This window comes from Chloroflexota bacterium (genome assembly GCA_018648225.1).
Classification (GTDB): Bacteria; Chloroflexota; Anaerolineae; order Anaerolineales; family UBA11858; genus NIOZ-UU35.
Genome location: JABGRQ010000061.1, coordinates 1 through 57,671, shown reverse-complemented (window position 1 = coordinate 57,671; position 57,671 = coordinate 1). Strand labels below are relative to the sequence as shown.

Genomic DNA, 57,671 nt, shown 5'->3' with positions numbered 1-57,671 from the left:
CAAAATCCACAACGCTGATCTCCACAATTTCAGCATTCGGGCCAATGCCGGTGGTTTCGGTATCCAGAAAAACAGGTTGCTGCGCCAGATATTCTTTTGCCCGGCGAATGGCTTCTGCGCGTGCGCTCATATTCATGCTTATGTCCTTTCTTCGGCGAGTTTTTCTTCAACGCTGGCGATTTTTTCTGCCATGCGCTGCAAACGGTCGTTGCGCGTGCCCAGACGCAGATTGGTAGAAACCCGCGGCGCACCCATGCTGTGCAGGGTTTCGTGGCAGCGTCTGAGGGCGGCAAAAACGACCTCCCATTCACCCTCCACATTGGTACCGTTGGCATGCAGTTGGGGTTGCAGCCCGGCCTCGAGCAGCACCCGCTCGCAGGCCGCCACATATTTCGAGAGCGAAACCCCAACCCCGATGGGCACAATCGCAATATCAATGATGACGTTCATAAAAGGTCCTTTTCATAATAGAAACATCCGCGATTTTACATCACACGCTGTAAATTTCGGATGCCTGAATTTACATAGATTATAATCAATAGCAGGCGAGTAAAAATAGCAATTGAAGTGAGGCGAGTATGGATGAACGCATCAACCGGGTGATTGGAATTTTGAATTACAAGGGCGGAACCGGAAAGACAACCACCGTTGTGAACCTAGCAGCGGGACTCGCTCAGCGCGGGGCGCGCGTGTTATGTGTTGACCTGGACCCCCAGGGAAATACAGCCGTCCATCTTGGCGTGAAGTATAACGCTTCCCTCTCTGAGTTACTACGCGGGCAGGTGGAACCATCGGCCTGCATCTACCCGGCACGCCACAACCTCGACATCATCCCCAGCGACCGCTCGCTCGTCAAAGCTGAGCGCGAACTCTGGGAACTGGGCAATTTGCGCGTGGCCCGCCGCGTGCTCTCCGATAAACTGCGTAACGCTGATGATAACTACTCCTACATTATCGTCGACTTTCCCCCCTCCATCACACTGATTAGCGAAAACGGGTTGCTCTACGTTAACGAGTTGATTATCCCCATGACGATGAGTCATTTCTCGGTGCTGGGCACGCAGCAAGTTATCGGCACGCTCAAAGCGGTCAGCCGTATTCCTAATCATAGTATTCAACTGACGGGTATTCTGCCAACGGTTTATACCGGACATTTGCGTAAAGACCGCCAGATTCTTGATAAATTGCAGCGCATGTTTGGCGAAAAAATTGCCCCGCCGATTCGCAATAATGTCAAACTGGCCGAAGCCCCAGCGCAGAAGCAAACCATCTTTGAGTATGCCCCACGCAGCAACGGCGCAGCCGATTATACGGCCTTTGTGCGTTTTGTCATTCGTGCCGATCCTTATTTTGCATCTGCCCCAACCCAAACTATCGATCAGGCGCTCCGCCGCCCAGATTGATATAAAAAAGGAATCGCCAGGGTTGCCCGGCGATTCCCAAAGAACCTAAAAAGTGTAAAACACGACGAATTTATACTTTCAATTGTTCTGCATACAGTTTGCGAAATTTCGCCACCTTGGGGGCAATCACCACCCGACAATAGCCCTGGTTAGGATTGCGCGCATAATAATCTTGATGGTACGCTTCCGCCGGAAAAAACTCATCAAAGGGGGTTAATTCGGTCACCAGTGGAGCAGGCCAAATTTTTTGCGCTTCAATTTCCGCCATCACCTGTTCTGTAATTTCGCGTTGCGCTTCACTGTGATAGAAAACCGCCGAGCGATATTGCGTGCCTACATCGGCGCCCTGGCGGTTGGGCGTGGTCGGATCATGCACGGTGAAAAATACGCGCAATAAATCATCAAAGCCAATCATCTGCGGATCAAAGGCAATCTGCACCACTTCGGCGTGACCCGTGCTTCCAGAGCAAACTTCTTCGTAGCTGGCATTAGCCGCTCCGCCCGAATAGCCAGATGTCACCGCGTCTACGCCGCGCAATTCAGCGAAAAGCGGTTCAAGACACCAAAAACAACCCCCACCTAAAGTAGCAAGTTCTTTCGACATACCAATAATCTCCAATTTTGTAGCAGTCAAGATTGCCTTGAACAATAAATCTTATGCTGGTCTTATAAGGAAGCCAGGAGAAAATTCGTGGCTTGCTGGTTTCCTCAGAGATTTAGCTTGTGCCCAAACTTCCATAGATCAGCACAATTCATCTCAAATTTTGTGCACGCAATAAAATTAGTCCTCTGCCCTGCACATTTTTCTTGCTGTATGCCAACATTATGTATGGGTCAATAGTAGCTTGAACAGCGAAACCATCGTGGTCATTCCGAGCGTAGCGAGCGAAGCCCTTCAAAGCGGCTTGATTCATCACTCGCATAGGCGTTTTTCAACATTCCGGTTCAGGAATTCTTCACTCCGCTGCGCTCCGTTCAGAATGACGCGTGTTCAGGCTTTTTTTGACGCTTACATTTATGCCAACATTTGTTCCATCATCGCGGCAATCGCCTGATACACGGGCGATTGACCGCCCAACTCGACCAGCGGACGACCTGAGAATTCAAATTCTGTTAATTCTTCGTTGGCAGGAATCGTGCCCAGAAGAGGGATACTCATTTTGTCGATGCGTGCCTGCAAGGGAGCAGGAACTTCACCCATCAGGCGATTCACAATTAAATAGGCGTTGGTGACATTCACATCTAACTCAGCGCGCATTTCTGCGATGCGTTCGGCGGTCACAATGCCGCGCTGCGTTGGATCACTGACAACCAATAAATGATCCACATCCCGCGTAGTACGGCGGCTGAGATGTTCCATTCCGGCTTCATTATCGATGACCACAAACTGGTAGCCGCCACCAATTGCATCGATAACCTCACGCATATTATGATTGACAGCGCAATAGCAGCCCGGCCCTTCGCCGCGCCCCATCGCAATCAGATCAAATTTATCGCCTTCAGCCAACGAAGAACGAATCTCATAATCCAGATGCTCGGCTTTAGTAATCCCGCCGGGCAGCGCGCCCATTGCCGCACCCGTTTGAGTTAGCGATTGGCGTACCTGAGAAAGCATATCTTCACGAATATCACCTACCGTCCAGTCTAAATCCAGCCCCAACACCATATTCAAATTACTGCTGGGATCAGCATCAATAGCCAAAACCGCGCCGGGTTGGTTTTCTGCCAGATACTTAATCACCATTCCGGCAATCGTGGTTTTTCCTACGCCGCCTTTTCCAGCTAATGCAATTGTGATGGTCATGCCTTACTCCTATTGCTGATCTCTTTTGCAAGAATTTGTGCCATTTTTTCGGCAGATACCTTTAAAGTGGGTACGTGGTCATAAACCGGGATTCCCAGCCGATCCGCTTCTTGAACACCCATATCGGCAGGCAAGAAGCCCAAAACTGGAATTCCGGGTGATTCTGCTCGAAGGAAATTTTCTTCATCCGGGTTGCGGACCTTGTTCCCGACAAGCCAGAGACGTTGCAGCCCAATATCATTGGCAAGTTTCTTAATCTGGCGCGCGGTGCCAATGCTGCGACGCGTCGGTTCAACGACCACAATCATCGCATCCACAAAATCCACCGTGGCACGCCCGAGATGTTCTACACCGGCATACATATCCATAAATAACACATCTTCGTCGCGGAAAAGCAAATGTGTGAAGAGTGTCTTGAGCATGGCGGCCTCCGGGCAAATACATCCCGAACCACCCAAATCGACTGAACCCATCTCCAGCAAGCGCACACCGCGGTGCAGCACGCTAAAGCGCTCCGGAATATCATCCACGCGCGGGTTAAGGGTGAAGAACCCGCCGGTTGTGCCCGGTTTTGCACCCGTGCGCTCTTCGATGAGTTTATCCATCTCAGCGATGGGCTTTAGTTTCGCCAGTTTTTCTTCGGGAAAACCCAATGCTCCCGCCAGACATGGGGATGGATCAGCATCTACAGCTAAAACTTCGCGGCCGACAGCGGCATAGGCTTGAGCTAATAGCGCGGTGAGCGTAGTTTTGCCCACCCCGCCTTTACCACTAATAGCTAATTTCATTGTTGCTCCTACTTCCTGAATAGAACGCGGATTACGCGAATTAGGCAGATTTTTGCGGATATTTTTTGTTTATCCGTTTAAACCCATCATATACGCGTAATCCGCGTTCAAATTGATGTACGATTAAAAATCTTCACCTTGCTTTTATCAGCATTTGCGTTAACTGGCTGCCCAAAATCGCGCAAGCATCGGTAGTGAGATGATGCCCGGCGGAGGCATCAAATAAAACGCGATACGAAGCGGGAAAATCTTCATCGCCCAGCCAGCAGGCCACCATTAGCGACAAGCGCGGCAATACCTGAAACGAATACGCCAGATTGCCAAAAAATTCACGCCGACCATTCAATTGCTCCGCAGCTTGCGAAAACGCATCGGTGTCGTTACCAAATGCCTGTGTCAATGCCTGACCAGTGTATCCCTGAAAAGCCTGCGTGTAAAATTTTCCATCTGGCAACTCGGTAAATGCAATCCAGGTACCCGATTGCGGCGTGCCATCGGAAAGATGGAAATAGTACAGCAGCATGGTCTGGTCGAAAGGGTTGAGTTCTGCGCCATTGTGGGCATCTGTGGCTGAAAACGCTGGAAAGGCGAACAAGACTTCTTTATCCCACAGAGTCAACTTGAACGCCCCGCGCGTATCTCCCGCGGGGGTGTAGATGGCGCCCGTTCGCAAGGCAACCCGCTCCGGGTTCATATTCTGCAATTCGGCACGCATTTCATCCGCCCGCTCTGCTAACGGGTTTGGCGCAGCATCTTCGAGAAGCGGTTCCCCCAATAACCAGACTTTTTTGTCGCTCATAGGTGTAGTTCCATCAAAGACCTTGAGGGTCTTCATCGTTTTTCAAATTATATCAGCCTGCGCAACGGCTCCGAATAGCTATTCCATATTAACGGCCAAGCAGGTCAGGGTTTCGAGAATGCCCGGAATGGGTTGAATTTGTGAGTAGAGAATTTTGCCGATGCTCTCAACGCTTTCGGCTTCAACCGTGGCAACAGCGTCATAAGGGCCAAAGGTCATGCTGGCTTCCACAACCCCGTCAACGCTGCGCAGGTGACGCACCACAGCATGCAAATCGCCTGTGCGGACAGAAATCAAAACATATGCCTTCATGATTTTCTCCTTTCAAGCTCGATTTTATTCGATTTCGCGCAAGAAAATTACCCAATAGATGCCTGCTACAAATAGAGAGCCGCCAATGATATTGCCAATCGTGACAGGTAATAGATTCTTTATAAAAAATGCGCCCCAGGTCAGATTTGGCAGGGCCAGGCCCGTGCTGTAATAAAATGCAGGATCAAGGTTCTTGATAAACAGCCCCATTGGTACAAAATACATATTAGCTACACTATGCTCGAACCCTGCGGCAACAAACGCAGAGATCGGAAATATAATGGCTGCGATCTTGTCAATTACGCTGCGCGCACTAAAAGTAAGCCACACCGCCAAACATACCAAAGCGTTACATAAAATGCCTAAAACCAGCGCGGGGATAAATTCTAGCTCAACCTTGCTGTTTGCGATGTTCAGTGCGGTAATCCCTACCCCACCATCGCTAAAAATATACTGCTTACTCAAAAAAACCAGTAAGGCTGTGCTGACAGCGCCAACAAAATTTCCTAAATAAACGATCAGCCAGTTGCGCAGCAGCGCTTTGGCGCTGATTTTGCCGCTGGCCCAGGCCATGACAATCAGATTGCTGCCTGCAAACAACTCTGCGCCACCAATCACCACCAAAACCAACCCCAGGCTAAAAACCAAACCCACCAATAATTTTGTCACACCATAGGGAAATTGTCCCTCTGTACCGGTTGCCACGGTTGTCTGAAAGACCGCGCCCATAGCAATAAAAGCCCCCGCCAATAACGCCAATGCAAATATTCGCATGGTGCTGATTTCGGTCTTGCGAACACCAATATACTCTGCCCGCCTGGCGATCTCGGTCGGCAATAACGCATCGATTCGCAACTCATTCATGGGATACTCCTGTTCTACGGCCAGATTTTAGCGCAATTTTCAGACAAATAGAATCGTATAAGAGCATGTCTCGCCCGCTAAGTGATGGACTACACCAAAGATGACGACAATATCCACGATTATGGTTTTCAGGACTCGCTCGGGGGTGGGTGCCACCAAAAAGAGAAAACTAAACCACAGATAAACACAGATTCACGCGGTACAAAAAGCAAATAATCAGCATTTACGCGTGCCCTTTAGGGTATCTGCGTTCATCTGTGGTTTCTTTACAAATGAACAGAAGAAATTTAACCGCGAAGCCTGATGGCCTATTGCTCCAGATACGAATCGGCGTAGATAACCTGATTGAGCAAAATTTGTACTGTCTTCCAGACAGCCATTTGCTCGGGATCACTCGTATCTACATCGTCAATGGTGGGATATTCCATATTGGCAACCCGATCATTAATGGTGAGGTATAGTTTCGCCAATGGGGTGCTCTCATCGCGAGTCTCCACAATGCGGATGACATCCATCAACTCTTTCTCCAGTGGGTTGGCGATCATCATCTGTAAACCGGCACCCATCACCATGGCACAGTACACGCTGTTGATTAACGGTCGGTTTTTGTGCGGCACCGCGTTGGAGACATTCGAGAGTCCAACCGAAATCTTTGGGGGAGGGTCCCAAGCAAACTGAATCGTGCGCACAGCTTCGATCAGCTCCGGGCAGTATTCCTGGCAGCCGGAGACCGTCAGCACCAATGGATCAATAATCAAATCGCCAATTGGGAAATCCAGTTCCAGGCAGCGCGGGATGAGATGCTCGAGGGCAATGGTTACGCGCTCATCAGCGCCCACGGGGATGCCGCTTTTTAGCATCGTCAGGGCGATCATTTGAGCATTGTATTTCTTCGCCAATGCGGGCACTTTTTCGAGACGTTCCGGCTCTGCGGAGGTGGAGTTTAGAATCGGCTGGGCTTTGGTAATTTTCTTAAGGGCGGCTTCCATGCCGTTGACATTGGTGGTATCAATGCACAGGGGCACATCCACCACAGTTTCCACGGTTTCAACCATCCAGGGGAAAACTTCTTCCCAATCTTTTTTGCGCGGCCCTAGGTTGAGGTCCACACACTGGGCGCCAGCCTCCACTTGCTTCAGCGCCGCTTCCTTGAAATATTCGCGATCGCGGTTCTTCAGCGCCTCTTTGACCGCTGGGGAAATGATGTGGATATTTTCGCCGATTATGTACATAAAAACCTTCCTTTTGGGTTGAAAGTTGCAAATTTAAGGTTACAGGTTGGTAGTCACCACGAGACACGAAGAACACAAAGGTCGGCTTTGTAGCCACAAAGAAAAGCTTTTTGCTCTTTGTGCCTTTGTGGTGTAAATATGTAAATATAGATTAAGAGCGTTCCATCGCCTTCGCAATCGTTGGGAACAGACTCATATCGGTATGCGGCAGGAATAGGGCCGACATAAAGGCATCGTAGAACGAGTTGTCGGCAGAAAGTTCGATATAGGTCATGCGGGCTGCTATATCGGTGATGCGGCGGCGCATTGTATGGTCAATCAGCGCCAGATAAGCGCCGCGCACTGAGGTATTGCCTAAAAAGTCAAAACGATCCCAGGGGACATCGGGGAGCAGCCCAATTTCGACGGCTTTTTCCACGTTAATATATTTGCCAAATGAACCACCGATGAGAACTTTTGCGGCCATATCCAAGGGGATGCCGACGCTATCGGCCAGCACACTAAACCCGGCGTAGATGGCGGCTTTGGCGCGCAAGAGATTGTCGATATCCACATTAGTGATGACGATGTCTTCATCAATGGCGCTTTCGCTGGCCCAGGCAATCACATATTCGCTGCCATGATCGCCTTTGCGCACGCGTGGCGAATCCAATTTGGTGTTGATACTGCCACCTTTGTCGACGACACCGGTGAGGAACATCTCGGCCAACAGGGCGATCAGGCCACTGCCACACAGACCGGTGGGTTTTACCCCGCCAATCACGCGGAAAGATGGATCATACGTATCGCCATTTACCCAAATTTCTTCGATAGCACCTTTGGTGGCGCGCATCCCGTGGAGTACGCCAGCCCCCTCAAAGGCAGGCCCCGCCGAGCAAGCGCAAGTGACCAGCCAATCTTTGGAGCCGAATACCGTTTCTCCATTGGTGCCAACATCCAAAAAGAGCAACACTTCTTCGGCATCGTCCATCCCCGAGGAAAGCACACCAGCGCTGATGTCGGCGCCGACGTAGCTGGCTACACCGGGCAGGCAATCGACGACGGCGCGCGGGTGCGTGTTGATCCCCACATCCGCGGCTTTCAACGCGGGGATGTGATTAACCCCTGTGACAAAGGGCGACAGGCGAATACTGACCGCCGGAATACCCAGCAACAGGTGAATCATGGTGCTATTCCCGGCAATGGTGGCTTTCATAATCTCTCGGGGTTCGGTCTTGACGCGTTTACAGGCGCGTTCAATTAGATCATTGATGGTGCCCACCACCAGATCACGCATCTTTTCACCGCCGCCTTCTTTTCCGGCGACAATGATGCGTGAAATTACATCTTCGCCGCGCGAAATTTGCTGGTTATATTCGGCGACCTGAGCACGCACTTTCCCCGTGAGCAAATCCACCAGCCAAACCGAAACGGTGGTGGTGCCAATATCCACTGCCGCGCCCCAAAGTGGGGTATCTTCGGGGGTGTGGCCGGGGCGCAAACTTAATAATTTGTTGGGGGTTTCGGTATCATCCCAGGTAACGGTGTTCACCACCGCGGTGACTTCCCAATCACCTTCACGCAGCACTGTACCCATATTGCGCAATGTATGTAAAGAAACATGCAAAGGCGCAATACCGTATTGCTTGCGGGCGGCGGTTTGCAGCCTGCTCCAGTCATCAGACTGGTCGTCCATGCTGGGGGGCGTGAGGGTGAGATTCAGACGGCGAATAGTTTGCGCCTTAAGGGGATCATAACCATCAGGCACAGCCACATCGCCTACGGTGCGATCGGTGGTCAGCCGCCGTTCAATTTTCTCTTGCGGCGGCACCTCAATGCTAACATCGCCCTCGACAACTGTCTGGCAGGCCAGGGCATACCCATTTTCGACATCTTCGGCAGAGAGCCGCAGCGAACTGCGTCGGCGAACTGCGCCTGTTTCCACACGCACCGCGCAGCGTCCACAGCGGCCTTGCCCACCGCAGGGTTGGTTGATTTCAACGCCTGCCTGCGCCGCGGCTTCAGAAATAAGCATCCCGGTGGGGGCGATGACTGGTTCTTTGGCAATGTCGAAGGTTATTTTGTGTTCAGCCATAGTTTAGTGCTTTACAAGTAAAAATTCTTTCTGAACTACTGTGTAAATCTACGACAAAGACACAAAGAAAGGCTAATCTATGTTTTTCTTTGTGCCTTCGTGTCTTCTAGTGAATAATATTTTTTAAACAGCCTGTTTCATATACGCAGGCAGGTCTACGGCCTCACGCGGGCCAACTTTGACTTCCCAATCGGGGAGTTCTTCTTCAAGTTCACCGGAAAGCACAGCCGTATGGCCGGGCAACACGATCTTTTTGGTGCTTACTTTGTCGGCCACGTTGAAGCGTTTGACGTCTTTCGCAATCACTTCGGCGTCGAATTTTCCGGCGGCCCAGGCCGTCAGCACGCTCATGCCTTCGGCTTCAGTTACCAGCAGCCAGGCCGGAACTCCGGCGCTCTCGACTTCGTTGGCAACGCTAAAGTAGGTGATGCTGAAATTGGTGGTCACCAGCACCGGCGTATCGGGGCCGGGGTTGTTAATTTCGTAGACGCCAGGCTGCACCTGGATGGGTTTTTGCGGATCGGTGTAGAGATTTTCGCGCAGCACCAGCAAGGGGTAAACGGCCTCCGGGGTGAAGTGATCCAACACAATGAAGCCAGCATATTTTCCGATGGCTTGTCCAGCCAAAACAACCTCTGTTGCGGCGTCGCCTGCATCACCGGGGAAGTTGATGATCGGGAATCCCAACGGGCGGAAGCTTGATTTAATCGCCATGCGCCGCGCCGTGGTATTGGCAACCAGCGTGCCGCGGAAACCGCGCTGCGTAGGCGAAAGTACAATATTTTTCACGCCTGCATCGACAATTTTCTTCGAAAGTTCAATCATCTCGTCCAGATTGTCGGCGGCGATGGAGAGGGCGGCATCGGCTTCTTTCGCCAGGGCAGCCATCGCTTCCCAATTTTCGCTGGTGGCGTGGCAGAGCATCACCTTTTCGCTCCCATCGAGAACCGCCAAACCCGCTTTGAGCGCGTCCGGCTCGCCGATGAGGATCAACGGGCGATGGCTGGCTTCACGCACAACCTTCACCGCGGCAGCAAAATCGCCGCCAGCCGCCTGAACGGCCAGGCCGCTCATTTCCAGATTGATGCCAACATAATCCACCTTATAAGCATCTGCCGGTTTTATTTTGGCCTGAATATCATCAGCCGATTGGCTATCGTACACTCGCAAGAACAACCCCGGATGGCTGTAGAAGGTTTTTTCGTGGCGGAAGAGCACAACTTCGTTGCCAGCTTTGACTTCGTAGCCATTCGATTTGAGCGCAAAGGGGCGCACGGGCGGCGCGGAGGCTTCCGAAAGCTGGGCCTCGGCTTCTTCACTGACATGCGGGCACAGCGAAAGCTCAACTTGTTTGGCGGCCAATTTCATTGCAAAGGCGAGGCAAGTGGGGAACTCGCAATCCTTGCAGTTGGTTTGCGGAAGTAATTTATAAATTTGGATTCCTGATAGAGCCATAATATTTCTCCAGACGGTTGAAAGTTGAAGGTTAGCAGGTTGAAAATTAAACGCGCAACCTTCAACCTATAACTTATAACCCTTATCCTTCAACATTCATTAGGTCTTTGATCGCCTGATGCGTTCGCCGCACACTTTCGGGGTGGCGCAGTACTACTACATCTGCGCCCGACTCGATAAGCATAACGGAGGTCAGCGTTTCCCAGGTGATGCCGCGTTCCAGCCAGTCGCCCCACTCGGCGGGTACATCATCACCCACTTTGGATTCTTTGGTCTTCCAGCATTCTTCGCCGGGGGTGACCAACATGGGCATTTGGGTCATGCTATCCCCTTGCAGGGCTGCCAGGCGCAGGCGCTCCATCACGGAGTAGCCGTACTCAAAGCCGTAGCCCAACGCGCCGGTGGTCGGATCCATGACAATGCGGTCTAGCGGCAGGCCCATATCGTTAATCAAGATATTGAGCTGCTTCGCCAGGTTGACATCCATGGCCGTGCGGGCGTTGACTACGTGACCATTCGCCATCGCCGAGGCCACGATCGTGCGATAGTTCTTGTCTTCGCACAGGCCCAGCAGCAAACGTTCGCCTTTGGTGGCGTCTGAGATTGGCACCATCAGGGTGTTATCGATTTCAGCCTGTCCTGGGCCAAAGACGGCCAGCGGCAAACCGGTGGCAGCCAACACTTTCTTGACGGCTGCAACGGCTTTCTCTGGGGTGTTCGGATTCCCCTCCGCATCGGTCAGGGAGAGGGTGAGCATGAGCATATCGGCGCCAGCGGCTTCGGCAGCTTTGGCCCAGTCGCCGGGGTCATTCATGGCATCGCCCCATTGCTTGTTGAGCAATTCCGACCAGTCATCAGGGCGGCGATCTTTAATTTCAATCGCTACGACCGGCTTGTAAGGCATCGCGCCTTCAAAATCCATGAAGGGCATGGCAGTTTCGCCACCAATCGTGACGGTTTTAGTACGCGTGCCGCCATCGGCTGCGGTGGCGCCAAGCACAACTTGACGCACTGAGCCTGACCATTTTTCTTTGGTGATGGCTGTGGATGTGCCTTCGGGCAGCCATTCTTTATCGGGGGGAAGTTCGATTTTCGGGGCTGCGGCAGGGGCTGCAGGCGCGGCCTGGGGGGTGGGTGCAGCTACCGCGGCCGGGGCGGGGATTGCCACCTGTGACATATCCACATCGCCAAGTTCGGCCAGCGCACCGACCAGAGAACCGATAAGGGTCTTAACAGAACGTTCGAGACGGTCAACGCGTGCTTCAATCGAACCAGCGGGTGCGGGTGCGGCCGGGGCTGCGGGTGGAGCCTCCACTTTGGGGGCAGGAGCAGCTTCGGGCGGCGCGGGAACGTCCACCTTCGAGGTAGTTTTTTCCGCTTTCGCTGCTGCCGCTTCAACCACAGCTTCGGCCTGTGCGATGACATCTTCTTCAACACGGGCGGATTCGGCCACCATGGGGCCCATATCCAACACGGGGTGATCTTTGTCTTTGACCCATTCAACCAATTCTTCAACGGTAGTGACACTCTCGCTGTCGGCGATGCGATCAATCAGATCGGGGATGCCTTCGCGCTCGGCAACTACCTGGAATTCGGCGGACATACTGTCTTTGAGGTTCTTGCTCATCCAGACCACGCGCTTGAAACCACCATCGGCAGAGATGAATTTGGGGCTGATGAGATAGAACTTACCGACGCCCATCACGCCGGGGGTTTGTACACCGCCGCCAGCCATGCCCGCCAGGGTGCTGAATTTCATACCCATGGGGGTCATGCCCACATCTTCACGGCTGACGATGAACACGCCTTCGACTTCGGGAATGTACATGACAATACACTCGAAACAGCCGCAGGCCGTCATCGGGTTTTCCATGATCGAGTACATAGAGACATCTTGAATCACGCCATGCGAACCGACTTTGGCGTAATCGAGGGTGCCTTCCCAGTAACCCAGGTTGGGGTCAATTAGCTTGCCCAAACCAATGGGCTGGTTGGGGCCGGTGGGGTTAATACTGTAGGAGGCCTTGCAATCGAGCCAGTTGTAGGCCCCACACAGGCCCAGGCGTTCGGGGCTGACCACGCAAACGTGGGTGGGGGCAAAGGACTGGCACAGCGTACAGGAGTAGAATTCGTCTACTGCGCTGTCGGTCAGATCGGCGAGGCGCTTGTTGCGATAGTCGTAGGCCTCGCGGGCTTTTTCCAGCCATTCAGTGACTAAATCGGGGTCGGTGTAAATGGTGACGCGCACTTTGTCAATGATAGCGCCAAATTCGGCGTGCAGGCGAGCATGCAAAATTTTGCCGATGCTCTCCAAATCAAAACCTTTTTCGACCGCTTCCCTGGAAATTCGGATCCAGGTAATATCGCGCTGGCCGATATGCTGCAAACCAGAGCCGCCATTCACAAAGTAGTGAATCTGACGTTCGAGTACCGGCTCAAAATCTTCTTGCATTTTGCGGCCAGCCACATCGACGACGATGCCCATATCCATCGAACCCTGGTCTTCCACCGAGTCGATATTCGGGCCGATAATTTGCACAACGCCATCGGTAACATCGTCCATATCCATCATGCGCAAAAATTCGAAACAGCGCGAGTACTTACCGCCCATCTCGACGCGCATATCGGCTTTGCGGACGACTTCACCCTCAAAGGCCGAACCGTAGGGGATCGGCACGGGCACTTCGGTCATTTTGATCTTGACGCCGCGGATTTCGATGCATTTTTGCACCATGCGCTCGGCGCGCTCCAGGTCGTCGGCGCCCTCGATCTTGTCAAAAGGCATTGAGACCACGTGCTCATAATCGGTCACGCCGGTGGGTAGAATTTCGGGGATGACGGTATCGGCGATCACCGGGAAGCCAAAGTTGATCGCTCCGGCAGCCGCGGCATATTTAAGATCATCGACTTCGCCGAGAGCCAGCACAAAGGCGAACACGCGTTTTTTGTTATACATCAAAATGTCGCGCGCCTGTCCGGCGTCAATGCCGCCAAAAGTCAGCGCAGAGCGGGTGGCAAATCCCAGGGCGTAGATGGCGCTAAGCGTATCCGTTCCAAAGGGGATTGTATAGGTGTCGTAGCCCAAATCCACACCTTCTTCTTGCAACTGGTGGATGATGCTGCGCCCGTTAACATTCCCAGAGAGGAAAATCAGGATATTGCGACGTTGAAGTTCGCGCACCAATTTTACAGCGACTTCGTTGGATTTTGCCGCGCCGACGATAGCGGCGAACCCGGGCATACGCCCATCGACAAGCTGGATACCCCACGAACGAAGCTGGATGTCGTCAATCGGACCGTTGAGGTGGCCTGCTGGCCCCCCGCCGTTATCCAGCTCGGGGTAGGCTGTTCCGCCTGCCAGTTCGATGCCGGGGAAAGGTTCAGGCTGCATCCCATACACAAAGCGAATCGCCTCGATAATTTCGGCAGCCAACAAGGTAGCCATGCCGCCATCGAGAGTCTCGCCGAGGTAGGGAGTCCAGTGCCGCTGAGATGGCACCGGGTGTAATAGCGAACGAGCGTGCGAAAGAACTTCTACCAACTGTCCCAACGTGCTGACCTGAATTCCGGTCATCCCATAGATAGTTGGCAAGAAATAGGCTGTATTGGGGAATTCAACCAGTGTATCTACGCCTTTTTCTTCAATGGCGCGCTTAAGCATTAATTCGGCTTCGATCACCAGGGAATTTGCGCCGCGGATGGCGCGGGTTGCAATATATTTTGACATGTGTGCCTCCGAACGTTCAAACGTTGGAACGTTTAAACGTCATTAGTCTCCAGCAACGGGTAAACCATAGATAGCTGCTTTGCGCTCAGAAAGCGGCAAGCCTTCCAGTTCCAACATGCGGGCATCACCGCTCTCGCCAAAGCGCTTGGGATCATATTCGGGCAGCCCCAGGGCGGCGCGTTTCTTGTCGATATGCTCGAGGGTGGCTTTGATCATTTCATCGGGATCGGGGATGAATTCCAGCTTGCCGCCGTAAAGTTTCTCCCAGCCTTCACTAATCAAGCCGGAAACAAGACTGCTGTCCGAGACTTTATCGGGCATACCGCCCACTGGGGATGATCCGCCGAAGATGACATACGCACCCGAGGCCACGCAGTAGGTACCAATCGAGAGCGCTTTTTCGCTCATCCACTCAGGGGCCAAGCCCACCGCTGGGACCTGGTCAATATCGTCGCCCAGGCCACCTTCTTCCACAATCTGGGTTAGTACGGTGAGGATGCGGGTGTTATCCACGCACGATCCCATATGCAACACCGGCGGAATACCGATGGCTTCGCAAACTTCTTTCAATCCGGGGCCAACCTGGTCAAGACCAGCTTCACCAAGCAGCAAACCCAATTTGGCGCTGGCAATCGCGCCGCAGCCAGTTTCGACAACCAATACGTCTTGTTTGAGCATTTCTTTGGTGACGTAGGTGTGCAGGTAATCATGCTGGCTGCGCGGGTTGTTGCAGCCCACAATAGCGGCCACGCCGCGGATACGGCCAGACATGATGGCATCATTCAACGGGCGGAATGATGAGCGGTAGGAGCCGCCCAACATATAGTTGATATATTCATGCGAGAAACCAGGAATCAGGTCTTCGCGTACATCGGGGATTTGAATGGAGCCACGGTTTTTGAAGTTATCAATGGCTTCCTTTAGGATATTCTTGGCAATCGTCAGCGCATGATGCTCGTCGAATTGAATATGCGTTGCGCCTTTGAGTTTAACTTTGGGTGAAGTAGTAATGATCTTGGTGTGGAAATTTTCGGCCAGGCCGACCAGAGCTTGCATAATGCACTGCACATCCACAACCATCGCCTCGACCGCGCCGGTCATAATGGAGAGTTCCTGCTGCAGGAAGTTACCTGCCGCCGGGATGCCCTGGCGCATGAGAATCTCATTGGCTGTACAGCAGATACCGGAAAGCTGCACGCCTTTGGCGCCGGCGGCTTTGGCATATTCGATAATCTCAGGGGTCTGCGAAGCGGCCACAATCATCTCGCTGAGAGTAGGCTCGTGCCCGTGGACAACGACGTTGACCATATCTGCTTTCAGTACACCGAGATTAGCCTGTCCCAAAATGGGAGCGGGGGTTCCGAAGAGAATATCGGAGACATCCGTGGCAATCAGGCTTCCACCCCAGCCATCGGCAAGCGCGGTTTTGATGGCGTGCTGCAGAATATGCTCAGGGTCCTGGTCGTCGCCGATATGCGTGCGATGCAGCGCTTCAACGGTTTCACGATCAACGCCGCGCGGCAGAACACCCTGTTCTTCCCAAATTTTTTGGCGTTTTTCGGGTGCACGGCGAATCGGAGCGATAACACCTTTTTGCTGACCGAATTGCGCAATATACAGATCGGCCAACTCGTTGGCAACCTCTTCGGGCGAGCGGCCGTCAACTTCAATATCGTAGTAACCTGCAACGGTGCGCAGCTTGGCAACGTCACGGATATAGTAACCTTCGGCTTCGCCATTGGCGGCTGCTTTGAGCGTAAAGGCCATGTCGCGGCCATGATCCGAGTGTGCCGCGGCTCCGGCAGCGATGGCGCGGATCAGGTTGCGGGCCTGGATAGTATCAATGGTTGCCCCGCAGATGCCCGTGGAGCCATCTTTGGTCAGACGACAAGGCCCCATGCCGCAAATTTTACAGCACATCCCCGCACTACCGATATTACAAGGGGCCATATCATCGGCGCGAGTAAATGCCGTACCAATACCTAACTCTTCCGCTCGAATGAGCATCTCCTGTGCAGCCGGATCAGTGCTGAATTCCTGGGGGGTTCGTTTTTTCTTCGCCATTTTTTTATTCCTCTTCCATACTAGTAATTGGTGCCATGCCAGGGCACGGCCATAAAGCGCGGCCTGCATGACCAACATTTTGCTCAAAGCTGACCACTCGGTTGGTTTGAGCATAAGCTTCCGTGTGCCGGAAGAACAGGTCTTTTACTTCACTTTCATTGGCTGGCACATCGGTCTCTTCCGGAATCGACAATTCACCGATATAGCCAACCTCTTCAAGCTTTGCAATAATATCTTGCTTGGTAACCTTTTTGGCGTTATAGGTGATCTCGGCAGCGCGGAAGCCGCTGCTGGCATAGACATCTTCCACACCCTTGAGTTCAAGCAAAATTCGCCTGACTTCAACGACATGGTGATCCCCATACATGGCGGGGAGTTCAAGTGTTAGTACAGTCATAGGGGGCTATCCTCCTTACTGAATTAGTGAATAATGCGTGACTGTGTTTATAAACTACGGTATATTTCTGATATATTACACAAAAAGCCAGCGACTGTGTTTAGTCGCTGGCTTTTACTGCCAAATAAAGAACAAATTGACGATACCCCGGAGAACGCCCGGCGCGCAAGCACGAACAATCTAAGCGATGCTGCGATGTTTTTGAGCAGCACCGCACATTGAGTGTCTTGCGTTGACAACTTCCTACTCGCCGATTGGGTCTAAGCATGTTGAGTTATGGCCCTTGAGATAAACAACTCAAAGAAGGATTTAATATAATTTTCAAATTTACAAGCAACAAAAACTGCGAACTTAGTATAAAATCGCCTGCTGGATAACGTCAGTATGTACTATCACAAATCATCAGGATAATTGTCATAAATGATTGGCGACAACTATCAAAAGACAAGTATTTTGCTCAACCAGGCTTAAAAACACCTTCTTTGGGACATGAGAAACATCTCATATCAACTATGGCAGGACTTACGCACTTTCGCAAGAGAAAGCCCGGAAATAGAGGTGTGGGGGGTACGAAGCGCCCCACACACCTCTATTTCCGGTATATTTTTCATCGTTTTGCGTAAACCCTGTATGATACAATCGCATATCGCATATCGCATACAGGGATCAAATGATGACGGCGCTTTGTAACCTTTTACGCCAGGAAGCATCTTAATGAATCAACAGGATCGAACAGAAGCAGAATTTTCTTTGGAAGCACTTCAAAACGGCGATCAGGCTGAGTTTGCCCGCGTGGTAGAAGCCTATTCTGGGTATATCTATCGCCTGGCATTGAAAATGCTGCACAATCCACAAGACGCTGAAGATGTGCTTCAAGATACGTTTATCAAAGCCTTTCATGCGTTGCCAAAATTTCAGGGACAGTCGAAAGTATCAACCTGGTTGTATCGCATTGCAACCAATGAAGCCCTGATGTTTTTGCGCAAGAAACGGCCTGATCCTGTTTCTGTGGAATCGCCGCAACAAAATAACAATGATGAAACTGCCAGGCCATTGCAAATCGTCGATTGGTGCTGCCTGCCTGAAGATGAGTTAGTCAGCGACGAAGCCCGCAAACAACTGGATCGTAGCATCACCCAGTTACCAGAAAGTCTCAAGCTAGCGTTTGTCTTACGCGATATTGAAGGGCTTTCAACCCGCGAAACCGCCGAAGTCCTGGAAATTAGCGAAACCGCTGTAAAAACTCGCCTGCACCGTGCCCGCATGAATTTACGCGAAAGCCTGACCGCCTATTATCAGGGCCAGGTTCCAGAAAGCGTATAAAATGCCAGAGAAAGCTATGATACAACACGATTATCACAATCATCAAGATTGCTTCCATCTCCTCGATTCGCTCTCCGACTATGTGGACGGCGAACTGAGGCTAGAACTATGTAACGAAATTGAGCGCCACATCGCCGATTGCGAAGACTGCCGCATTGTTGTAGATACCTACAAAAAGACGGTCTATCTTTACCACGAAACTACCGCAGAACCCGAAATCCCTTCGGATGTGCGCCTGCGCCTTTTCCGCCGCCTGAACCTGGAAGATTTTCTGGAAAATTCAGTGGGAGAAGCGCAAGAATAGCGCACACAACTATTCCATTACAAAGAGCTTCTGTAAAAAATCACAGAAGCTCTTTGTATTTCAAAAATAGAGCTGTTCCCAAATAACTACCATCTCGGCATCCCCCGCCTTCGCAATCAGTTTTATTCAGGAACAGGTCTATTGTAACCTTTCTCCTTCCCGCGCATCTAAAAATTCGACACAACGATTTTCTAAAAAAACTCGTTGTGTCGAGAAAATTCGTACGCTGCCCTTCCGGGCATAAAGGAGTTCATACTTTCAATGGCCGATTTACTCAATGATCAAATCAAAGGGCAGGTGCGCGATGCCTTTGCCGAGATGAAAAACCCTGTTCACATACTCTTCTTCGGCGAGGAAGAAAACTGCACCTACTGCGACGACACCCAGCAACTACTCGAAGAAGTCGTTTCCCTTTCCGATCAACTTGAAATGAGTGTTTATAACCTGAACGCCAACGCCGATCTGGCTGTCAAATTCAATGTAGATAAGACTCCTGGCATGGTGCTGGCTGGCAAAGACGGCGATGATTTCATTGACTATGGCGTGCGCTACGCGGGCATCCCCTCAGGTCATGAGTTCAGTTCCCTAATCAACGATCTACTACGGATTTCCTCCGGTGACTCTGGGTTAGATACCAAGACGCGCGCCTACCTCAAAGACTTAAAAGAACCTGTACTCTTACAGGTTTTTGTAACCCCTACCTGACCGCACTGTCCACGAGCCGTGATGCTCGCACATCAATTTGCAATGGAAAGTGAACTGGTTCAGGCTGAAGCCATCGAAGCCACCGAATTTCAGGAATTAGCCGCAAAACACTATGTAAGCGGCGTGCCGCAGACCACCATTAACGACGGCGCGGGACGTGTAATTGGTTCTGTACCCGAAGGAAAACTTATAAAAGAATTGCAGCGTGTTCTGGCCGGATGAGGAACAGGGCATACACACCCTATGAAATCCATCTCACTACGGAGAAAGAAATGACAACAAAAACCGAAACCAAGAAAAAACAACCCCGCGTCATTATGTTCAGTACACCCACTTGCTCCTACTGCAAAACGGCTAAACAATATTTCCGCCAAAAAGGCGTGCGCTTCAAAAATGTGGATGTTTCACGCGACCAAACCGCCGCCCGCGATATGCTGCGCCGCAGCGGTCAGCAGGGCGTGCCCCAAATCTTAATCGGCAACAAAATCATCGTTGGCTTTGACCGCCCAAAAATCGACAAGTTGCTGGACCTGTAATGATCAAAAAAATCGCGATTATTACCGAGAACGGTACCCGCATCAGCAGCCATTTTGGGCGCGCCCCTTTAGTCAAAATCTATACCGTTGAAAATGGTCAGGTATTGGCAGAAGAAGAACGCCAAAAGGCACATTTCACGGGCGACCATCATCACGATGCCAACCACCATCATCATGGCAAAGGCGCACAGATGTTCCAGACGTTCACCGATTGCCAGGTATTGATTTGCGGCGGCATGGGTCAACCCGCGTTGGACAAAGCCCAAAATGCCGGATTAGAGGTCTACCTCAGCGGCGGTGAGATCGAAACGGCCTTACAGCAATACTTGCGCGGCGAGTTGATCAGCGACCCGCGCCGCGTTCACACACACTAATGCTGAATCCCTCACCCTGATTCTCGCTCCGATCAAATCAGGGTGAGGGCGCTACGCGAGGCAGCACTCTGCTACAATAGCAGCAACCAACCCAACAGTAGTAAGGCTGCCCCCATGACGAATCCATCCGACTACCCTTATGAAGAACGCTGGAAGCCCAAACGCTTCTGGACCCTGCAAAAAGCGCTGATCGGTGCGGCGGTTGTGGCGGTAGTCCTGTTCATTGGGTTGAATCTGATCCCCCAATGGCTGGCACCCAGCCCCTCAGGTCCGACCCCGACGCCCGCTTATATCGAATACGGCTCGCGGCGCGTCCCATCGGTGATCCCGCAAGTAGTTGAATTCCCCGCTCCGGCGCTGGAACTCGTCGATCAAACTGGCGCCGCGGCCTCGCTGGATGATTATCGCGGCCAGGTGCTGCTGCTGAATATGTGGGCTACCTGGTGCCCCGGCTGCGTGGCCGAAATGCCCGAACTGGAAGCCTACTACCAGGCCAGGCAAGCCGATGGCCTGCTGGTGATCGGCCTGAACGCCGAAGATTCTGCCGACGATATGGAGGCCTTCCGCCAAAAAATGGGGCTGAGTTTTCCCCTCTGGCGGGATGCGAAAAAACATATCTACAATGCTTTCAACAATAATCATTTGCCAAGTTCGTATGTTGTGGATCGCACCGGCACTATACGGCTGGCCTGGTACGGCCCTATCAGCCTTGAAATATTGGAAGAATTTGTAACCCCTCTCCTGCAAGAGTAAACCTATGGCAAACCGAAGACGCAAAAGCAAATCAAGCAATGCCCTGCCGTTGATAATTGTCGGCACGGGATTAATTCTTCTGGCGATTGCGGGCGCTTTTTTGCGCCCCAAGCTGACCAGTAGCGCCGCGGATTCATCTGCGGGAAGCAGCGGCGCCTCGTCCATCCCGGCGGCGGTCAACTATCCGGCCCCGGAGTTGATTCTGGCAGACGTCAACGGGGTGCCTGTCGCGCTGGAGGATTATCGCGGCGGTATCGTGCTGGTCAACAACTGGGCTACCTGGTGCCCGCCCTGCCGCGCCGAAATGCCCGAATTAGAAGCTTTCTTTGAAACCCACCGCGATGAAAACTTCACCCTGATCGGCATTAGCGCGGGCGATACAGCCAGCCAGGTAGAAGAATTTATCGCCCAGAACGGCATCACCTTCCCCATGTGGCTGGACGCCGACGGCGCAGCCCTGCGCGCTTTCAAAAACAACAGCCTGCCCAGCTCCTACGTCATCGATTCCACCGGAACCGTGCGCCTGGCCTGGACGGGCGCCATCAGCCTGGAAATGCTGGAAAAGCACGTCACGCCTTTGTTGAGTGAATAATATTTACAAATTTTTATCACGAATGGCACAAATCACACGAATTACCTCCTGAAAATGCTCACAATATTCGTGTCATTCGAGCAATTCGTACACATTCGTGATTGGCTCATCTGGCGAAAGTGTGCAGAAATATTGTTTCGATAGCGAAGGGTCTAGCACAGCGCAGGCGCTTCGCTGGATGCTTCGGCTGCGCCTCAGCATGACATTATTTGATTTGCACATTTTTTACACAAGAGCCTCGTGATTTATATTTTTATGGAGAGAAAACATGGATGCAAAAGTAACCTGGCACGGTCGTATGAGCTTCACCGGAACATCCGATTCCGGCTTTGAAGTCCCCCTGGGCACAGACCCCGGCGTGGGCGGCGATAACGATGGTTTTCGCCCCATGGAGTTGATGGCCCTCAGCCTTGCGGGCTGCACGGCGATGGATGTAATTTCAATTTTAGCGAAAAAACGCCAGGAAATCACCGCCTACGATGTACGCGTCAGCACCGAGCGCGCCGATCAGCACCCCAAAGTTTTCACTGCCGCCACAATTGAATATCATGTCACTGGCAAGGGCATCGCCGAAAAAGCCGTTCTGCGCGCCATGGAGCTTTCTGCCGTGCGCTACTGCCCGGCGCAGGGCATGTTGGCTCAGGTTATGCCCATCGCCCTGAAATACTTCATCTACGAAGAGCAAGACGGTGGCAAAGCCCAACTCGTCACCGAGGGTGAATACATCCTGCCAGAAGCAAAATAATCACAGCACAACATCCAAACGCCTCCGCCAGATGCGCGGGGGCGTGCATTTTTCCCCTTGACAAATTCCTAAGACAACTATATATTTCAGTTTACTTAACTATATAAGTGAAATTTTCGCCAAAGTGAACTGTGGAATCCAAAAAAAATAAGGAATGGCTATGCCACGCCATATTTTTTTGCAGCCATTTGCGGCGCGGCGAAAGCTCACAAGGATACGAAGTATGTCATCTGCCGATATATTTGTAAATACGCTGCATCAATGGATCAAAATATTCATGCGCCGCTCGATGCGCAATTTTCTCGGCTACGTTCGAGAAAGCGGGCTTTCCATGTCGCAGCTTGGCGCTTTGTTCCATATTCACCGCATGGGCAGCAGCGGCGTCACCGACCTGGGCGATCATTTGGGCGTGACCAGCGCGGCCGTCAGCCAGATGCTGGAACGCCTGGTGCAACAGGCACTCATTTCGCGTACAGAAGACCCAAACGACCGGCGTGTCAAGCAAATCGTCCTCACCGATAAAGGTTGCCAGATACTCGAAGAGAGTATCCGCGCCCGCCAGGGCTGGCTCGATGATCTGGCTGTCGCGCTCTCGCCCGCCGAAAAAGAGCAAATTACCGCCGCGCTGAATATCCTGATCGACAAGGGGGAGTCGCTCGGCCAGACCACTGAAATCCCACACTAAGGAGCATTTTCAACATGCTACGATTGACCAAATATTTAAAACCCTATACATATTTTATTCTCATCACCATTGTCCTGCTGTTTGTGCAGGCCAATGCCGATCTGGCGCTGCCAGATTATCTCTCCCGGATTATCAATGTCGGCATTCAGCAAAGCGGCGTAGAGAGCGCCGTCCCCGAGGCCATTCGCCAGAGCCAGATGGATAAGTTACTCATTTTCATGAGCGCTGACGATCAAACGCGGGTGCTGGCGGATTATACGCTGGTGGACGCGCAGTCCCCCGAGGCAGAATTGCATCTCGAGGCGTATCCTGCCCTGGCGCAGGAGCCGCTTTACCTGCTCCGGGAGCTGGATCAGGCCGAGGTTGACGCACTCATCCCTGTGATGGGCAAACCCCTGCTGGTCGTCTCCGGCATCGAGCAGATGATCGCCAATCCAGAAAGCGCGCCCGACATGGGGCTTGGCTTCGATCCCGCCAAAATTCCCGCCGGGATGGATGTTTTCAGCCTGCTGACACAGATGCCCGCCGCGCAACTTTCACAAATCAGTGCCCAGATTAACGAACAATTTGCCGCCCTCGGCGATAGCATGATCAACCAGATGGCGGTTAGCGCAGTCCGGGCTGAGTATGAAGCGATTGGCATGAATACGGCCAAATTGCAAACCAGCTATATTTTACGCATCGGCGGCACTATGCTGTTGATCTCGCTGCTTGGCGGAGCCTGTACAATTGCGGTTGGCTTCCTGGCTGCCCGCACTGCAGCGGGGGCCGCGCGCGATATTCGCAAAGATGCTTTCAAAAAAGTAGAAAGTTTCTCGAACACCGAGTTCGACAAATTTTCCACGGCATCCCTGATTACGCGTTCGACCAACGATGTCACTCAGGTACAGCATGTGATCTTCATGATCCAGCGTATGGTCTTCTTCGCCCCCATTATAGGTATTGGCGGCATCATTCGGGCGATTGATAAGGGGGCTGGCATGTGGTGGTTAATTGGCATTGCTGTACTGGCGCTGATCACCATCATCCTGACGATCTTCGCGATTGCCCTGCCGAAATTCAAAGTCGTCCAAAATTTAATTGACCGCCTAAATCTGGTGACGCGCGAAAATCTTTCCGGCATGATGGTGATCCGGGCTTTCAACAAACAAGCAGACGAAGCTGTGCGTTTTGACAAAGCGAACCGCGATCTAACCGATGTCAGCCTGTTCATTGCACGGGTAATGGTCACGATGATGCCATTGATGATGCTGTTGATGAATGTTCTCTCCGTAAGCATTATCTGGGTGGGTGCGCATCAAGTCGCTGAGGCGAATATGCAAGTGGGCGACATGATGGCTTTCCTGCAATATGCCATGCAGATTGTTTTTTCCTTCCTGATGATGTCGATGATGTTCATTTTTTTGCCTCGAGCAGCCGTATCGGGGGCGCGCATCGCCGATGTACTCGAAACGGAGACAAGCATCACCGACCCGCAAGAACCCCGGCAATTTACCGAACCATTCAAGGGCGAGATTGAATTCCGCGATGTTTCTTTCCGGTATCCCGGCGCGCTGGATGATGTGCTGCGTAATATCAGCTTTTCGGCCCGCCCCGGTGAGACAACCGCGTTTATTGGCTCCACTGGCTGCGGAAAATCTACCGTTGTAAATTTGATTCCGCGCTTTTACGATGTGACCGAAGGCGCCATCTATCTCGATGGCCTGGATATTCGTGAAGTGCGGCAGAGCGATCTGCGCGACAAGATTGGCTATGTGCCACAACAGGGCATGTTGTTCTCCGGGACGATTGAGAGCAACCTGCGCTATGCGGACCAAAACGCCAGCGATGAAGTTTTAGACGAAGCTACCGAAATCGCCCAGGCCACCGAGTTCATCGCGGCCAAAGCGGAAGGTCTCGAATCTGAGATTTCCCAGGGCGGCACGAACGTATCTGGCGGGCAGCGGCAGCGCCTAGCAATTGCACGCGCCCTGGTCAAGAAGCCGCCAATTTATATTTTCGACGACAGTTTTTCGGCGCTGGATTTCAAGACCGACTCCGCCTTGCGCAAGGCATTGAAGCAAAAAACGGGCGCTAGTACAGTACTGCTGGTCACCCAGCGCGTGGCAACCGTCAAAAATGCCAACCAGATTATTGTCCTCGATGAGGGGCGGGTAGTTGGAAAAGGTACACATAACGAGTTAATGAAAAACTGCGAAACGTATCAAGAAATTGCTACCTCGCAGTTAAGCAAGGAGGAGCTGGCATGAGTATGCACAGTGACACAAAATCATCCGAGCAAAAACCGGCTGCCCCCCCCATGCGCAGGCGCGGCCCAATGGGACATGGCCCGATGGCGATGATGAAAGGCGACAAAGCCCGCGATTTCAAGGGCACCATGCGCCAGTTGGGCGAGTATCTGGGCGCTTATAAATTTACGATTCTAGTTGTGATGCTCTTCGCGGTCGCTTCGACCATCTTCAGTATCATCGGCCCTAAAATATTGGGCAAGGCTACCACCAAACTTTTTGAGGGCGTCATCGCCCAGATTGCCGGAACCGGCTCCGGGATTGATTTCGCCTATATCGGCCGCATTATCCTCATCGCGCTGGGTTTGTATCTCGGTTCCACACTGTTTGGCTATATCCAGGGCTGGATCATGTCCGGCATTTCGATGGATATAACCTATCGTTTCCGCAAAGATATTGCCGAAAAAATCAATCGACTGCCATTCAGATACTTCGATAACACCAGTCAGGGTGAAGTGCTTTCGCGCATCACTAACGATGTGGATACGGTCAGCCAAACCTTAAATCAGAGTCTTTCGCAGATTATTACATCCGTGGTCTCGGTGGTCGGCGTGCTGATTATGATGTTCACGATTAGCTGGCAAATGACCCTGGTGGCGCTGCTGGTTGTGCCGCTCTCGATGGTTGTGATTTCGCTGATCGTACGTCAGTCGCAGAAATTCTTCAAACAGCAGCAAGATTACCTCGGCCATGTCAACGGGCATGTCGAAGAAATGTTTGGCGGACATCTGGTGATGAAAGCCTTCAACGGCGAAGCCGAGAGTGTGGAGCGCTTTGATGGGCTAAATGACACCCTGTATAGCTCTGCCTGGAAATCTCAATTCCTTTCCAGCTTAATGATGCCGGTGATGCGCTTTGTGGGCAATCTGGGCTATGTGGGAATCGCGATTTTGGGCGGCTATCTGGCAACCCAAAATGCCATCACCGTGGGCGATATTCAGGCCTTCATCCAGTATATGAGTTCGTTCACCCAGCCCCTGACCCAGATCGCCAATATCTCCAATATTCTCCAACAAACCGCGGCGGCGGCGGAACGCGTCTTCGAGTTCCTGGCCGAAGCGGAGGAAATCCCTGATGTGGCTGACCCGGTCTACCCGGAAGCAATTGAAGGACACGTAATCTTCCAGAATGTTCAATTCGGGTACGATCCGGAGAAAGCCATCATCCACAATTTCTCCGCCGATGTTCAGCCGGGGCAGAAGATCGCCATTGTTGGCCCAACTGGCGCGGGGAAGACCACCATCGTCAAGCTGCTGATGCGCTTTTACGATGTAGACAAGGGTTCAATCCTGATCGATGGCTACAATATCAAGGATTTCAGCCGCGGCGATCTGCGCTGTATGCTGGGGATGGTGCTGCAGGATACCTGGCTGTACAACGACACGATTATGGAAAATATCCGTTATGGGCAACCCGGCGCCAGCGATGAAACTGTGATAGCCGCCGCCCAGGCCGCCCACGTAGATCACTTTGTGCGCACCCTGCCCGATGGCTACGATCTGGTACTCAATGAAGAAGCCACCAATATCTCTCAAGGCCAAAAACAACTCCTGACGATTGCGCGGGCGATTTTGATTGACCCAACCATGTTGATTCTGGATGAAGCCACCAGTTCAGTGGATACGCGCACCGAGGTTTTGATCCAGAAGGCGATGGACAACCTGATGGAAGGCCGCACCAGCTTTATCATTGCGCACCGCCTGTCCACCATCCGCAACGCCGACTGGATTTTGGTGATGAACGAAGGCGATATCGTCGAGCAAGGCCAGCACGAAGAGTTGCTGCAACGCAAGGGTTTCTATGCCGAGCTTTATAATAGCCAGTTTGAGTATGCTGAAGTAAGCTAAACAAAAGCTAGAAACTAATCCAGAAAAACAAAACCGGGTGCTTGGGACAAGAAGAGTCTCAAGCACCTGGTTTTTGGGTTAATAATGTCATCTCGAACCGCACAGCGGCGGGGCATTGGGAAAACTCAGAAATGAGCAGATATATCTGAAGTATGCACATTTGGTAGTTGCAGTTTTTTCATTAGAAAAACTCGAAAGTTGAACCGGCCAATTTGCGTCGACCAAATTCATTGACGCGCCATCTGATCTGCAATAGAATGAATCAGCCATGTGCTAACTCGTTGAATCACTCAATCAAGGTTATATTGGCCGGTTTGCGCCGAAGCATATATTTCGTTATGAATAATCTGGCAGCCAAGAAACAGATGCAAATATCCGTCAAACTCATCGCAAACTATCGGCAAAAATTACCGGAGGGCACAAAAGGCAACACCTGCCAGATGAATGTGCCTATCGATACGGTTGTGCGGCAGATCGTTGAGCGTTTTGAGATTGCCTACGACGCAAGCAACGTGATTCTGCTCAACGGGCATGTCTCGGACCCGGAGCAAAAACTCAAAAACGGCGACGTGATATGTGTCTTCTCGGCGGTGGCCGGAGGGTAGTATCACGCAAAGACGCGAAGGCGCAAAGAAAGTTTTCTACCGTACATTTAGGAAATGATTGCCAAATTTCAACGCGAGTTGTGCGAATGAAAAAAACATAGATATTGGCGAAATTCGCCTATTCGCGATATTCGCGTTCCGCATTTTGTACAGATATACGAAAGTGTAACGCACTTATTCATGCAGTTCTCACTCAAAAAAGTTTGGAGACAAGTACGTCGCACCGGAGTAGTATTTTTGAAAGGATATATTTTATGAACGGCTGGCACGGACAAATATTAAGAATTGATCTTACCAAGCAAACGATTGAACGCGAAGAAGTTGACCCCGCTGTAGCCAAAGACTTTCTCGGCGGGCGTGGCTGGGCCATCAAATATCTTTATGAGGGCATGGAACCCAAAGCCGATCCGCTTTCGCCGGAGAATATGCTCATTTTCGCCACCGGCCCCCTCACCGGCACGCCTGCCCCCACGGGAAACCGTTATATGGTGGTGACCAAATCCCCACTCACCGGCGCGATCTCAAACTCCAATTCGGGCGGCGATTTCCCCACCTGGATGAAACGCACCGGCTACGATATGTTTATCTTTACCGGGAAAGCCGCCGAGCCAGTTTATCTGTGGATTAACGAGGACCAGGTTGAAATCCGGCCCGCCGCGCACCTTTGGGGGCAAGATACGCATCAGACCACCGATGCGCTGCTGGCAGAGACCGATCCCAAAGCCAAAGTGGCCTGCATCGGCCCGGCGGGTGAAAATTTGGCCTTGATGGCCGCCATCATGAACGACAAACACCGCGCCGCGGCCCGCTCTGGGGTTGGCGCGGTGATGGGCAGCAAAAATCTAAAGGCTGTCGTTGTGCAGGGGCGCAAAAAACCACCCATGCACAATCACGACGAGATGACCAAATTCAGTGTTGAGATTTCCAAAGAAGTTGGCGCCGATATGAAAGCTGGTTCATCGCTGCGCGAGTATGGCACCGCCTACGTGCCCCAGGTGACCAATGAACTGGGTATTTTGCCGACGCGCAATTTCCAGAGCGGCCAATTTGAAGGCGTGGATACGATTGATGGGTACACGCTGACTGAAAAATATCTCATCCGTCCCAAGCCGTGCTATCGCTGCCCGATTGCCTGCGGTCGCCTGACCGAAGTGGCCGAAGGCTCAAAATATGACGGCAAAGGCGAAGGTCCGGAATACGAAAGCATTTCATCGCTGGGCAGTGGCTGCGGCATTGACGATCTGGCCGCCGTGACCAAAGCCAACTATATTTGCAACGAACTGGGTATGGATACAATCACCGCCGGGATGACGGTGGCCGCGGCGATGGATTTGTACGAGAGCGGCTATATCCCCGAAAGCGACATTGGCCAACCGCTGCGCTTTGGCGATGGCGACGCGCTGATTACCATGCTCAAAAAGATGGCAACCCGCGAAGGTTTTGGCGATGCGCTGGCCGAGGGCAGTTTCCGGCTGGCCGAAAAATACGGGCACCCCGAATTGGCAGTGACCGCTCGCAAAATGGAATTCCCCGGCTACGATCCGCGCGGCGCGCAGGGCATGGGTTTGTTGTATGCCACCGCCAGCGTGGGCGCTTCGCACATGGCCGGAGACCTGGCCTATGCCGAGGTCTTCGGCGTGCCGGAGAAAATTGATCCGCTGGCAACCGATGGCAAGCCCGCCCTGATTAAACGTTTCGGCGATGCCTTTGTGAATATTGATGCCACTGGCCTGTGCGTTTTCCTGGCGATGCGCTATGTTTTCGACCCCGATATCAACCTGTGGCCGACGCGCCTGACCCGTTTGATGAATCTGACCACCGGCGCGGATTACACCCCCGAAAGTGTGCTGCAAGCCGGGGAGCGCGTCTTCAACCTGGAGCGTATGTTCTTAATCCGGGCTGGTTTCACCGGAAAAGATGATACCCTGCCCCCGCGCATGCTAAATGAACCGCTCCCTTCTGGCCCAGCCAAAGGCCATGTTGTGCGGCTGGACGATATGCTGCCGGAGTTTTACCGCGTGCAAGGTTGGGACGAGAACGGCATCCCCACGCCAGAAAAACTAGCCGAACTTGGCTTGAGCGAAATCGTCAATTAGAATTTCACCACAGAGACACAGAGAACGCAGAGAATCTCTATGGTATCACGGAGAAAACTCTGTGAACTCTGTGCCTCCGTGGTGATATTTTTAACATAATCTGTATGAAACTCACCACTCTTCACAACGCGATTGCCGCGCATGTCCACGACGACGACGCTGTAGCCATTGAGGGCTTCACGGCCTTCATTGGCTTTGCCGCCGCGCATGAAATCATCCGCCAGAAGCGCAAAAACCTGACTCTCTGCCGCATGACGCCCGATCTGATCTATGACCAGATGATCGCCGCCGGATGCGCCCGCAAACTGGTCTTCAGCTACCTGGGCAATCCCGGCGTCGGCTCGCTGCACTGCATCCGCCGGGCGATTGAGAAGGGCATCCCCCACAAACTTGAAATCGAAGAATACTCACATTTTGGCATGGTGGGACGCTACATGGCAGGCGCGTCCAGGCTGCCCTTCTTCCCCCTCAAGAGTTATTTCGGCGCCGATTTAGCGGCAGCCAACCCCGAGATCCGCTTTGTGGAAAACCCCTATGGCACAGATCAAATCGCCGTGGTTCCCGCCCTCAACCCCGATGTCGCCATCATCCACGCCCAGCGCTGTGACGAGCAGGGCAACACCCAAATCTGGGGCCTGATCGGGATGCAGAAAGAAGCCGCCTTCGCCGCCAAACGCGTCATCATCGTTGCCGAAGAAATTGTCCCCGCAGACGTTATCCGCAGCGACCCCAACCGCACGCTGATCCCGCACATCATCGTGGACGCCGTCGTGCATCAGCCCTATGGCGCGCACCCCTCCTACGTGCAGGGCTATTACGACCGGGATAATCAACGCTATCTGGCATGGGAGCAAATCTCGCGCGATCAAGCTGCCACCGAAGCCTGGCTCGACGAGTGGGTCTACGGCGTGGACTCGCACGAAGCCTACCTCGCCAAACTTCAAGCCGAAGAACCCGCCATTTGGCAGCGGCTCGCACCGGGCAGCGCCTCCTCGCAGCCGGTTAATTACGGTATCTACGGATGATTATGAATTTCACCATGAAGACACCAAGACACGAAGAAAAACAATTTTCCATTCTTCGTGTCTTGGTGTCTTGGTGGTAAATTTACTGGCTCTTCAGGAACCCCCAATGAACTACACCCCCTCCGAAATGATGATTACCACCGCCGCCCGCGCCCTGACCGGTGAGCGCGTGGTGTTTGTAGGCGTTGGTATGCCCAATATCGCCTGCAATTTGGCAAAGCGCACTATGGCCCCAAATCTCGAACTGGTTTACGAATCGGGTGTTTTCGGGGCAAATCCGGCGCGCTTGCCCCTCTCGATTGGCGATCCAACCCTCGTCAGCGGGGCCACCTCCGTGGTCGGCATGAGCGACCTGTTCATGAACTACCTGCAAGGCGGCAGGATCGAATCCGCATTTTTGGGCGCGGCCCAAATTGATCGCTATGGCAACCTGAACTCAACCGTCATCGGCGCGTATACCGCCCCCAAAGTGCGCCTGCCCGGCAGCGGCGGGGCTTGCGAAATCGCCATCCACGCCCAGAAAGTGTATATCATTATGCCGTTGAGTAAACGCGCATTTGTTGAAAAGTTGGATTTTATGACTTCACCCGGACATCTCTCTGGCTCAGAGGATGCGCGCGCCAAAGCAGGGATGCCCGGACTCGGCCCGCAGTTGGTTATCACCAACAAAGCCGTATTCGACTTTCGAGCAGGCGAAATGACCCTGGCGCAAATCTATCCGGGATTCACCCTCGAAGAGATTCAAGCCGAAGTGGGCTGGCCACTCAAAATCGCCGACGATGTTAGCGAAACCCCACCTCCCACGGACGAAGAATTACGCATCATCCGCGAAGAACTTGACCCCGATGGAATGTATACTTCTTAACTGCCAGACCTCCGAAGTCCCTTAGACTTCGGAGGTCTAAAAGGCCCAAACTCATGACAACAGTCGCCATTATCTCCGCCGCCCGCACGCCGATAGGCAATTTCGGCGGCGCGCTGAAAGATATTTCCGCCGTAGAACTCGGCGAAATCGCCGCCCGCGCCGCCATCCTTCGGGCTGGTCTGACTCCCGACCGTATCGACGAGACCATCTTCGGTAGCGCGCGCCACGCCGGGAACGGCCCCAACATGGCGCGCCAGATTGCCTATCGCAGCCAGATTCCGGTTGAAAAACTGGCCTTCACCGTTAATATGGCCTGCGGTTCCGGTTTGAAGGCCATTCTGCTGGGGGCGCAATCGATCATGCTGGGTGAAAATCAAATTGTGCTGGCGGGCGGCATCGAGCAGATGTCACAAATCCCTTACCTGTTGATGAAAGCGCGCTGGGGCTACCGCCTGGGCAACGATACCCTGGTCGATTCCAATGTCCAGGACGGCTATTTCTGCCCCATGTCCGATATGCTCATGGGTGAAACTGTAGATCGGCTGGCCGAAGAACTCGGTATCTCGCGCGCCGAACAGGATGCCTTCACCGTGGAAAGTCACCGCCGCGCCTCCGCTGCCTGGGAAAACGGCGATTTCACTGCCGAAGTCGTCCCCGTGGAAGTGCCGGGGCGCAAGGGCACAATATGGTTTGAGCGCGACGAGCGCCCGCGCGCTGATTCGACGGTGGAGAAACTGGCAACAATGACGACTGTTTTCCGCCCTGCCGAAGAAGGCGGCACGATCACCGCCGCCAACGCCAGCGGCATCACTGACGCGGGCGCGGCGGTCATTTTGATGACCGCCGACCTCGCCAAGTCCGAAGGCATCCAGCCGATGGCCGTCATCCGCGGCTTTGCCAGCGCGGGCGTGGAGCCGACGCGTATGGGCCTCAGCCCCATCCCTGCCACACACAAAGTTATGGCGCAAACCGGCACAACCCTGAACGACTTTGGTCTGATTGAACTCAACGAAGCCTTTGCCGCGCAAGTGCTGATGGTGGAACGCGAACTCAACTGGGACCCTGCGCTTCGTAATATCAACGGCGGTGCGGTCGCGCTGGGACATCCAACCGGCTGCACCGGGGCGCGCATGATGGTTACGCTGCTGCACGCCATGCAGAAACGCGCTGCCGAGTTAGGGCTGGCAACGCTGTGCATCAGCGGCGGTCTGGGGTTGAGCATCGTTGTTGAAAGATAAAGGATATGAACCGCCAAAGGGAACGCCCAAAAATTTCTCCCGATCACTGCACCACAAAGACACAAAGAACACAGAGTTCTTCTTTATGAACACAAAGGACTTCTTCGTGCCCTTTGTGCCTTTGTGGTTAAAAACATCACTATGAAACCCTACAAACACCCCCGCGGGAATATTTTTTATCGTAATATGCATAAAACGCATCCGCAGATTGTGCGCGGCGAAGGCGTGTATTTGTTTGATGCTGAGGGCAAGCGTTATATCGATGGCTCCGGTGGGGCAATCGTGGTCAACACCGGGCATGGCGTGCAGAGCATTGCCGATGCTATTGCAAAACAGGCCGGGAAAGTGGCCTATATTCATGCCCGCTCTTTTACCAGTGAAATCCTCGAAAACTACGCGCAAGCCCTGGGAGAGATTATTCCACTGCCTGATGCCAAATTCTACTTCCTGACCAGCGGCTCCGAGGCGGTTGAGGCCGCCATCAAACTGGCGCGGCAAATCCATTTGGAGCGCGGCGAAACCACGCGCCATCTCACCATCTCGCGCTGGATGTCGTATCACGGCCTTTCGATGGGGGCTTTAGCCGTCACTGGCAAGGAGAAAATGCGCGCTGCCTACCAACCCATGTTCCAGGATATGCCGCATATCCCGCCGCCGTATTGTTATCGCTGCCCCTTCGGTTTGACGCACCCGGGCTGCAATCTGGCGTGCGCCAACTCCCTCGAGGACGAGATCCAAAAACAGGGTGCAGAAAACGTCAGCGCGTTTCTGGCTGAACCGGTTAGCGGGGCTACATTGGGTGCGGTCGTGCCGCCGGAGGGCTACTGGACGCGTATTCGCGAGATTTGCAACCAGTATGGCGTTCTACTCATCGCCGATGAAATTATGACCGGCATGGGCCGCACGGGAAAATGGTTTGCTGTCGAACACTGGAGCCTGACCGCCGACATTCTCACCATCGGCAAGGGCGCGGCCAGCGGATATTTCCCCCTCAGCATTGTGGCCGTCAAAGGCGAGCATGTGGATATAATCGCACGTGGTAGCGGCGACTTTAATCACGGCGGCACGTACTCACATCATGCCGTGGGCGCGGCCGCGGGCCTGGCAACCCTCGAGTATTTACGCGCCAACCAACTGGTAGAGCGATCCGCCACTCTGGGGAAATTTATCCAAACAAAGCTAAACGAACAATTGGGGAATCTGGCTTACGTGGGCGATATTCGCGGCATGGGCATGATGTGGGGAATCGAGTTCGCACAAGACAAAGACACCAAACAACCCTTTGAGCCAGCATTCCATTTCTCGCAGCGAGTCGCCGACGAAGCCTTTGAACGCGGCCTTAGCCTCTATCCCGGCAGTGGTTGTATCGATGGCCTCACTGGCGATCATTTGATGTTTGCCCCGCCATTTACGATTACAGAAAGCCAGATCGAGACAAGCCTCGAGACTATGCAAGATTCCATTGCCGCCGTTCATAATCAGATGCCTGCATCGGGTTAGCGCCGTCAAGCTGAATATTCGGCGCGCTGTCAGCCTACGATCAACTGAAACCTTTTTGTGAAAACTGCATCTAACCGGGGGAAAGCAAAAAATTATTGGAGGTATTCTCTTATGGAAATGATTATCGACTTTCCCGAAGGCGCGCGTGTCGATGCGCATTTTGGCCCGTATACGATCCCAACCGATCAACCCCCGATGGGCGGCGGCACAGGCTCTGCACCAACCCCCTTTGCAGTATTTCTTTCTTCGTTAGGCACCTGCGCGGGTATTTATGTGTTAGGCTTCTGCCGCCAGCGCGGGCTCTCTACGGAGGGAATTCGCATCGTGCAGCGCATGTATAACGATCCGAGTAATTATGGCATGATCGGCAAGATTGAACTTGAAATTCAGGTTCCCCCGGATTTCCCCGAAAAATATCACGACGCGTTGGTGCGCGCTGCCGATCAATGCGCGGTGAAAAAGCACTTTGAAATGCCCCCTTCGTTTGATATTCACACCAAACAGGTTGAAATGGCATAGCGTAAAAAAAAGAGCGCCGCAGTGAATTTGCTACGGCGCTCTTTTTTTTACGCTAACTTTCTACCACGCAGGATCGGATGTGAAGGCTTCGATCAGCGTATTTTTACGTTCTTTGGGCAGCCAGGATGAGTGGATGCCGTTGAGAATCACGGTGCGCACATCATCTTGTGAGAAGCCATGTTTTTTAACGAGCAGGTTGTATTCCTCGGCCAGCGAGTTGCCGAACATTTTAGGGTCATCGGTATTGACCGAAATCATCATTCCGCGTTTGTAATAATCACCAATGGGGTGCGCTTCGTAAGATTCCACAACGCCGGTGCATACATTCGAGATCGGATTCATCTCAACGGGAATTTGATTTTCAACCAGATAATCGAGCAATTCGGGGTCTTCAAAAGCGCGTGTGCCATGCCCAATGCGCTCGGCTTGCAAGCTGTGCAACGCCCCCCAGATGCTCTCTGCGCCAGCGGCTTCCCCGGCGTGGGCACAGGTATGCAAACCCAATTGACGTGCTGTTGCGAAAACATCGCTAAATAATTCTGGGGGAAAGTCTTGTTCGGGGCCACCTAATCCAATCCCCAGTACACCCAATTCTTTGACTTCATTAACTTCATAGAGGGTGGTCATGCCATCCTCGGGCGGATATCCGCGTGACATATCGGGAATCAGGGCAACTTCAATTTCGGGTACGCAGTCCAACCCTTCTCGCAGGGCGGTAATTAATGCTTGTGTTTGCAGCCCGTAACGTTTGAAATCGGGTGGAGAGCAATACGCCTCTACGTACCGAATATTCTGTTGCGCCAGATCACGCGCCACAGCTTCGGCGATGAAGGTAAAATCTTCGTATTCGAGCAGAAAATTATTTTTCCATATCCAGGTTTCGATGAAATGAGGAAAATCCCGAAAGGTGAATTTTTTGTAAAGCGCATCTATTGTCGGTACGGATTCATCGCCGCCATACTTTTCGACCAGAGTCCATAACGCAGGCAGTGGAATTGCGCCCTCAATATGCAGGTGCAACTCTACTTTGGGGATAGATTCAAACCAGTTCATAGATTTTTGGGGCTAATCACCGTTCCCGGTTGCAAAACAGTATTTTTGGGGATGACGACAATGCCATCGCGGACATAATAATTTTCGCCATCCATATCAGTGCCGAGCGGGAAGGCTTCGATAATGACATTTTCACCGATGCAGGCGTTTTTGTCGATTAGCGCGCCCGCAATGCGGCTGCCGCGGCCAATGCCCATGGGAACACCCTTGCGCACGCGGCGTGTTTCATCAAAATAGTCAGCGCCAATTAAATAAGTATCGCGGATAAGTACATCGTCTGCGATGCGGCTGCGCAGGCCAATCACGGCATTGGTGATGTCGGCGCTGCCAATTGTGCAGCCATCGGCAATCATGACGTTGTTGAGGCAGGCACCATGCATCACCGAGTTCGGCAAGAAGCGCGGGCGGGTGTAGATGAGGCTGTCGCGGTCGTTGAAATCGAAGGGTGGGTTGGGCTGCGCCAGCGAGAGATTGACATCATAGAACGAACGGATCGTTCCGATATCTTCCCAATAGTCATCGAAATCGTAGCCGAAAACCTTATGGGTGTGAATCGCCTTGGGGATCACCTCCCCACCAAAGTCGTCATCGTTGCTGCTTTCCAGCATTTCGACCAGAATATCTGTGTTGAACAGGTAAATTCCCATCGAGCCAAGATAGGGCCTTTCGGGGTCGTCCCGGCTGGCGAAATTTTTCTGCACGGCAGGGTCTTTGGGCTTTTCCACAAAATCGGAAATCGAATAATCGGCAGTGCGTTTTAGCAGCCCAAAGCGCGAGGCTTGTTCCGGTGAAACCGGTTGCACAGCCACGGTGATATCGGCTTCTTGCTCCCAATGGAAGCGCGCCATTTCGGCGTAATCCATGCGGTAGAGATGATCCCCGGCCAGAATAAGCACATAATCGGCCCCGGTGGAGCGAATTTCGAGCAGTTGCTGGCGCACAGCATCGGCTGTGCCCTGATACCATTTTTGTGAGGCCACGGTTTGTTCGGCGGCCCAAATTTGAACCCAGCCGTGGTGGAAGGGATCAAAAGTATATGTCGATGTGATATGGCGGTGCAGTGAAACGGAGTTGAATTGCGTGAGCAACGCCACGCGGTTGATGCCGGAATTAATGCAATTACTGAGGGGAATATCGATCAGGCGGTATTTACCGGCGATGGGCACCGCCGGTTTGGCGCGTTCCTGGGTTAATGGATGCAGCCGCGAGCCGCGCCCACCGCCCATGATAACCCCAAGGATTTGTTTCCGTGATGTCATAGCGAACCTCCCCGGTTTGTGAATAGAAGATAGATTTTTTATATTATAAGCGTTATTTCAACCTCCACCCATATTTTCGGCTGCTTTTTAGCAAACTGCGCGAGTTTTGATTAGACCTGTTCCTGACTTTTTCCCGCCACAGGCGGGGGATTCCCAGAGACCCAAATGTTAAAACATAACAGCCCCTTTCGGGGCTGTTATAATTTCAGTGCCAAAGGTGGGAATCGAACCCACACTCCCGGAGGAACACGAGTTTGAGTCGTGCGCGTCTGCCAGTTCCGCCACTTTGGCAAGTGCAGTTATTTTATCTCAGAATTCAAAGTGGTCAAGGACAAAAAAAGAGCGGAGAGGCTAAATGGAAATTATCAACCACTATTCAATGATAATAAGCGCGCTTTTCATATTGGGATTGACAGCATACTTTCTGCTGCGGGATGGTTATTCCCCCAGGGATGGTGCGATTCTAATTGGGGTGGCGGCTGCGTTGCTTGGCGGGTGGCTGATTCTGCGCCCTCAGCAGGCTTCTGCCGAGAAGGTGGCACAACTTCAGGCCGAGTTTGGGCAGGGGCGTGCAGTTTTACTCGAAATGCAATCCCCCTTCTGATTTGCCTGCGCCGCGGCGAAACCCATCGTGGATGGGTTAGAAGTAGAATTTCCAACACAGTTGAAAGTTGTACGCGTGGATGTTCAATCGGCCTTTGGGCGTGAACTGGCCCGTGAGTATGGCACTTTTACCCCAACGTTTGTACTCTTCGATGCACAAGGCGAAGAACTCTGGCGCGTTGTTGGCAGTTTGGATGCCGAAAAAGTGCGCCAGTCGATTCCCTAAAAACAAGGCTGTGGACGGCTTTTGCCGTCCACAGCCTTGTTTTTAGTTACACTAATTTTCCATGCCCCTCAAAGACGGGCTTGTTTTCTAAAATGCGTTTGGGGGAAAATATTGAAAGATCAAGCTTCGGCGTTTGTCCCAAAATCAATTCGGCCAGGTAGCGCCCCACTGCGTGGCACTGCTGGAAGCCATGTCCGGAAAATCCGTTTGCCAGCATAAAGCCTTGAAGTTCAGGCCATTCGCCCAAAATAGCGTTACCGTCAAATGTGTTGACCGCATACAACCCGGCCCAGGCGCCGGTGATTTTAAGACGGTCAAACGCCGGGGCGTATTCCACCAGATCGGGCCACATTTTATCCATAAACGTATTGCGGTTGGTACTGAAATCGAAACCGATGGGATCATCGTCGAAAGACTGCCCGCACATCCAACAATTTTCATGCTCGTGTACCAGATACATGCCGGAGGGGAAAACGGTGAGCGGGTATATTTCTTCGGGATTAGCTTCTGTTTCAAGGATGAAAACCTGACGCATCACCGGGCTAATGGGCAGTTCCAGGTCGGCGGTGCGCGCCAGCCCGGTAGCCCAGGCCCCCGCGCCGTTGAGAACAAACTTCGAGTTTAGCATTTCACCGGAAGCAAGCACCACCCCGGAGACGCGTGCGCCCGTCCGGGTGATTGCGCTGACTTCGGCCTCAATGAAATCGGCGCCTAATGCGATGGCTTTGTTCTTAAACGCCATCAACACGGCATGGGGGTCCATCGTGCCATCCAGCCGCCCAAAGGCGCCCCCGGCGATGCCGTTGGTGCTGATAAGCGGAAAATGCGCTACAACTTCTTCGGGACTCCACCACTCGACATCGCAGCCCAGGCTTTGCTGCATCGCCTGCCCGGCGCGGGCGTTTTCGAGATTGGCTTCGTCGGTGAGGAAGAGATTGCCCTGCTGTCGAAAATTGACCGCCGGTTTGACATCATCTACAGCCATATCGTTGGCGAAGGTTTTCAGCATTTCGAGGGCGTAGAGCGAAATTCGGATATTTTCTTTCAGATTGAATTGCAGGCGCGTGTTGCCGTCGGAGAGCACGGTGGAGTTTTTGGCGTAGGTGGTGTCCATCTCGATGATGGCGACCTTGAGCGCGGGATCAGCTTTGAGCAAATAATAAGCGGTGGCACAACTCATCAGCCCGCCGCCCGCCATAATGACATCGTAGGTTGTGGCTTTCATGTTTGGCCTATTCCAGAATTTTGATCTCGTCGAGTTGATTGGGCACCAGGCATAAGAACTCGAAAGGTTCCGCGCCGATATTGTTATACCAATGCGGCACTTCTGCCGGGATGAAGACCACATTCCCCGTGCTTACTTCGTAGACTTCATCGCCAATGCCGATGCGGGCATGACCGCTAAGCACAAATTGTTCATGTTCCACCAGATTGGTGTGCCGCGGCATGCCCCCGCCGGGCTGCATGATAAAACGGCGCATTGCAAAATTGGGGCCATCTTCTGCCGAGATAAGCACTTGCATGCTGGTGCCGCTCCCGGCCTGTACGGGTTTGAGTTCAAGTTCACGGATATGTTTGACGGACATAGCGTTTTCTCCACGGGGTCTGACCAATTTGGCACAACAGATTTCTCCGCAAACTATACCGCATCTATTGGATTATGAAAATGAAAAATTATGGACTCTTAAGGAACTGCCGTGAGAAACCCTACTTTTTACCTTGTTTCGGCGCGAATACTGGCAAACTGACCAACACTCGATAGGCCAGCAGAAAGAGCAGGCTGCCCGCGCTGCCCCAATACATCAGCCCGGCCCAAAGGGTGCTGCTATCCGTACCACTGGCGATACCATGCGCCAATGCTATCGCAAAGGCCAGAAAACTGGTCAGGTGAATCAATCGCCAGGTTTTGGCGCCGATTTGTTTGCGCACGTAAAAACTCAGCGTGATAAATCCCCAGACATAGAAGGCCACTTGCCCAATCCCGACCCAAATGGGTTTATAACCCTGACTGGCAAAGGGAATCAACACTTGCAGGCGTGAAAATTGGATATAACTATCGCCGGTCAGGATCAGGCCATGAAACAGCGCCGCGCTTAACCCCAACAAACTGGTGAATTCATGCAGGTCCACGGCTTGCAATAACCCCGGCCAGACTTTTGCCATTTTTCCGGTCAGCCCTAAACCCAGGGCCATCGATAGCCATAATAGCCAGTAGGCCACAAACGCACTGCCGCGCGAGAGATACCAAAACACTTTTGGATCACTGCCAACGATGGAATACGATAAAGACGGCAGTATTTCAGGCAGCAGGTATATGCTTAGTAACATGCCCGCCGCCACAGCTAAAAGAATAATTCCGGTTGATTTTTCCACTTCTGTGTCTAAAACAGGGTTTACTTTCTCAATATTCGACATTCGAATTACTCCAAACGATATTGCTTAAATTTTTGACTCTCTAAAATCGAGCCATCTTCGAGTACTACCAGCCCTTCGATAAGGGGTTGCTTGTCCAACCATTCCAGGCCATGCTGGCTGCCTGAGATCAAGACAACTTTGGCAGCCATTTCAGCCTCAATGACGGTTGGCGCAACAGCAGTGACGCTGAGCACATCGGTTTCTGCGGGTTTGCCGCTGCGCGGGTCGATGATATGATGCTGCCAGTCCGAGCCGGTTTTCCAGCGCCGGTAATCGGTTCCCGAAGTCGCGATCCCGCAGCGCCCCACCTGGAGCATCCCCAGTTGTTCGCCCGGCTGGCGGGGGTCGGCGATGGCAATCAGCCAGGGCTTGCCGTCTGCGCGCCAACCGCTGATGGCGATGTCGCCGCCCGCATCCACCAGGGATGGGGCGTAGATTTTCAACTTGTTCATAGCCGTCTGCGCCGCCCAGCCTTTGGCAATGCCGCCGAAATCCAGATGTGTATTGGGAGCAAGCTGGATGGCGCGGGATGAGGCGTCCCAGTGCAGGCCATCCACCGTGGGAATCGGCGAGCGGGGGGTGGAGTGGTTCCCGTTGCCCGAAGGCTTCATTTTCTCGAAGCTTTGGCTGTATCCGGCCTGGAGCAAGGCATCCAGCACGAGGGGGTTGATCAACCCCGAGCTGCGTCCGGCAACTTCCAGAGAGAGTAGGAAAACATCCCACAAAACCGGGCTGACCGTCTGCATCATCCCCATGGATTGATTCAACTTTGAAAGTTCACTATCCTGCCGGAAGCGGCTCAAACTTTGCTCCCAAACATCAAACCATTCGGGAACCCGATCCAGGCGGTTTTGCGCCCGCGCAGAAGGATTATCGAGGGCTGCCATCATCTGGCAGCCCATAGCTCTGAACGATATTTTTTGCATATTTATTGGGATGATTGGGTTACAGTAACAGCGCCTGCGCCGGCACTCGAACCTGCGCTCGCTCCACCGCCACCACCGCCACCACCACCTGAAGACGGTTTCGACCCGCCGAGCACCACTGTAGAGCCTGGCCGAAGCTCGGGCTGGGACACTACTGGGGCCGCAGCGGGCTGTTGTACAATTGTGCTGGGATCCAGCGGCGGGATCAGCGTGGGCATAGGCGGCAAGTCCAATGCCAGTGCAGGTTCGGCGCTGGGCTGCACAAGCGAAATGTTGCTCGTGGTAGACGCCAGAACGCCGAGATCATTCTGTTGGCTGAATAAGCTCCAGAAGCCCAGTATGCTTGCCAACGAAAGGGAGACAATCAGCGTTTTGATAGCGCCCATCAACGATCTTCGTTTTTTGGGACGTTTTTTAGCATTGTTCATAAGTATTTCCTGATTTCAGTAACAAGTTTGATGAGCTAATAAAGGTGGACGAAATCTTGAAGTTGTTCTAAAGTTCACCGCTCGGCTAAATCTCAATCGTCATCGTCGTGGTCATCGTCATCGTCGTGTTCTTGTTCCCCGCTCTGCCCGCCACCAGAGTTACTTGCCACACTTTGCCGTGAGTCAGGCTGTTTTACTGCCCGTTCTACCGAGATCACATCCCCATAACGAGTGACAAAGGCGACATCACCAGAACTAAAGGTGACTTTATAAACCACCTTCGTGTTGTAATTGACGACTTCGACACTATAAACCTGACTCTGGCCGAGGTGATTGGATGCAAATACAGAAGCTTCCTGGGCAGTGATCTGCAGCAATACCGGGGCAGGTGTGCTGACCTGGGTTGCTTCAGCCGCTTGTTGCTCGGCAAGCCGGGCATTGGCTTCGGCAATCATTTCCTGATACGCGACCTCGCGCGCAAGGAGTTCTTGCTCGAGCGTTGGATCGCTTGCTATGGATTGTTCCACTGGTTTTTCCGCGATTTGTTCCACGGATTGTTCTATGGGAATGGGGCCCGTTGATACGGCTTGGAGAACTGGGGTGGGTTCTGTACCGCGCACGGTATAAACTACGCCCCCGATGATTGTAAGTATAATGGCACTCAAAAAAGCTGAAAAAATAACGGCTGGCTTGTTCATGATTTTCTCCTTGTAAGTTCTGGCAATTGTCATCCATGAAGGGAATCTTCGAAATTGCCCTGAATATGAACTCAAGGATACCGGGAAAGAATTGGAACTTTCTTGGAAAGAAGATCGAGTTTTCCAATCAATTTCCAATCTTCTTGAAGTACACTTAGAAAATCACAAAAAGAAGGAAGTAAAGATGCGCGTTTTAATCATCGAAGACGACCGCCGTCTGGCAGATTTGATACGTACTGTGCTGGAAGAAGAACATTTTGGGGTGGATCTGGCGCATGATGGCAACCTCGGTTTGGAGATGGCGCTACGAGGTACCCATGATATCGCCATCGTCGATTGGATGCTCCCCGGTCGGGATGGCCCCTCCATTTGTCGGGCAGTGCGCTCGGCGCGCCTGCCGATGGCGTTGCTCATGCTGACCGCTCGCACCCAGGTTGAAGACCGGGTCGCCGGGCTTTACAGCGGCGCAGATGATTATCTGGTGAAGCCTTTCTCTATCGACGAGTTAATTGCCCGCCTGCACGCCCTGTCGAGAAGGTTTCAGGATAATCCCGCCGATCAGTGGGAACTTCGAGCCGGTCAACTTGTGATGGATTTGCGCGCCCATACCGCCCGCCGGGGCGAACACCCTCTGGAATTAACCAAAACCGAGTGGACTTTGCTCGAATACCTGATGCGCCATCCCAAACAGGTTTTGTCCCGTCAGAATATCCTCGATTATGTTTGGGCATATGACAGCAGCGTTCAAACCACAATGGTCGATGTATATATTTCATACCTGCGCACAAAGCTTACTGTGCCCGGTATGAAAGACCCCATCCAGACAGAACGCGGGATCGGATATAGACTCAATGTCGATGATGCTTAGAAAACTGCGCACGCAGCTAACCTTATTCTATTTTCTAGCGGCTCTTGCCATTATTCTCCTGGGTGGAGGTGGGTCTTATAGCCTGCTGCACTACTACCTCTACAATGCTACTGATCAGGCCATGCAAGTGAAGATGGCCCTGCTGATGAATCAATATGGATTGTCGTTGCCCGATGAGTTGGCCGATGCCGAACAAGACTGGCTTGAAAATAAAGGGCAGTCGCTGCCGACGCCGACGCCTGTCCCTGTGATTGCGCATGAGTCAGAAGATGAAGAAAGAGAAGAAGGGGAAGAAAGTGACGAAGATGACGAAGGTGACGATGAATATTCTCAGCCCAGCGCATATTCAGAAGAACATTCTGAAGAAGGTCCCTATGACGAGGAGTTAGCTCCGGTTTTTGTGCTGCCGTTGAATGCCAATAGCGAATTGATCACCGCCACAAACCTGCCCGTAGCACCCATTACCCAAGATAAGGCCGCAGCCGCAGCAGCACTTTTGACGGGTTCCGACCTGCGCACGATCCGGCTGGAGGATGGCAGCCGCGCCCGTTTGCTGACCTACCGGGTGATGGTACCCGGTGGCCCGGAATTGCTTCAGGTTGGCAGGCTGCTGCGCGACCAGGACCGAGTCTTGAGTCAATATCTGGTGGGATTGCTGATTCTGGCCGGAATCAGTTCTTTGGCGTTGGGTCTGGGAAGTTGGTGGCTCTCTGGCCGATCATTAAGCCCTGCCCAGCAGGCCTGGAATCACCAACAGGCCTTCGTTTCCAATGCCAGCCACGAACTACGCACTCCATTGACCCTGATCCGGGCAACTGCGGATTATGCCTTGCGTCAGAAAAATCAGGCCGATCAAGCCGATCATCTGCAAACAATCCTCCAGGAATGCGATTATATGAACAATCTGGTGGATGATTTGTTGCTGCTCTCTCGCCTGGATTCCAGTCGATTGCAACTCACGCGCGAAGTAGTAAAACTCCCCGCACTGCTCTCCGAAATCGAGGGGCAATTCTCAATGCTGGCTGCTGCAAAACAGGTTACCTTGAAAGTCATGGACACCACCGGAGCAATTTGGGCAGACCCGATTCGTTTGCGTCAGGTGTTACTAATCCTTTTGGATAATGCGCTGCGTTTTACACCTTCTCAGGGGAGTATCCAACTCGCCACACGCCAGCATGATAAAGAGTGTCAAATCCTGGTCAGCGATCAAGGGATTGGCATTTCCCCGGAGCATCTACCCCATATTTTTGAACGCTTTTACCAAATCAACAATCCAGGGGTTGATGATTCGCACAATAATGGTTTAGGATTATCCATTGCAAAAGAGTTAGTTGAAGCCCAGGGTGGAAAAATCTCGCTGCAAAGCCAGGTAGGCAAAGGGACATTGGTCATACTGACTTTTATGAACGCATAAGTTTCCAGCATTGAAGGCCTGTTCAAATTCATGTAGGCAGAGCGCTTTCATATTCCAAGTATATTGTCATCTATGCTTTTTGCAGCACAACTCTGCAACAGTGAAAACCTTACATATGCAGGTAACTCCTTTCCTATTGCGATTATCTATTCTTCACCTATAATCAGATACATGGCCTCACAGCAAGTTCGTGCAAATCTCTTCGGAACTTTTGCGCTCTGGCAGTGCGAGGAACAACTCGATCTTCCAAGATCAGCCTCGGCACGCGCTTTATTGGCTTATTTACTACTGCATCGCGGGCAATTCCAATCTCGAAATAAAATTGCAGGGATTTTCTGGGCGGATATGGATGAAGCCCGCGCTCGCAAAGCGCTCACCCAGGCGCTATGGCGCATCCGCAAATTTGTGCCTGATATTCTCGAAGTCGATGCGCAACAGATACGCATCCCCGAAAATGAGGGGCTGCTCATCGATGTGAGCGTTTTTGAAAAAAAAGCAGAAGCATCCTGGCAATTTGAGGCCGCGTCTCCTGATGATAAAAAAAATGGCGCCCAAGCTTTGCATGAAGCAGTAGAACTCTATAAGGGTGTTTTACTGGAAGGGTTCTATGACGACTGGGTTCTGGTTGCGCGCGAGCGTTTGCGGGAAATGTATCTGCGCACTCTGGAGTACCTGATTGAAATTGAGAAGAAAAACGGGGCGTACACAGCGGCTTTAGATGTCGCCCTTAGGCTGGCGCAGGCAGACCCCTACCGTGAGGCCGCTCACCGCGAAGTTATGCGCCTGTATTACGCGCTCGACCGCCCAGAAGCAGCCCTATCTCAATACGAAACATGCTTCACTATTCTGGAAGACGAGTTAGGGCTTCAGCCTGATCGACAAACGCGCGCCCTGGCTCAAGAAATTGCCTTGCGCGTACCCAATGTGCAAGCGCCATATTTGCCCAAAACTCCATCGCCGGTAACGCCCTGGTTGTTCGATGAATCGCGTCCCGCGCAGCTTCCGCTTTTAGGGCGCGAGAACGAACGAGAAGCGCTCACCTGCTTCATGGAGGAAGCCATTCGAGGCTTTGGTGGTACCGTTTTAATTGAAGGTGAAGCAGGAATCGGCAAAACGCGCTTGATGAACGAGGTCATTCGCGATGCCGAGTGGCGCGGCGTGCAATCGCTGTGGGGGCGCAATCTCGAAGGAGATGTCTCATCTCCCTATTCTGCGATCATCGAAGCTTTAGCGGGCGGCTTGACCGCATTGCGAATTAATCAGCTAGCGCAATTCGTGGAAGAAATCTGGTTCCGGGTTTTAGCCCCCCTCGTGCCTCAACTGTACCAGGAATTACCTGGGCTTGTACCCGCGCCAACCCTGCCCCCAAAACATGAACATGAGCGCCTGGTGCAGGCCTTCGCCAATGTGCTTTCGGCATGGGGGCAGATCACCCCGGTTCTATTGGTATTGGATGATTTGCACTGGTCGAATGAAACCGATATTGATTTGCTCATTGCGCTCACCCCCCTTTTGCACACCAGCCGTGTATTGATGATTGGCACATTTCGCGGCGAAGATGCCCAGGTGCGCGGCACATTATGGCAAAAAATTGGCGGCTTAAACCAATCTGGAATACGGCAGCACATTATTTTAGAGCGGCTATCCTCTACTGTAGCGAGCGAATTAATCCGTCGTAGTCTAGGCATTTCGAAAGCTGCTCCGCTCTTTGAAATGCGCCTCTATCAAGAAACGCTGGGCAATCCACTCTTCATCCTGGAAACCTTGCGTGCCCTGCATGACGAAGGGCTATTGGAACAAGATGAGGGTGGCGAATGGCATACGCCCTGGGATACGACGACATCCGATTATCGAGAACTTCCCCTGCCGCAGGCTGTAGAAAATACAATTGCCACTCGTCTGGCGCGTTTATCGAGTAACGAGCTCATTGTCCTAAGCGCAGCAGCCGTGCTGGGCCGCGAATTCAATTTTTCATTGTTGAGCAACACCACTGGGATGGAACTCAGCCAGGTTCTCACCATCGCCAACGCCTTGGTCCGCCGACGCTTCCTAGAAGAATTACCAACGGCATATCGTTTTACCCACGACAAAATTCGTCAGGTTGCCTATCAGGCCATCCCGCCCGAGGCGCGGCGAGAATTACACAAACGGGCGGGAGAAAATTTACTCATCCTGCAACCCGACCAGATCGAAACCCTGGCACACCATTTCACCGAAGGCCATCTCTGGGATCAGGCAGCTACCCATAACCGGCGGGCCGGAGATCGGGCAAAATCGATGTATGCGAATCGCACTGCGGCGTTGTATTATGCGCGCGCATTGGAGGCTTTCGAAAAATTCCCCGGTGATATTGATCCAGTCCACCAATTCGAGTTGCGCGCCGCCAGAGAAGCAGTGTATGCGCTCCTGGGTGAGCGAGAAAACCAAAAAACCGATTTGGATGCCCTCACCGCGTTGCTAGAAAATCTCAAAGTGACCACTCCAGAGCGACGCTCGAAAATCGCTTTACGCTGGGTCGATTATTGGGAAGCGATCAGCGATTATCCCGCCGCCATCCGCGCCGTGCGCCATGCCGTAGAGCAGGCAAAATTAGCCGGTGACAAAGAATCTCAACACCAGGCTCATGTAAAATGGGGGCAAATGCTCCGGCAGCATGGCGATTATCCCCAGGCGCGCCAACATCTGGAAATTGCCTATCAACTCAGTTTGGAAAATCGGGACCCCTTAGCCCAGGCCATCAGCCTAAATGCGCTTGGCGTAGTGTTTTTCAATTGTGGCAATTATGATGCCGCCCTCGACTACTCTCGGCGCGCCCTGGAGGTCGGCCAACCCACCGGCGATCAGGCATTGCTGGCAGAAGTTCACAACGCCCTGGGCGGTGTATTTCATTTTCTGGCAGATTTTCAGGCAGGGATTGACCACCATCAACGCTCGCTCAACCTGAGACGCGCCATCGGCGATCGCCGCTTTGAAATATCCAGTCTCTACAATCTTGCTATCACTTATAGTGATAGCGGCGATCTACATTCGGCGCGCGAAAAGCTGGTTGAAGTTTGCGATCTCAGCCAGGCAGTTGGCGACCGCCGCCTGGAAGGGTATGGCTGGGTATTCCTCGGGCTGGTACTGGAACAGTTGGGGGAACTGGACAATGCGCGGGATGCTTATTCCCAGGGCTTGGAACTCCGCCGAGAGGTCGGGTTGAACGCCATGGCTAACGATCCCCTCGCCGGACTGGCGAGATGTGCAACTGCGGAGGGGAATCATGCCACGGCCGTTAGCTATGCCGAACAGGTTCTCGATTGGATCGAAGAAAACGGAACTGATGGCATTGGCGATCCCTTGCTGGCTTATGTGGGTGTTTATCGTGCCTTGCTGGCGGCTGGAGAAAGCGATCGTGGATTAGTTGCATTGCAAGCTGCCTACAATTTGTTGATGCAATTCGCCGAAAACATCGCCGATCCTGAACGCCGCCGCGCCTACCTGCATGATATTGACCCGGGGCGACCGATTTGGAATGATTACCATAAATATATCCTCGGCCAGAGCAAGGTGCTGCTCCCCTGTGCCGACGCTCCCCTTGGACGTCCGCTCCTGGCGAGCGAGTGGGTTGAAATCACCTGGACAGCGAACACACCCGAAGATGAGAAATTCGAAGGGAAAACTGAACGCCGTCAGCATCAATTACTGCGCCTGGTGCAAGAAGCCCAAGAACAAGCCGCGGCGCCAACAGTAGGCCATTTAGCAAAGGCTCTGGGGGTTAGTGACCGCACGATCAAACGCGATCTGGCAGCATTGAGAGATTCTGGGCATATTGTCGCCACACGCGGGGCATAGCCAATAGTAACTGCTCAGGCTAACGCCTTCGCAGAGAGAGGCATTCGCGTTCCGTCTTTCGCCTTCACACAAAAAAAAAATGTCCCCAAAGTTTAACGAATAAAAATCACAGCGAAGACATTTTCGAGATAGCAGACATTTATACTGATGCACAATCATACGCATCAGTTTTTGCTCTTTAAGTGATAAGGAGAAAAATCACATGAAATACCGCCCCTATAAACTCATTTTGGCCATCTCCCTGCTGATCCTGTCCATCCTGGCCTGTGATTTCAGCGCTACCACTGCCAATATCGCAGAAGCGTTTATGGCAAGAGATTACGATGGAACACAACCATCAACTGCCTTCGCTCAAGACGAAACATTTTATTGTGTTGTCGATTTGGCAAACGCCCCGGATGATACGACTGTGAAAGCCGTTTGGATTGCCGTCCAGGCCGATGGCGTCGATCCCAATTTTCTGATTGACGAAACGGAAATCACTTCTGGCAGCAACTCGCTGCACTTCGAGTTGAGCAACGATAATCTATGGCCGACGGGCAAATACAAAGTAGAACTCTATCTGAATGGCGAACTAGATCGCACACTCGAGTTTGAGGTTCAGTAAAAAAGATGACCTTGCCTAGCAAAAGACAACTTTCCCGCGAAACCTTCGTCCTCCGCTTGTGGGCTGAAGAAACGGTTTCTTCAGTCTGGCGGGGGGAGGTGCAGAACGTCCGCAGTGGGCAGACGGCTGTTATTCGCGACCTGGAGGAGTTGCTTGATTATTTGCGCAGTCAACTCGATGAACAAGCAGCCGCTCTTGCCAAAGAACGCGGCGGGCTAAGATAATTTTATAAAGCAACGACGCGTTAATGGCACCTGGCATGATACATATGGCAGGGCTACTCAGGAGATTATTGATATGAAACCGACAAACCCCAAAAAAATTGAGGCGATCATCTCAGTTTTGCTAGTTTTAATTCTGGCAACGCTGGCCTGTGAGGTTCCCGGGGCTACGATTGATACGAACGCGGCCGCGACTGCCGTTCAGCAAACCGTGCAGGCAGCCGCACCCGGAGATACAAATTCAACGGGCGGTTTGCAGCCCATAGACCCCGCCGCGTTGACGGCAACCAGCATCGCTGCCGCCAATCCACCCATTTCTGCGCCCGCCGAGAATGGACAAGCTGCCCCTATGCCCACAGCTACAACCCAGAATTATGCGCAGTCACCGGCGGCATCGCCGACATCGTCATCGGGCAATGTTCAGCCTACATCAGCGCCGCCTACGACAGCGCCGCCGCCCGCGCAGGGGGCCGCCCAACCGTCGTCGGCTACATCCTCCTATGTGGAACTCTACGATTATTATGATTCCAAACAAGGCGTTGATCTCGATAATGGCGGCGGCCTGGAGGAGATGGCCTACATGGAATACAACTCCAGCGATCCAAACCCCGGCCATGCCCTCGGGCAACTCGGCGGCAGGGGCACCGTTTGGGCTGATGTGGGAACAACATCTCCCACTTATCAAAGCTGCACTGCGATTATGAGTTGGTATCCCGGCCTCCACATTTCAAAGGGGCATTATTATTGCTATATCACCGACCAAAACAACTATGGTTATTTGCGAGTGGATCGGTTAGAACAAATTGGCACCGGGGGCAGCGAATTGCAGCCCTGGGTGCTCGGCGTCAGTTTCACCACCTGGCTACCGTAGAGCAGATCATCTCAGGAGGAAAATCTTCGTGAAAAATATTCATTTTCGTAATCGGCTACTCCTTTGGAGTTTGATGCCACTATTTGCAATTTTGGCCTGCCAGGCGGTTAATGGGGATGGGGCGAATCCGGCAACGGCGCTAACGCTCCAGGCCGGAGCAACGCAAGCTGCCCCCGGCGGGTTGCAACCCCTCTCCCCGGCAGATGCTCAGGCTACCCTGGTGGCAGCCACTGCCGCGGCTGGGAACCAGCCCCCCACGCCGAATACACCCCCAACGGCATCCAATGCTCAGGGGCCAGCCGCCGCACCGCCAACGGCAACGCCGATCCCTTGCGATAAGGTCAGCTTTGTCAAAGATGTCACCATCCCAGACAATACCAAGCTAAACTCCGGGAGCGCCTTTACAAAAACCTGGCGTTTGAGGAACGATGGCAGTTGCACCTGGAATGCTGGCTATAAGCTGGTTTTCGATCACGGCGACGCCCTGGGCGGGCCGCAAGATGTGCCGTTAACCACAGGCACAGTGGCTCCCGGCCAGACGATTGATGTCTCAGTGAATCTGACGGCGCCTGCCCAAGCTGGCACCTACCAGGGCTATTGGAAGCTGCGCAATTCATCGGGTGTGTTGTTCGGCTGGGGAGATAAAGCCAACGCCGCTTTTTGGGTCAAAATCAAGGTTGAGGTCGCTGCCCAGCAGCCACCCGCGAATACCAAAAAGAATGTCACGTTGTTGCCAACATCCAATGGGGGTAGTGTTGACTCCAATGGGCTGGGCAACACCGGTTATATTCCCGGTGACGACGCCACCGATCTGGCCTGGGTCACTTTTATGGATTTCTCCATCGTCGATATTCCCCCTACAGCCACGATCCATTCCGCCACGCTGACGTTGCCTTGTATTTTGGTGGCAGGCGATCCATTCAACGAACTGGGTGAAGTGGGCGTGTTTTATTCGTATTATGGAAATTTCGACCCGGCGGTGCTTTCGCAGGGAAACTACGATCTCTCGCAATATTTGGGTAGACTGCTGAGTTGCCCGGATACGCCGCTGGATGTGACAGCCTCCTTGCAAGCCAATCTTGGACCGCCCTATTATCAGATCATTGCACTTTTCCAATTCGGCACCGATTCCAACGCCGATGATGATTATATCCAGATCACCACACCCAGCCTGAAAGTTGAGTACACACCATGACAAATCCACCACAAACACCGCCTGTTTTGGTTATGGCACAAGGCCCCTGGCCCAACCATACGTTTCCACTGAACAAGCATATCCTTACCATTGGCCGCATGGATGATAATGATATTGTCATCGACGATCCAGGCGTATCGCGCTACCATGCCCGGCTGACTCGCTCGGAAGGCAAGTGGATTCTCGAGGATTTAGGCTCCAGCAACGGCACATTCATCAACGGCCAACGCATCCGCGTACCAACGTATCTGGCCGCAGACAGCCAGATCGGCCTGGGGCCCGATGTTTTGTTGGGCGTGCAACGTGGAACCCCGGCGGCGGCTCGCCCGCGGCAGAAAGCGCCCCGGAAAAAGTCGAAGTTGCCCGTCGTGGGAGGCGTACTCGGTTTGGGGCTGGCAGGCCTGATCCTCTTGGGCGTGCTGGCTGTGGCGGGATATTTTTACTTCTCCCCTACGGCGCGTTTGCCCTTTGGGCTATCCCAAACAACGGAAGAAAATATTTTTTCGAATGGCCCGGGGGTGGTTATTCAGCAGCCGCAGCCTTACACGCAAATTAATACAGGCGACTCGCTGCTCTTTTCGGCCACTGCTGTGGACGATAGCGGCGTGATCCGGATTGATTTATGGGTGGACGACCAAATGGTTTTATCCCAATCCAGCCCGGATGCGAACGGCATTACGCCCCTCAGTCTGAATTACCCACTGGTAGCAACCGCGGAGGGTACTTATACCCTGGTGGCACGCGCCTACAACAAACAAGGTCTCATGGGTGAATCGCTGGCGCATAGCGTCAACGTAATCGCTGGTGAGTCTACGGCTTCGACCCAAAAACTGGGCCAGTATGTCGTCCAGGCGGGCGATACGCTGGAGAGCATTGCCCGCAGAGCCGGTACAACTGTGGATGCGATTCTGGCGGTCAACCCCGGCATTGTAAACGGGCAGATCACGCCCGGTCAGGTAATTCTGATCCCATTGCCCAAAGCCCCCCCGATGGGCGCCGCGCCGCAGCCTCAACCCGTCAGCGGTCAGGCTGGCGGTCAGGCTGGCGGCCAAGCCGGAGGTCAGCAGGGCGTCCAACAACGTAACGGAGCTGCTCCAGCCAACCCATCCACATCGGTGTCTGTCAAAAGCGCCACTGTGAATCCCAGCCCGGTTTATTACGGGCAGCACTGCACTACATTTGCCACCGTATTGCGGGCGACTGCCAAAGTCGAGCCGCTGGCGGATATCTCCAAAGTGATTCTGGCCTATGCCTATATCGACAGCGCCGGAGTCAGAACCCAGGATATTGAGCTTGAGATGAAGTTGACCGGGGGCGAGTACAAGGCCGATGTGAACGTCGGCAAAGAGGCTGAGGCTCATCTCGCCCAGGCTGGCGGCAAGCTGGAATTGAGGGTTGAGGCTTACGACAAAAATAACAAACTCAGCTACAGCCCGATCTATACGGCTGCGGTAACATACTGTCCGCCGCAAGCAGGCGGTATTAACCTGCCAGGTTTTGTCCCGGCGGCTTTCCCCGATCTCGGAAATCTCAGGGGTCCAGGGCAAAATGGCTTACCCGGCGTGGTAGTGAATCCTGCGCCCGGGGCGGTTGGCAACCCCAACCCGCGCATGGCCGCGCCCGATCCGGTGCAGGTTACGGTGGCGGGTGATTGTCAGGTCAAAATTACCTGGAAAGATAACACCACCATCGAAACCCATTACGATATACAACGACGCGCACCAGGCGCCGCGTTTGGTTTGAATGTTGACGTTTTGGCAGCTAATATAACCGAATACGTAGACAAGCTGCCTGGGTCTGGCAAGTACGAATACGAAGTCGTGGCGCGGCAGTCTCAGGGGGGCAAAATTGTCGATTATGCGACCAGCCGCCCGGTGATTGTAGATGTTCCGTCTACTCCGGCCTGCCAGCCTTTGCCTACACTAATGCGCCTGATTTTCCAGCCGGTAGCCTTCAACGCTCCGGGCTACGCCGAAGGATTTATTGAACCGATCATAGCCCCGTATGCTGTCTTCCGCTTGCCGCGCGGGCAGGGTAGCAGCATCCCACTGGGCAATTTTGGTTCCGACAAATACCGGCTAGAGACCTGGTTACCCGAAACCCAGGTGGGGCAGAACCTTATCATCAAAGTAGCGGCCAGCGGCGCGCAAGCCAACAAGCCGCCTGATAAATTGGGGTTTTTCGCAGCAACGCACGCGTACGCTGACCTCACCAGTGGGAATACAGACCAGATCTATCAAGGGAAAGGCCAAGGTTTTACGTTCCAATATAAGCTTTGGCTGGAACCCTATCTTTGGAATGCGCCGCAAGCGCCGCCCAGCGCCGTGATCCCTGCGCCCACAAACGTGCGCGTGTCAGTGAATAAAGATTTTCACGATCTATTTTGGGATTATCCGGATAATAATGCCCGGAATCAATATGTCAGCGGTTTTCACGTGTATAGCCAGTATTATTGCCCCGGACACAAAACAACCATCGAGTGGCCGCATGTCGTGGTGAAGCGGGCCGGAGGCATGGCCTTCGACCCCCAGAAACTGCCGCAAGGCTGTGCCTGTTCGCATTCCGTCAGCGCTTTTGGGCAGGGCGGCGAATCGCAACGGGTGCCAATAAAAAACCCCGAAGATTGTCTCACCTACAATTGGGACGAAAAAGTAACCGTCACTTTCAAGGATATTGAAATTAGCGGCCAAAATATGCCGCAGCCCCGCAACGCCACGATTGACCTTTGGGCCAATTACTTCTTCCATACATCTGCCAGTGAGGTGCATCTATTCTCTGGCAAGCATAATCTCGGCCAGATTGATTTCAGTCCTCAGGCAGGCGTGCAACCGGGCAACACACCCATCACCCTGCAAGTCAAAACCGGCGACGCGTTGCAACTTGGGTTCTATATCGGCGGAACCTGTAAAAGTACTGATTTACTGATTAAAGCGCCCGCCGGTGGCTCTTGGGCAGGCGTAAACCAGGATTATATTGTCCAATCCGCGGATGGCGGCTGCAAAGTCACAGTGCAAGTCGGCAGCGGAGGAGGGCAGCAGGGTCAACCGCCGCAACAGGCAAAATATGGGCCAGGCTGCGGGGATACGGGCTGCTCAATTACAGTCTATAACAAGACCCCCTACACGATTGTTGGGCTAAACTTCACCCGCAAGAGCAATAATGTGGTGGAGAACCCCATCAGCCAATCAGCGATGGTGATCCCGGCCAATGGCTCCTTACAAGTCAGCGAGTTTTATGATGAAAATTACACCTATCAGGCTTTTTATGGCACCTGGGCACAGGGGCAGGCAAAACCAACGATATCAGGGAATGGCCCCGTTTCGCCCGTGTTTGCGGGCACTTCGCAAGCCATCCATATTTTTGACCCCAAAGCTCCGCCCCCAAATGCCAATGAAGCGCTCCTGCGAAAATTATTGACCGCTGGGCAGCCAGCGAATGAGTTCAAACTCATGTGGCTTTTCTATAATAAAGGTCAGGGAGATGTAATGTGTCCAACCGTCATCTGCAATGACCGTATCATCTTCTATAGCAATGGCACTTTTGACTATTTTGAAGCCGATGTAGCCGCAAAGGTAACGTCAGGTACGTATAAGCTTGTTTCTCTCAATCCTGCAACCGGCGTAGCTTCGTTTGACCTCATCCCGAACGGTAACAAGGCAAAATTTTCGAGAGTCTTCTATAACTTCAATACCAATGTGTTCCAAAGTATGTCGCTTTATGTGGATGTTACAACCGACAAATATGGATATCGAAAAACCAGCTTTAATCCTCAGGTGCCTTGATTGAATACATCGTAAACAAAGTGATTTGAATTTTCACAAAAGACCTCCGAAGTCTCCAGCGAGCCTGTTCAGATCGCGAAGAGCCTTCCTGCTTCTTCACTTCGTTCGAAATGCTGCGCGAAGACTTCGGAGGCCTGAGCCTAAAAATGGAATTTTCTTTGTTTACAGTGTATTGAACGATAGTTTATAAAAAGCCATGATAAGGAAGTATGCAATGAAATCTGGAAACATAAATGCCCTGGTTGTTACCCTGCTGATGTGCTTGTGTGCTTTGACACTCAGCGCCTGCGAATTGGAAACCCAATCACCGGATGCCCTGGCCGATCTCGCCAGCGGCCCCAATACCTGGATTGAATACCCCGCGGAGGGAGCCATCTTCACGATGGGGAGCATCCCCGTTACGGTGTATGCTGCCAGCCCCGATGGAGTGGGAAGCATGATTGTAACCGTGGGTGGGGAGGCTATCCCCGTGGGTGAACTTACGCCCCTGGTGAATGACTCCACCCTGGTGCGCGCCGACCTGCTTTGGCTGCCGCCTGGCGAGGGCGAGTATCTAATTACAGCATCTGCGGGCGGCACACCGACATCCCTGCGCTTCTGTGTTGTAACCTGCAATACACCGGAGGTCGAGGCAGCTGAACAGATGGAGCCGACAAATACACCAACGGCTACGCTGCCCGTTATCACCCTGGCCCCCGATGAACCCACCTGGACGCCAACACCCGCGGCATCGAAAACACCCACCCCAACCGCATACAAATCCCCCACGCCAACTCCAACTGCGTATAAATCGCCCACCCCGACAGCTTATAGCGAATCTTCAGCCGAATTCTGGGCCGCGCCGCCCTATATCAACGCTGGCGAATGCACCACATTGAACTGGAACGTCTACGGGGATTTCCAGGCGATCTATCTTGAAGGCAATTCGGTGAACGCCAGTGGCAGCGATTCAGAATGCCCCTCGGCGAGCTATACCTACCACCTGCAAGTGATCGAAATGGACAACTCCACCACCGACCATTGGACAAGCGTAGATGTCTATGAAGCGCCCCCATCTGACACAACCGGGCCAAGCATCAACTGGAAAAATCTGGTCTGGGAGAGCTGCCAGTTCTACGGAGAGGCCGGTATCAGCGATGAATCTGGTGTAAGTTGGGCACAGTTCTACTATAATAGAAATGGCGAAGGCTGGAACTCTGTCTGGATGAGCGAACTCTCAACGGAGTATTGGCAGTCTGAAATCGGTGTCTCGGTAGACGATGGCATGAGCACGCCAATGGGTACGGTTGAATACTATATCGTTGCCAGCGATAGCCTGGGCAACCAACGCCAGTCGGGCACTTCATCCTATAGTTATACAGGCTGCGATGGATAACGAGTAAACTAAATGCAATCAGGTGGGATGCACTTTGTAAACGCATCTCACCTGGCCTACCTCATTTTGAAAGCTCCGGAGGGCAAAGCATGGCTAATCAACCCACAAAAACACCTTACCTGGTTATGCACCAGGGGCCGCGACCCCAGCAGGCATTCTCGCTGAAAAAGAACCTGCTCACCCTGGGGCGGGCGGAAGATAATGATATTGTTATCGACGACGCTGAAGTCTCCCGCTATCATGCCCGCCTGACCTGGCAGGGTGACAAATGGGTGATCGAAGATTTGGGTTCAAGCAATGGCACCTACATCAACGGGCAGCGCATCAGCGCGCCGACGATCTTGGCGGCAGGCAGCCAATTGAGGCTGGGACCCGATGTTGTGCTGGGTATGCAAGCGGGAGCGCCGGGGGGAAAACATCTTTCTCGCAAGCGCAAATTCCCGCTCTCGGTGGGTTTGGCTGGAGCCGCAGTGTTGGGTATATTGGTGTTGGGTGTTCTGGCTGCGTTGAGCTACGTTTATCTCTCGGGGAATTGGCCGTTTGGGTTGGCCCAGGGCGCGGTACCATCAGGCCCAACGGTCATCATCCAGGAACCTGTTCCAGGAACCCAGATCGTCAAGGGCGATTCGTTTATGGTCTTTGTCAGCAGCCACGATAAAGATGGCGTGACGCGCATTGACTTGTGGACCGATGATCTATTGCTGCTCTCCCAGGCCAGCCCCGATGAGGGCGGGATGACACCCTTTACCTTGAACTATCCCTTGGTAGCCGTCGAGACGGGCAGCTATGCCCTGATCGCCCGCGCTTATAACAGCCAGGGCGAAATGGGCGAATCGGCAGTTCACTACGTGACTGTGTACGATGTGAATGCTTCCCGTCAGGATTTAGCGCAATACATCGTTCAGGAGGGGGATACGTTAGAAAACATCGCCGGAAAAGTTGGGGTGCCGGAGTCTACTATTGGAGCGGTCAACCCC

54 protein-coding genes, 1 tRNA gene and 1 pseudogene (1 of these 56 running past the window's edge) are annotated in these 57,671 nt (G+C 52.9%); 32 read left to right on the top strand and 24 right to left on the bottom strand.

Features of this window, described 5'->3' with window-relative positions; genetic code table 11:
- On the bottom strand, positions 1 to 136 hold the beginning of the coding sequence (locus HN413_04470) for a 3'-5' exonuclease (protein MBT3389644.1). The gene continues 437 nt to the left of window position 1, outside the view; the window shows 136 of its 573 coding nt (coding positions 1-136); the start codon lies at positions 134 to 136; its stop codon lies off the left edge, out of view.
- Positions 137 to 138: 2 nt separating this feature from the next.
- Positions 139 to 450: an MTH1187 family thiamine-binding protein gene (locus HN413_04465; GenBank protein MBT3389643.1), complete on the bottom strand. Its 312-nt coding sequence runs from the start codon at positions 448 to 450 to the stop codon at positions 139 to 141.
- Positions 451 to 578: 128 nt separating this feature from the next.
- On the opposite strand from HN413_04465, the gene HN413_04460 reads away from it, so the two are divergent.
- On the top strand, positions 579 to 1,403 hold the full coding sequence (locus HN413_04460; GenBank protein MBT3389642.1) for an AAA family ATPase: 825 nt from the start codon (positions 579 to 581) through the stop codon (positions 1,401 to 1,403).
- Positions 1,404 to 1,473: 70 nt separating this feature from the next.
- Here the strand turns inward: HN413_04460 and msrA are convergent, their stop codons facing one another.
- From msrA to HN413_04395, 13 genes and pseudogenes are all read right to left on the bottom strand, one after another.
- Positions 1,474 to 2,007 (bottom strand): peptide-methionine (S)-S-oxide reductase MsrA, encoded by a 534-nt coding sequence (gene msrA / locus HN413_04455; GenBank protein MBT3389641.1) that lies wholly within the window; start codon positions 2,005 to 2,007, stop codon positions 1,474 to 1,476.
- Positions 2,008 to 2,418: 411 nt separating this feature from the next.
- Positions 2,419 to 3,207 carry an AAA family ATPase gene (locus HN413_04450; GenBank protein MBT3389640.1) on the bottom strand — a complete coding sequence of 263 codons (789 nt, stop codon included), beginning with the start codon at positions 3,205 to 3,207 and terminating at the stop codon, positions 2,419 to 2,421.
- Entirely contained in the window at positions 3,204 to 3,995 is a 792-nt protein-coding gene (locus HN413_04445) for an AAA family ATPase (protein ID MBT3389639.1), read from the bottom strand. The genes HN413_04450 and HN413_04445 overlap by 4 nt, the downstream gene beginning before the upstream one ends.
- A gap of 133 nt (positions 3,996 to 4,128) precedes the next feature.
- On the bottom strand, positions 4,129 to 4,794 hold the full coding sequence (locus HN413_04440) for a DUF3786 domain-containing protein (protein ID MBT3389638.1): 666 nt from the start codon (positions 4,792 to 4,794) through the stop codon (positions 4,129 to 4,131).
- 78 nt (positions 4,795 to 4,872) lie between these two features.
- Positions 4,873 to 5,106 carry an Lrp/AsnC ligand binding domain-containing protein gene (locus HN413_04435; GenBank protein ID MBT3389637.1) on the bottom strand — a complete coding sequence of 78 codons (234 nt, stop codon included), beginning with the start codon at positions 5,104 to 5,106 and terminating at the stop codon, positions 4,873 to 4,875.
- Between the two features lie 24 nt (positions 5,107 to 5,130).
- The gene (locus HN413_04430) at positions 5,131 to 5,970 is read right to left on the bottom strand and encodes a formate transporter FocA (protein ID MBT3389636.1); all 840 of its coding nucleotides are present in this window, start codon (positions 5,968 to 5,970) and stop codon (positions 5,131 to 5,133) included.
- A 308-nt stretch (positions 5,971 to 6,278) separates the two neighbouring features.
- Entirely contained in the window at positions 6,279 to 7,202 is a 924-nt protein-coding gene (locus tag HN413_04425; protein MBT3389635.1) for a dihydropteroate synthase, read from the bottom strand.
- A gap of 151 nt (positions 7,203 to 7,353) precedes the next feature.
- Positions 7,354 to 9,276 (bottom strand): DUF4445 domain-containing protein, encoded by a 1,923-nt coding sequence (locus tag HN413_04420; GenBank protein ID MBT3389634.1) that lies wholly within the window; start codon positions 9,274 to 9,276, stop codon positions 7,354 to 7,356.
- 123 nt (positions 9,277 to 9,399) lie between these two features.
- The gene (locus HN413_04415; GenBank protein MBT3389633.1) at positions 9,400 to 10,731 is read right to left on the bottom strand and encodes an acetyl-CoA decarbonylase/synthase complex subunit gamma; all 1,332 of its coding nucleotides are present in this window, start codon (positions 10,729 to 10,731) and stop codon (positions 9,400 to 9,402) included.
- A gap of 82 nt (positions 10,732 to 10,813) precedes the next feature.
- Positions 10,814 to 11,908 carry an acetyl-CoA decarbonylase/synthase complex subunit delta gene (locus tag HN413_04410; protein ID MBT3389632.1) on the bottom strand — a complete coding sequence of 365 codons (1,095 nt, stop codon included), beginning with the start codon at positions 11,906 to 11,908 and terminating at the stop codon, positions 10,814 to 10,816.
- Positions 11,909 to 12,181: 273 nt separating this feature from the next.
- Positions 12,182 to 14,458 (bottom strand): annotated as a pseudogene (gene cdhC, locus HN413_04405) (CO dehydrogenase/CO-methylating acetyl-CoA synthase complex subunit beta).
- Positions 14,459 to 14,500: 42 nt separating this feature from the next.
- The gene (cooS, locus tag HN413_04400) at positions 14,501 to 16,522 is read right to left on the bottom strand and encodes an anaerobic carbon-monoxide dehydrogenase catalytic subunit (GenBank protein ID MBT3389631.1); all 2,022 of its coding nucleotides are present in this window, start codon (positions 16,520 to 16,522) and stop codon (positions 14,501 to 14,503) included.
- Positions 16,523 to 16,526: 4 nt separating this feature from the next.
- A complete protein-coding gene (locus HN413_04395; GenBank protein MBT3389630.1) occupies positions 16,527 to 16,919 on the bottom strand; it encodes a heavy-metal-associated domain-containing protein in 393 nt (130 codons plus the stop codon).
- Between the two features lie 750 nt (positions 16,920 to 17,669).
- Between HN413_04395 and HN413_04390 the strand changes: the two genes are divergently transcribed.
- From HN413_04390 to HN413_04300, 19 genes are all read left to right on the top strand, one after another.
- Positions 17,670 to 18,242 (top strand): sigma-70 family RNA polymerase sigma factor, encoded by a 573-nt coding sequence (locus HN413_04390; protein MBT3389629.1) that lies wholly within the window; start codon positions 17,670 to 17,672, stop codon positions 18,240 to 18,242.
- Positions 18,243 to 18,258: 16 nt separating this feature from the next.
- Complete coding sequence (locus tag HN413_04385; protein MBT3389628.1) at positions 18,259 to 18,546, top strand: zf-HC2 domain-containing protein; 288 nt, start codon at positions 18,259 to 18,261, stop codon at positions 18,544 to 18,546.
- A gap of 261 nt (positions 18,547 to 18,807) precedes the next feature.
- Positions 18,808 to 19,251: a hypothetical protein gene (locus HN413_04380; protein MBT3389627.1), complete on the top strand. Its 444-nt coding sequence runs from the start codon at positions 18,808 to 18,810 to the stop codon at positions 19,249 to 19,251.
- Positions 19,252 to 19,272: 21 nt separating this feature from the next.
- Positions 19,273 to 19,473 carry a hypothetical protein gene (locus tag HN413_04375; protein MBT3389626.1) on the top strand — a complete coding sequence of 67 codons (201 nt, stop codon included), beginning with the start codon at positions 19,273 to 19,275 and terminating at the stop codon, positions 19,471 to 19,473.
- 50 nt (positions 19,474 to 19,523) lie between these two features.
- Positions 19,524 to 19,787 (top strand): NrdH-redoxin, encoded by a 264-nt coding sequence (locus tag HN413_04370; protein MBT3389625.1) that lies wholly within the window; start codon positions 19,524 to 19,526, stop codon positions 19,785 to 19,787.
- Complete coding sequence (locus tag HN413_04365; GenBank protein MBT3389624.1) at positions 19,787 to 20,161, top strand: hypothetical protein; 375 nt, start codon at positions 19,787 to 19,789, stop codon at positions 20,159 to 20,161. The genes HN413_04370 and HN413_04365 overlap by 1 nt, the downstream gene beginning before the upstream one ends.
- A gap of 114 nt (positions 20,162 to 20,275) precedes the next feature.
- Entirely contained in the window at positions 20,276 to 20,914 is a 639-nt protein-coding gene (locus HN413_04360; protein MBT3389623.1) for a TlpA family protein disulfide reductase, read from the top strand.
- A 4-nt stretch (positions 20,915 to 20,918) separates the two neighbouring features.
- The gene (locus HN413_04355) at positions 20,919 to 21,506 is read left to right on the top strand and encodes a TlpA family protein disulfide reductase (GenBank protein MBT3389622.1); all 588 of its coding nucleotides are present in this window, start codon (positions 20,919 to 20,921) and stop codon (positions 21,504 to 21,506) included.
- 268 nt (positions 21,507 to 21,774) lie between these two features.
- Positions 21,775 to 22,251 carry an OsmC family protein gene (locus HN413_04350; protein ID MBT3389621.1) on the top strand — a complete coding sequence of 159 codons (477 nt, stop codon included), beginning with the start codon at positions 21,775 to 21,777 and terminating at the stop codon, positions 22,249 to 22,251.
- 223 nt (positions 22,252 to 22,474) lie between these two features.
- Positions 22,475 to 22,936, top strand: coding sequence for a MarR family transcriptional regulator (locus HN413_04345; protein ID MBT3389620.1), 462 nt, complete (start codon positions 22,475 to 22,477; stop codon positions 22,934 to 22,936).
- Between the two features lie 14 nt (positions 22,937 to 22,950).
- Entirely contained in the window at positions 22,951 to 25,185 is a 2,235-nt protein-coding gene (locus HN413_04340) for an ABC transporter ATP-binding protein (protein ID MBT3389619.1), read from the top strand.
- A 2-nt stretch (positions 25,186 to 25,187) separates the two neighbouring features.
- Positions 25,188 to 27,071 (top strand): ABC transporter ATP-binding protein, encoded by a 1,884-nt coding sequence (locus tag HN413_04335; protein ID MBT3389618.1) that lies wholly within the window; start codon positions 25,188 to 25,190, stop codon positions 27,069 to 27,071.
- A 338-nt stretch (positions 27,072 to 27,409) separates the two neighbouring features.
- Positions 27,410 to 27,676 carry a MoaD/ThiS family protein gene (locus tag HN413_04330; GenBank protein ID MBT3389617.1) on the top strand — a complete coding sequence of 89 codons (267 nt, stop codon included), beginning with the start codon at positions 27,410 to 27,412 and terminating at the stop codon, positions 27,674 to 27,676.
- A 254-nt stretch (positions 27,677 to 27,930) separates the two neighbouring features.
- A complete protein-coding gene (locus HN413_04325) occupies positions 27,931 to 29,772 on the top strand; it encodes an aldehyde ferredoxin oxidoreductase family protein (protein ID MBT3389616.1) in 1,842 nt (613 codons plus the stop codon).
- A 104-nt stretch (positions 29,773 to 29,876) separates the two neighbouring features.
- Complete coding sequence (locus tag HN413_04320) at positions 29,877 to 30,797, top strand: CoA transferase subunit A (protein ID MBT3389615.1); 921 nt, start codon at positions 29,877 to 29,879, stop codon at positions 30,795 to 30,797.
- A gap of 106 nt (positions 30,798 to 30,903) precedes the next feature.
- Positions 30,904 to 31,662 (top strand): CoA-transferase subunit beta, encoded by a 759-nt coding sequence (locus HN413_04315; protein ID MBT3389614.1) that lies wholly within the window; start codon positions 30,904 to 30,906, stop codon positions 31,660 to 31,662.
- 53 nt (positions 31,663 to 31,715) lie between these two features.
- The gene (locus tag HN413_04310) at positions 31,716 to 32,900 is read left to right on the top strand and encodes an acetyl-CoA C-acyltransferase (protein MBT3389613.1); all 1,185 of its coding nucleotides are present in this window, start codon (positions 31,716 to 31,718) and stop codon (positions 32,898 to 32,900) included.
- 141 nt (positions 32,901 to 33,041) lie between these two features.
- Positions 33,042 to 34,400, top strand: coding sequence for an aminotransferase class III-fold pyridoxal phosphate-dependent enzyme (locus tag HN413_04305; GenBank protein MBT3389612.1), 1,359 nt, complete (start codon positions 33,042 to 33,044; stop codon positions 34,398 to 34,400).
- Between the two features lie 111 nt (positions 34,401 to 34,511).
- Entirely contained in the window at positions 34,512 to 34,919 is a 408-nt protein-coding gene (locus HN413_04300) for an osmotically inducible protein OsmC (GenBank protein ID MBT3389611.1), read from the top strand.
- A 60-nt stretch (positions 34,920 to 34,979) separates the two neighbouring features.
- Here HN413_04300 and add read toward each other — a convergent pair whose 3' ends face one another.
- The 3 genes from add to HN413_04285 form a co-directional block, all read right to left on the bottom strand.
- On the bottom strand, positions 34,980 to 35,972 hold the full coding sequence (add, locus tag HN413_04295) for an adenosine deaminase (GenBank protein ID MBT3389610.1): 993 nt from the start codon (positions 35,970 to 35,972) through the stop codon (positions 34,980 to 34,982).
- Positions 35,969 to 37,231 carry a glucose-1-phosphate adenylyltransferase gene (locus HN413_04290; protein ID MBT3389609.1) on the bottom strand — a complete coding sequence of 421 codons (1,263 nt, stop codon included), beginning with the start codon at positions 37,229 to 37,231 and terminating at the stop codon, positions 35,969 to 35,971. Before HN413_04290 ends, add begins: the two co-directional genes overlap by 4 nt.
- Before the next feature lie 209 nt (positions 37,232 to 37,440).
- Positions 37,441 to 37,522 (bottom strand) — tRNA-Leu (locus tag HN413_04285).
- A gap of 64 nt (positions 37,523 to 37,586) precedes the next feature.
- Here HN413_04285 and HN413_04280 point away from each other — a divergent pair.
- Positions 37,587 to 37,835, top strand: coding sequence for a hypothetical protein (locus HN413_04280; GenBank protein ID MBT3389608.1), 249 nt, complete (start codon positions 37,587 to 37,589; stop codon positions 37,833 to 37,835).
- Between the two features lie 27 nt (positions 37,836 to 37,862).
- On the top strand, positions 37,863 to 38,060 hold the full coding sequence (locus HN413_04275; protein MBT3389607.1) for a thioredoxin family protein: 198 nt from the start codon (positions 37,863 to 37,865) through the stop codon (positions 38,058 to 38,060).
- Positions 38,061 to 38,106: 46 nt separating this feature from the next.
- On the opposite strand, the gene HN413_04270 is transcribed toward HN413_04275, so the two are convergent.
- The 6 genes from HN413_04270 to HN413_04245 form a co-directional block, all read right to left on the bottom strand.
- Positions 38,107 to 39,285, bottom strand: a complete 1,179-nt coding sequence (locus tag HN413_04270) for an FAD-binding oxidoreductase (protein MBT3389606.1) — start codon at positions 39,283 to 39,285, stop codon at positions 38,107 to 38,109.
- Between the two features lie 7 nt (positions 39,286 to 39,292).
- On the bottom strand, positions 39,293 to 39,646 hold the full coding sequence (locus tag HN413_04265) for a cupin domain-containing protein (GenBank protein MBT3389605.1): 354 nt from the start codon (positions 39,644 to 39,646) through the stop codon (positions 39,293 to 39,295).
- A 121-nt stretch (positions 39,647 to 39,767) separates the two neighbouring features.
- Positions 39,768 to 40,475 (bottom strand): hypothetical protein, encoded by a 708-nt coding sequence (locus HN413_04260; GenBank protein ID MBT3389604.1) that lies wholly within the window; start codon positions 40,473 to 40,475, stop codon positions 39,768 to 39,770.
- Positions 40,476 to 40,480: 5 nt separating this feature from the next.
- On the bottom strand, positions 40,481 to 41,401 hold the full coding sequence (locus HN413_04255) for an FAD:protein FMN transferase (protein ID MBT3389603.1): 921 nt from the start codon (positions 41,399 to 41,401) through the stop codon (positions 40,481 to 40,483).
- 2 nt (positions 41,402 to 41,403) lie between these two features.
- The gene (locus HN413_04250) at positions 41,404 to 41,829 is read right to left on the bottom strand and encodes a hypothetical protein (GenBank protein MBT3389602.1); all 426 of its coding nucleotides are present in this window, start codon (positions 41,827 to 41,829) and stop codon (positions 41,404 to 41,406) included.
- Positions 41,830 to 41,921: 92 nt separating this feature from the next.
- The gene (locus HN413_04245; GenBank protein ID MBT3389601.1) at positions 41,922 to 42,527 is read right to left on the bottom strand and encodes a hypothetical protein; all 606 of its coding nucleotides are present in this window, start codon (positions 42,525 to 42,527) and stop codon (positions 41,922 to 41,924) included.
- Positions 42,528 to 42,711: 184 nt separating this feature from the next.
- Here HN413_04245 and HN413_04240 point away from each other — a divergent pair, with 184 nt between their 5' ends.
- From HN413_04240 to HN413_04195, 10 genes are all read left to right on the top strand, one after another.
- Entirely contained in the window at positions 42,712 to 43,395 is a 684-nt protein-coding gene (locus tag HN413_04240) for a response regulator transcription factor (protein ID MBT3389600.1), read from the top strand.
- Positions 43,385 to 44,809: a HAMP domain-containing histidine kinase gene (locus tag HN413_04235; protein ID MBT3389599.1), complete on the top strand. Its 1,425-nt coding sequence runs from the start codon at positions 43,385 to 43,387 to the stop codon at positions 44,807 to 44,809. Before HN413_04240 ends, HN413_04235 begins: the two co-directional genes overlap by 11 nt.
- Positions 44,810 to 44,980: 171 nt before the next feature.
- Positions 44,981 to 48,643, top strand: a complete 3,663-nt coding sequence (locus HN413_04230) for a tetratricopeptide repeat protein (protein MBT3389598.1) — start codon at positions 44,981 to 44,983, stop codon at positions 48,641 to 48,643.
- Between the two features lie 202 nt (positions 48,644 to 48,845).
- A complete protein-coding gene (locus HN413_04225; protein MBT3389597.1) occupies positions 48,846 to 49,250 on the top strand; it encodes a hypothetical protein in 405 nt (134 codons plus the stop codon).
- Positions 49,251 to 49,261: 11 nt separating this feature from the next.
- Positions 49,262 to 49,474 carry a hypothetical protein gene (locus tag HN413_04220; protein MBT3389596.1) on the top strand — a complete coding sequence of 71 codons (213 nt, stop codon included), beginning with the start codon at positions 49,262 to 49,264 and terminating at the stop codon, positions 49,472 to 49,474.
- A gap of 73 nt (positions 49,475 to 49,547) precedes the next feature.
- A complete protein-coding gene (locus HN413_04215) occupies positions 49,548 to 50,342 on the top strand; it encodes a hypothetical protein (GenBank protein MBT3389595.1) in 795 nt (264 codons plus the stop codon).
- Positions 50,343 to 50,415: 73 nt separating this feature from the next.
- Positions 50,416 to 51,537, top strand: a complete 1,122-nt coding sequence (locus HN413_04210) for a hypothetical protein (GenBank protein ID MBT3389594.1) — start codon at positions 50,416 to 50,418, stop codon at positions 51,535 to 51,537.
- Positions 51,534 to 55,319 carry an FHA domain-containing protein gene (locus HN413_04205; GenBank protein MBT3389593.1) on the top strand — a complete coding sequence of 1,262 codons (3,786 nt, stop codon included), beginning with the start codon at positions 51,534 to 51,536 and terminating at the stop codon, positions 55,317 to 55,319. Before HN413_04210 ends, HN413_04205 begins: the two co-directional genes overlap by 4 nt.
- Before the next feature lie 214 nt (positions 55,320 to 55,533).
- On the top strand, positions 55,534 to 56,694 hold the full coding sequence (locus HN413_04200; protein ID MBT3389592.1) for a hypothetical protein: 1,161 nt from the start codon (positions 55,534 to 55,536) through the stop codon (positions 56,692 to 56,694).
- Between the two features lie 89 nt (positions 56,695 to 56,783).
- The coding region (locus HN413_04195; GenBank protein MBT3389591.1) for an FHA domain-containing protein at positions 56,784 to 57,671 on the top strand (888 nt) is incomplete at its 3' end.

Coding starts and splice junctions, on each gene's coding strand:
- HN413_04255 (MBT3389603.1), bottom strand. CDS start 41,401: ATGCAAAAAATATCGTTCAGAGCTATGGGCTGCCAGATGATGGCAGCC.
- HN413_04290 (MBT3389609.1), bottom strand. CDS start 37,231: ATGACATCACGGAAACAAATCCTTGGGGTTATCATGGGCGGTGGGCGC.
- HN413_04365 (MBT3389624.1), top strand. CDS start 19,787: ATGATCAAAAAAATCGCGATTATTACCGAGAACGGTACCCGCATCAGC.
- HN413_04300 (MBT3389611.1), top strand. CDS start 34,512: ATGGAAATGATTATCGACTTTCCCGAAGGCGCGCGTGTCGATGCGCAT.
- HN413_04260 (MBT3389604.1), bottom strand. CDS start 40,475: ATGTCGAATATTGAGAAAGTAAACCCTGTTTTAGACACAGAAGTGGAA.
- HN413_04235 (MBT3389599.1), top strand. CDS start 43,385: ATGATGCTTAGAAAACTGCGCACGCAGCTAACCTTATTCTATTTTCTA.
- HN413_04380 (MBT3389627.1), top strand. CDS start 18,808: ATGGCCGATTTACTCAATGATCAAATCAAAGGGCAGGTGCGCGATGCC.
- HN413_04240 (MBT3389600.1), top strand. CDS start 42,712: ATGCGCGTTTTAATCATCGAAGACGACCGCCGTCTGGCAGATTTGATA.
- HN413_04320 (MBT3389615.1), top strand. CDS start 29,877: ATGAAACTCACCACTCTTCACAACGCGATTGCCGCGCATGTCCACGAC.
- HN413_04430 (MBT3389636.1), bottom strand. CDS start 5,970: ATGAATGAGTTGCGAATCGATGCGTTATTGCCGACCGAGATCGCCAGG.
- HN413_04205 (MBT3389593.1), top strand. CDS start 51,534: ATGACAAATCCACCACAAACACCGCCTGTTTTGGTTATGGCACAAGGC.
- HN413_04310 (MBT3389613.1), top strand. CDS start 31,716: ATGACAACAGTCGCCATTATCTCCGCCGCCCGCACGCCGATAGGCAAT.
- HN413_04410 (MBT3389632.1), bottom strand. CDS start 11,908: ATGTCACAGGTGGCAATCCCCGCCCCGGCCGCGGTAGCTGCACCCACC.
- HN413_04210 (MBT3389594.1), top strand. CDS start 50,416: ATGCCACTATTTGCAATTTTGGCCTGCCAGGCGGTTAATGGGGATGGG.
- HN413_04340 (MBT3389619.1), top strand. CDS start 22,951: ATGCTACGATTGACCAAATATTTAAAACCCTATACATATTTTATTCTC.
- HN413_04280 (MBT3389608.1), top strand. CDS start 37,587: ATGGAAATTATCAACCACTATTCAATGATAATAAGCGCGCTTTTCATA.
- HN413_04450 (MBT3389640.1), bottom strand. CDS start 3,207: ATGACCATCACAATTGCATTAGCTGGAAAAGGCGGCGTAGGAAAAACC.
- HN413_04460 (MBT3389642.1), top strand. CDS start 579: ATGGATGAACGCATCAACCGGGTGATTGGAATTTTGAATTACAAGGGC.
- HN413_04395 (MBT3389630.1), bottom strand. CDS start 16,919: ATGACTGTACTAACACTTGAACTCCCCGCCATGTATGGGGATCACCAT.
- HN413_04215 (MBT3389595.1), top strand. CDS start 49,548: ATGAAACCGACAAACCCCAAAAAAATTGAGGCGATCATCTCAGTTTTG.
- HN413_04200 (MBT3389592.1), top strand. CDS start 55,534: ATGAAATCTGGAAACATAAATGCCCTGGTTGTTACCCTGCTGATGTGC.
- HN413_04265 (MBT3389605.1), bottom strand. CDS start 39,646: ATGTCCGTCAAACATATCCGTGAACTTGAACTCAAACCCGTACAGGCC.
- HN413_04305 (MBT3389612.1), top strand. CDS start 33,042: ATGAAACCCTACAAACACCCCCGCGGGAATATTTTTTATCGTAATATG.
- HN413_04420 (MBT3389634.1), bottom strand. CDS start 9,276: ATGGCTGAACACAAAATAACCTTCGACATTGCCAAAGAACCAGTCATC.
- HN413_04355 (MBT3389622.1), top strand. CDS start 20,919: ATGGCAAACCGAAGACGCAAAAGCAAATCAAGCAATGCCCTGCCGTTG.
- HN413_04360 (MBT3389623.1), top strand. CDS start 20,276: ATGACGAATCCATCCGACTACCCTTATGAAGAACGCTGGAAGCCCAAA.
- HN413_04225 (MBT3389597.1), top strand. CDS start 48,846: ATGAAATACCGCCCCTATAAACTCATTTTGGCCATCTCCCTGCTGATC.
- HN413_04330 (MBT3389617.1), top strand. CDS start 27,410: ATGAATAATCTGGCAGCCAAGAAACAGATGCAAATATCCGTCAAACTC.
- HN413_04415 (MBT3389633.1), bottom strand. CDS start 10,731: ATGGCTCTATCAGGAATCCAAATTTATAAATTACTTCCGCAAACCAAC.
- HN413_04435 (MBT3389637.1), bottom strand. CDS start 5,106: ATGAAGGCATATGTTTTGATTTCTGTCCGCACAGGCGATTTGCATGCT.
- msrA (MBT3389641.1), bottom strand. CDS start 2,007: ATGTCGAAAGAACTTGCTACTTTAGGTGGGGGTTGTTTTTGGTGTCTT.
- cooS (MBT3389631.1), bottom strand. CDS start 16,522: ATGGCGAAGAAAAAACGAACCCCCCAGGAATTCAGCACTGATCCGGCT.
- HN413_04425 (MBT3389635.1), bottom strand. CDS start 7,202: ATGTACATAATCGGCGAAAATATCCACATCATTTCCCCAGCGGTCAAA.
- HN413_04445 (MBT3389639.1), bottom strand. CDS start 3,995: ATGAAATTAGCTATTAGTGGTAAAGGCGGGGTGGGCAAAACTACGCTC.
- HN413_04465 (MBT3389643.1), bottom strand. CDS start 450: ATGAACGTCATCATTGATATTGCGATTGTGCCCATCGGGGTTGGGGTT.
- HN413_04370 (MBT3389625.1), top strand. CDS start 19,524: ATGACAACAAAAACCGAAACCAAGAAAAAACAACCCCGCGTCATTATG.
- HN413_04440 (MBT3389638.1), bottom strand. CDS start 4,794: ATGAGCGACAAAAAAGTCTGGTTATTGGGGGAACCGCTTCTCGAAGAT.
- HN413_04230 (MBT3389598.1), top strand. CDS start 44,981: ATGGCCTCACAGCAAGTTCGTGCAAATCTCTTCGGAACTTTTGCGCTC.
- HN413_04315 (MBT3389614.1), top strand. CDS start 30,904: ATGAACTACACCCCCTCCGAAATGATGATTACCACCGCCGCCCGCGCC.
- HN413_04350 (MBT3389621.1), top strand. CDS start 21,775: ATGGATGCAAAAGTAACCTGGCACGGTCGTATGAGCTTCACCGGAACA.
- HN413_04345 (MBT3389620.1), top strand. CDS start 22,475: ATGTCATCTGCCGATATATTTGTAAATACGCTGCATCAATGGATCAAA.
- HN413_04270 (MBT3389606.1), bottom strand. CDS start 39,285: ATGAAAGCCACAACCTACGATGTCATTATGGCGGGCGGCGGGCTGATG.
- HN413_04325 (MBT3389616.1), top strand. CDS start 27,931: ATGAACGGCTGGCACGGACAAATATTAAGAATTGATCTTACCAAGCAA.
- add (MBT3389610.1), bottom strand. CDS start 35,972: ATGAACTGGTTTGAATCTATCCCCAAAGTAGAGTTGCACCTGCATATT.
- HN413_04335 (MBT3389618.1), top strand. CDS start 25,188: ATGCACAGTGACACAAAATCATCCGAGCAAAAACCGGCTGCCCCCCCC.
- HN413_04375 (MBT3389626.1), top strand. CDS start 19,273: ATGCTCGCACATCAATTTGCAATGGAAAGTGAACTGGTTCAGGCTGAA.
- HN413_04250 (MBT3389602.1), bottom strand. CDS start 41,829: ATGAACAATGCTAAAAAACGTCCCAAAAAACGAAGATCGTTGATGGGC.
- HN413_04385 (MBT3389628.1), top strand. CDS start 18,259: ATGATACAACACGATTATCACAATCATCAAGATTGCTTCCATCTCCTC.
- HN413_04245 (MBT3389601.1), bottom strand. CDS start 42,527: ATGAACAAGCCAGCCGTTATTTTTTCAGCTTTTTTGAGTGCCATTATA.